This is a genomic window from Lactobacillus paragasseri (assembly GCF_003584685.1).
Lineage (GTDB): Bacteria > Bacillota > Bacilli > Lactobacillales > Lactobacillaceae > Lactobacillus > Lactobacillus paragasseri.
Genome location: NZ_AP018549.1, coordinates 1,268,775 through 1,325,997 on the forward strand (window position 1 = coordinate 1,268,775; position 57,223 = coordinate 1,325,997).

At 34.0% G+C, this 57,223-nt stretch carries 63 protein-coding genes, 2 tRNA genes, 1 other RNA gene and 1 riboswitch (2 of these 67 only partly in view); of the genes, 10 read left to right on the forward strand and 56 right to left on the reverse strand.

All coding sequences use genetic code 11. The features are described from left to right. Both LpgJCM5343_RS06125 and ezrA read right to left on the reverse strand, forming a co-directional pair. Positions 1 to 384 carry the start of a cysteine desulfurase family protein gene (locus tag LpgJCM5343_RS06125; protein WP_020807175.1) on the reverse strand. It extends 771 nt beyond the left edge of the window, so only the first 384 of its 1,155 coding nucleotides appear in the window; its start codon is at positions 382 to 384; the stop codon falls past the left edge of the window. Between the two features lie 89 nt (positions 385 to 473). Further along, positions 474 to 2,201, reverse strand: a complete 1,728-nt coding sequence (ezrA, locus tag LpgJCM5343_RS06130; RefSeq protein WP_101890810.1) for a septation ring formation regulator EzrA — start codon at positions 2,199 to 2,201, stop codon at positions 474 to 476. A 280-nt stretch (positions 2,202 to 2,481) separates the two neighbouring features. Between ezrA and rpsD the strand changes: the two genes are divergently transcribed. From rpsD to LpgJCM5343_RS06155, 5 genes are all read left to right on the forward strand, one after another. Then, positions 2,482 to 3,093 (forward strand): 30S ribosomal protein S4, encoded by a 612-nt coding sequence (rpsD, locus tag LpgJCM5343_RS06135; protein ID WP_003647084.1) that lies wholly within the window; start codon positions 2,482 to 2,484, stop codon positions 3,091 to 3,093. Between the two features lie 118 nt (positions 3,094 to 3,211). Next, entirely contained in the window at positions 3,212 to 3,676 is a 465-nt protein-coding gene (locus tag LpgJCM5343_RS06140) for a YueI family protein (protein WP_101890811.1), read from the forward strand. Between the two features lie 2 nt (positions 3,677 to 3,678). Beyond that, entirely contained in the window at positions 3,679 to 4,977 is a 1,299-nt protein-coding gene (locus LpgJCM5343_RS06145) for a replication-associated recombination protein A (RefSeq protein ID WP_101890812.1), read from the forward strand. Positions 4,978 to 5,262: 285 nt separating this feature from the next. Continuing rightward, positions 5,263 to 5,547: a hypothetical protein gene (locus LpgJCM5343_RS06150; protein WP_003648576.1), complete on the forward strand. Its 285-nt coding sequence runs from the start codon at positions 5,263 to 5,265 to the stop codon at positions 5,545 to 5,547. 57 nt (positions 5,548 to 5,604) lie between these two features. Further along, positions 5,605 to 6,084, forward strand: coding sequence for a universal stress protein (locus LpgJCM5343_RS06155; protein ID WP_020807180.1), 480 nt, complete (start codon positions 5,605 to 5,607; stop codon positions 6,082 to 6,084). A 48-nt stretch (positions 6,085 to 6,132) separates the two neighbouring features. Here LpgJCM5343_RS06155 and LpgJCM5343_RS06160 read toward each other — a convergent pair whose 3' ends face one another. From LpgJCM5343_RS06160 to LpgJCM5343_RS06250, 19 genes are all read right to left on the reverse strand, one after another. Further along, entirely contained in the window at positions 6,133 to 7,329 is a 1,197-nt protein-coding gene (locus tag LpgJCM5343_RS06160; protein WP_048686431.1) for an FtsW/RodA/SpoVE family cell cycle protein, read from the reverse strand. A gap of 18 nt (positions 7,330 to 7,347) precedes the next feature. Then, positions 7,348 to 7,575 carry a DUF2969 domain-containing protein gene (locus tag LpgJCM5343_RS09540; protein WP_003647078.1) on the reverse strand — a complete coding sequence of 76 codons (228 nt, stop codon included), beginning with the start codon at positions 7,573 to 7,575 and terminating at the stop codon, positions 7,348 to 7,350. Positions 7,576 to 7,587: 12 nt separating this feature from the next. Next, positions 7,588 to 7,881 (reverse strand): membrane protein insertion efficiency factor YidD, encoded by a 294-nt coding sequence (gene yidD, locus LpgJCM5343_RS09545; protein WP_035429624.1) that lies wholly within the window; start codon positions 7,879 to 7,881, stop codon positions 7,588 to 7,590. Position 7,882: 1 nt separating this feature from the next. Next, positions 7,883 to 8,068: a DNA-directed RNA polymerase subunit beta gene (locus tag LpgJCM5343_RS06175; RefSeq protein ID WP_003648572.1), complete on the reverse strand. Its 186-nt coding sequence runs from the start codon at positions 8,066 to 8,068 to the stop codon at positions 7,883 to 7,885. A 2-nt stretch (positions 8,069 to 8,070) separates the two neighbouring features. Further along, positions 8,071 to 9,060 (reverse strand): rod shape-determining protein, encoded by a 990-nt coding sequence (gene mreB, locus LpgJCM5343_RS06180; RefSeq protein ID WP_003648571.1) that lies wholly within the window; start codon positions 9,058 to 9,060, stop codon positions 8,071 to 8,073. 107 nt (positions 9,061 to 9,167) lie between these two features. Then, positions 9,168 to 9,401 (reverse strand): DUF1146 family protein, encoded by a 234-nt coding sequence (locus tag LpgJCM5343_RS06185; RefSeq protein WP_003648570.1) that lies wholly within the window; start codon positions 9,399 to 9,401, stop codon positions 9,168 to 9,170. A 51-nt stretch (positions 9,402 to 9,452) separates the two neighbouring features. Further along, on the reverse strand, positions 9,453 to 9,893 hold the full coding sequence (locus LpgJCM5343_RS06190; RefSeq protein WP_003647073.1) for a F0F1 ATP synthase subunit epsilon: 441 nt from the start codon (positions 9,891 to 9,893) through the stop codon (positions 9,453 to 9,455). An 11-nt stretch (positions 9,894 to 9,904) separates the two neighbouring features. Then, a complete protein-coding gene (atpD, locus tag LpgJCM5343_RS06195) occupies positions 9,905 to 11,347 on the reverse strand; it encodes a F0F1 ATP synthase subunit beta (RefSeq protein WP_003648568.1) in 1,443 nt (480 codons plus the stop codon). A gap of 22 nt (positions 11,348 to 11,369) precedes the next feature. After that, positions 11,370 to 12,326: a F0F1 ATP synthase subunit gamma gene (locus LpgJCM5343_RS06200; RefSeq protein ID WP_003648567.1), complete on the reverse strand. Its 957-nt coding sequence runs from the start codon at positions 12,324 to 12,326 to the stop codon at positions 11,370 to 11,372. Positions 12,327 to 12,343: 17 nt separating this feature from the next. Further along, the gene (atpA, locus tag LpgJCM5343_RS06205) at positions 12,344 to 13,855 is read right to left on the reverse strand and encodes a F0F1 ATP synthase subunit alpha (RefSeq protein WP_004897610.1); all 1,512 of its coding nucleotides are present in this window, start codon (positions 13,853 to 13,855) and stop codon (positions 12,344 to 12,346) included. 14 nt (positions 13,856 to 13,869) lie between these two features. Continuing rightward, the gene (locus LpgJCM5343_RS06210; protein ID WP_003648565.1) at positions 13,870 to 14,418 is read right to left on the reverse strand and encodes a F0F1 ATP synthase subunit delta; all 549 of its coding nucleotides are present in this window, start codon (positions 14,416 to 14,418) and stop codon (positions 13,870 to 13,872) included. Next, positions 14,418 to 14,918: a F0F1 ATP synthase subunit B gene (atpF, locus tag LpgJCM5343_RS06215; protein ID WP_101890813.1), complete on the reverse strand. Its 501-nt coding sequence runs from the start codon at positions 14,916 to 14,918 to the stop codon at positions 14,418 to 14,420. The genes LpgJCM5343_RS06210 and atpF overlap by 1 nt, the downstream gene beginning before the upstream one ends. A 49-nt stretch (positions 14,919 to 14,967) precedes the next feature. Next, positions 14,968 to 15,180, reverse strand: coding sequence for a F0F1 ATP synthase subunit C (gene atpE, locus LpgJCM5343_RS06220; RefSeq protein WP_113576143.1), 213 nt, complete (start codon positions 15,178 to 15,180; stop codon positions 14,968 to 14,970). A gap of 19 nt (positions 15,181 to 15,199) precedes the next feature. After that, the gene (gene atpB, locus LpgJCM5343_RS06225) at positions 15,200 to 15,916 is read right to left on the reverse strand and encodes a F0F1 ATP synthase subunit A (RefSeq protein ID WP_003648562.1); all 717 of its coding nucleotides are present in this window, start codon (positions 15,914 to 15,916) and stop codon (positions 15,200 to 15,202) included. 91 nt (positions 15,917 to 16,007) lie between these two features. Next, complete coding sequence (upp, locus tag LpgJCM5343_RS06230) at positions 16,008 to 16,637, reverse strand: uracil phosphoribosyltransferase (RefSeq protein ID WP_101890814.1); 630 nt, start codon at positions 16,635 to 16,637, stop codon at positions 16,008 to 16,010. Between the two features lie 113 nt (positions 16,638 to 16,750). Further along, on the reverse strand, positions 16,751 to 17,743 hold the full coding sequence (locus LpgJCM5343_RS06235) for an L-threonylcarbamoyladenylate synthase (protein ID WP_020807184.1): 993 nt from the start codon (positions 17,741 to 17,743) through the stop codon (positions 16,751 to 16,753). Continuing rightward, positions 17,743 to 18,585, reverse strand: a complete 843-nt coding sequence (gene prmC, locus LpgJCM5343_RS06240) for a peptide chain release factor N(5)-glutamine methyltransferase (protein ID WP_039156159.1) — start codon at positions 18,583 to 18,585, stop codon at positions 17,743 to 17,745. Before prmC ends, LpgJCM5343_RS06235 begins: the two co-directional genes overlap by 1 nt. Further along, positions 18,578 to 19,666, reverse strand: a complete 1,089-nt coding sequence (gene prfA / locus LpgJCM5343_RS06245; protein WP_101890815.1) for a peptide chain release factor 1 — start codon at positions 19,664 to 19,666, stop codon at positions 18,578 to 18,580. Before prfA ends, prmC begins: the two co-directional genes overlap by 8 nt. Before the next feature lie 21 nt (positions 19,667 to 19,687). Beyond that, positions 19,688 to 20,287, reverse strand: a complete 600-nt coding sequence (locus LpgJCM5343_RS06250; protein WP_003648558.1) for a thymidine kinase — start codon at positions 20,285 to 20,287, stop codon at positions 19,688 to 19,690. A 158-nt stretch (positions 20,288 to 20,445) separates the two neighbouring features. On the opposite strand from LpgJCM5343_RS06250, the gene LpgJCM5343_RS06255 reads away from it, so the two are divergent. Continuing rightward, positions 20,446 to 21,798 carry a Mur ligase family protein gene (locus LpgJCM5343_RS06255; protein ID WP_077958774.1) on the forward strand — a complete coding sequence of 451 codons (1,353 nt, stop codon included), beginning with the start codon at positions 20,446 to 20,448 and terminating at the stop codon, positions 21,796 to 21,798. Between the two features lie 38 nt (positions 21,799 to 21,836). Here the strand turns inward: LpgJCM5343_RS06255 and LpgJCM5343_RS06260 are convergent, their stop codons facing one another. The 7 genes from LpgJCM5343_RS06260 to LpgJCM5343_RS06290 all read right to left on the reverse strand — a co-directional run bounded on the left by LpgJCM5343_RS06260 (position 21,837) and on the right by LpgJCM5343_RS06290 (position 27,187). Continuing rightward, entirely contained in the window at positions 21,837 to 22,856 is a 1,020-nt protein-coding gene (locus LpgJCM5343_RS06260; RefSeq protein ID WP_003648556.1) for a serine hydrolase domain-containing protein, read from the reverse strand. Between the two features lie 56 nt (positions 22,857 to 22,912). After that, positions 22,913 to 22,985, reverse strand: a tRNA-Gln gene (locus LpgJCM5343_RS06265). 6 nt (positions 22,986 to 22,991) lie between these two features. After that, a tRNA-Glu gene (locus tag LpgJCM5343_RS06270) sits at positions 22,992 to 23,063 on the reverse strand. 149 nt (positions 23,064 to 23,212) lie between these two features. Continuing rightward, positions 23,213 to 23,653, reverse strand: a complete 441-nt coding sequence (locus LpgJCM5343_RS06275) for a hypothetical protein (RefSeq protein WP_003648555.1) — start codon at positions 23,651 to 23,653, stop codon at positions 23,213 to 23,215. Between the two features lie 18 nt (positions 23,654 to 23,671). Then, positions 23,672 to 25,054, reverse strand: coding sequence for a DHA2 family efflux MFS transporter permease subunit (locus LpgJCM5343_RS06280; RefSeq protein ID WP_101890877.1), 1,383 nt, complete (start codon positions 25,052 to 25,054; stop codon positions 23,672 to 23,674). Between the two features lie 104 nt (positions 25,055 to 25,158). Then, a complete protein-coding gene (locus LpgJCM5343_RS06285; protein WP_048686421.1) occupies positions 25,159 to 26,502 on the reverse strand; it encodes a glucose-6-phosphate isomerase in 1,344 nt (447 codons plus the stop codon). 82 nt (positions 26,503 to 26,584) lie between these two features. Continuing rightward, complete coding sequence (locus LpgJCM5343_RS06290; protein ID WP_101890816.1) at positions 26,585 to 27,187, reverse strand: VanZ family protein; 603 nt, start codon at positions 27,185 to 27,187, stop codon at positions 26,585 to 26,587. 159 nt (positions 27,188 to 27,346) lie between these two features. Here LpgJCM5343_RS06290 and LpgJCM5343_RS06295 point away from each other — a divergent pair, with 159 nt between their 5' ends. After that, a complete protein-coding gene (locus LpgJCM5343_RS06295) occupies positions 27,347 to 29,539 on the forward strand; it encodes an LTA synthase family protein (RefSeq protein WP_077958773.1) in 2,193 nt (730 codons plus the stop codon). A gap of 127 nt (positions 29,540 to 29,666) precedes the next feature. Here the strand turns inward: LpgJCM5343_RS06295 and LpgJCM5343_RS06300 are convergent, their stop codons facing one another. The 7 genes from LpgJCM5343_RS06300 to LpgJCM5343_RS06330 form a co-directional block, all read right to left on the reverse strand. Further along, a complete protein-coding gene (locus LpgJCM5343_RS06300) occupies positions 29,667 to 31,118 on the reverse strand; it encodes a sensor histidine kinase (RefSeq protein ID WP_020807193.1) in 1,452 nt (483 codons plus the stop codon). Positions 31,119 to 31,121: 3 nt separating this feature from the next. Then, positions 31,122 to 31,832 (reverse strand): response regulator transcription factor, encoded by a 711-nt coding sequence (locus LpgJCM5343_RS06305; RefSeq protein ID WP_003648549.1) that lies wholly within the window; start codon positions 31,830 to 31,832, stop codon positions 31,122 to 31,124. Further along, entirely contained in the window at positions 31,832 to 32,224 is a 393-nt protein-coding gene (locus tag LpgJCM5343_RS06310) for an SdpI family protein (RefSeq protein ID WP_101890878.1), read from the reverse strand. The genes LpgJCM5343_RS06305 and LpgJCM5343_RS06310 overlap by 1 nt, the downstream gene beginning before the upstream one ends. A gap of 24 nt (positions 32,225 to 32,248) precedes the next feature. Next, entirely contained in the window at positions 32,249 to 33,214 is a 966-nt protein-coding gene (gene manA / locus LpgJCM5343_RS06315) for a mannose-6-phosphate isomerase, class I (RefSeq protein WP_101890817.1), read from the reverse strand. A 59-nt stretch (positions 33,215 to 33,273) separates the two neighbouring features. Next, positions 33,274 to 34,440, reverse strand: a complete 1,167-nt coding sequence (locus LpgJCM5343_RS06320) for a MalY/PatB family protein (RefSeq protein ID WP_077958772.1) — start codon at positions 34,438 to 34,440, stop codon at positions 33,274 to 33,276. Positions 34,441 to 34,442: 2 nt separating this feature from the next. Further along, positions 34,443 to 35,333 carry a DUF3737 family protein gene (locus tag LpgJCM5343_RS06325; RefSeq protein WP_077958771.1) on the reverse strand — a complete coding sequence of 297 codons (891 nt, stop codon included), beginning with the start codon at positions 35,331 to 35,333 and terminating at the stop codon, positions 34,443 to 34,445. A gap of 245 nt (positions 35,334 to 35,578) precedes the next feature. Further along, positions 35,579 to 37,885 carry a glycoside hydrolase family 68 protein gene (locus LpgJCM5343_RS06330; protein WP_101890818.1) on the reverse strand — a complete coding sequence of 769 codons (2,307 nt, stop codon included), beginning with the start codon at positions 37,883 to 37,885 and terminating at the stop codon, positions 35,579 to 35,581. Positions 37,886 to 38,152: 267 nt separating this feature from the next. Between LpgJCM5343_RS06330 and LpgJCM5343_RS06335 the strand changes: the two genes are divergently transcribed. Next, the gene (locus LpgJCM5343_RS06335) at positions 38,153 to 38,359 is read left to right on the forward strand and encodes a hypothetical protein (RefSeq protein WP_020807897.1); all 207 of its coding nucleotides are present in this window, start codon (positions 38,153 to 38,155) and stop codon (positions 38,357 to 38,359) included. Between the two features lie 205 nt (positions 38,360 to 38,564). Here the strand turns inward: LpgJCM5343_RS06335 and ssrA are convergent. The 12 genes from ssrA to coaBC all read right to left on the reverse strand — a co-directional run bounded on the left by ssrA (position 38,565) and on the right by coaBC (position 47,497). Beyond that, positions 38,565 to 38,930: a transfer-messenger RNA gene (gene ssrA / locus LpgJCM5343_RS06340) on the reverse strand. A 56-nt stretch (positions 38,931 to 38,986) separates the two neighbouring features. Continuing rightward, entirely contained in the window at positions 38,987 to 40,186 is a 1,200-nt protein-coding gene (locus tag LpgJCM5343_RS06345; protein ID WP_039156134.1) for an acetate/propionate family kinase, read from the reverse strand. A gap of 26 nt (positions 40,187 to 40,212) precedes the next feature. Next, the gene (locus tag LpgJCM5343_RS06350) at positions 40,213 to 41,214 is read right to left on the reverse strand and encodes a class I SAM-dependent methyltransferase (RefSeq protein ID WP_101890819.1); all 1,002 of its coding nucleotides are present in this window, start codon (positions 41,212 to 41,214) and stop codon (positions 40,213 to 40,215) included. 196 nt (positions 41,215 to 41,410) lie between these two features. Further along, positions 41,411 to 41,929 (reverse strand): competence type IV pilus minor pilin ComGF, encoded by a 519-nt coding sequence (gene comGF, locus LpgJCM5343_RS06355; RefSeq protein WP_077959218.1) that lies wholly within the window; start codon positions 41,927 to 41,929, stop codon positions 41,411 to 41,413. 4 nt (positions 41,930 to 41,933) lie between these two features. After that, positions 41,934 to 42,155: a type II secretion system protein gene (locus LpgJCM5343_RS06360; RefSeq protein ID WP_048686408.1), complete on the reverse strand. Its 222-nt coding sequence runs from the start codon at positions 42,153 to 42,155 to the stop codon at positions 41,934 to 41,936. Next, positions 42,145 to 42,561, reverse strand: coding sequence for a type II secretion system protein (locus LpgJCM5343_RS06365; RefSeq protein WP_020807902.1), 417 nt, complete (start codon positions 42,559 to 42,561; stop codon positions 42,145 to 42,147). Before LpgJCM5343_RS06365 ends, LpgJCM5343_RS06360 begins: the two co-directional genes overlap by 11 nt. Continuing rightward, the gene (gene comGC, locus LpgJCM5343_RS06370; protein WP_039156129.1) at positions 42,558 to 42,854 is read right to left on the reverse strand and encodes a competence type IV pilus major pilin ComGC; all 297 of its coding nucleotides are present in this window, start codon (positions 42,852 to 42,854) and stop codon (positions 42,558 to 42,560) included. The genes LpgJCM5343_RS06365 and comGC overlap by 4 nt, the downstream gene beginning before the upstream one ends. A gap of 8 nt (positions 42,855 to 42,862) precedes the next feature. After that, positions 42,863 to 43,843, reverse strand: a complete 981-nt coding sequence (locus tag LpgJCM5343_RS06375; protein WP_101890820.1) for a type II secretion system F family protein — start codon at positions 43,841 to 43,843, stop codon at positions 42,863 to 42,865. Then, the gene (gene comGA, locus LpgJCM5343_RS06380; RefSeq protein ID WP_101890821.1) at positions 43,830 to 44,807 is read right to left on the reverse strand and encodes a competence type IV pilus ATPase ComGA; all 978 of its coding nucleotides are present in this window, start codon (positions 44,805 to 44,807) and stop codon (positions 43,830 to 43,832) included. Before comGA ends, LpgJCM5343_RS06375 begins: the two co-directional genes overlap by 14 nt. A 154-nt stretch (positions 44,808 to 44,961) precedes the next feature. Continuing rightward, positions 44,962 to 45,693: a YebC/PmpR family DNA-binding transcriptional regulator gene (locus tag LpgJCM5343_RS06385; protein ID WP_020807906.1), complete on the reverse strand. Its 732-nt coding sequence runs from the start codon at positions 45,691 to 45,693 to the stop codon at positions 44,962 to 44,964. 83 nt (positions 45,694 to 45,776) lie between these two features. After that, a complete protein-coding gene (locus LpgJCM5343_RS06390) occupies positions 45,777 to 46,292 on the reverse strand; it encodes a VanZ family protein (RefSeq protein ID WP_003648482.1) in 516 nt (171 codons plus the stop codon). Next, entirely contained in the window at positions 46,289 to 47,497 is a 1,209-nt protein-coding gene (gene coaBC, locus LpgJCM5343_RS06395) for a bifunctional phosphopantothenoylcysteine decarboxylase/phosphopantothenate--cysteine ligase CoaBC (RefSeq protein ID WP_101890822.1), read from the reverse strand. Before coaBC ends, LpgJCM5343_RS06390 begins: the two co-directional genes overlap by 4 nt. Positions 47,498 to 47,662: 165 nt before the next feature. Between coaBC and LpgJCM5343_RS06400 the strand changes: the two genes are divergently transcribed. Further along, positions 47,663 to 48,556 (forward strand): metal ABC transporter solute-binding protein, Zn/Mn family, encoded by an 894-nt coding sequence (locus LpgJCM5343_RS06400; protein ID WP_113532449.1) that lies wholly within the window; start codon positions 47,663 to 47,665, stop codon positions 48,554 to 48,556. Positions 48,557 to 48,588: 32 nt separating this feature from the next. On the opposite strand, the gene LpgJCM5343_RS06405 is transcribed toward LpgJCM5343_RS06400, so the two are convergent. Together LpgJCM5343_RS06405 and LpgJCM5343_RS06410 are read right to left on the reverse strand one after the other, a co-directional pair. After that, entirely contained in the window at positions 48,589 to 49,365 is a 777-nt protein-coding gene (locus tag LpgJCM5343_RS06405; protein ID WP_101890823.1) for an alpha/beta fold hydrolase, read from the reverse strand. 2 nt (positions 49,366 to 49,367) lie between these two features. After that, positions 49,368 to 50,075, reverse strand: a complete 708-nt coding sequence (locus LpgJCM5343_RS06410; RefSeq protein WP_077958765.1) for a hypothetical protein — start codon at positions 50,073 to 50,075, stop codon at positions 49,368 to 49,370. Between the two features lie 110 nt (positions 50,076 to 50,185). On the opposite strand from LpgJCM5343_RS06410, the gene LpgJCM5343_RS06415 reads away from it, so the two are divergent. Beyond that, positions 50,186 to 51,397, forward strand: coding sequence for a DUF4097 family beta strand repeat-containing protein (locus tag LpgJCM5343_RS06415; RefSeq protein ID WP_077958764.1), 1,212 nt, complete (start codon positions 50,186 to 50,188; stop codon positions 51,395 to 51,397). A gap of 55 nt (positions 51,398 to 51,452) precedes the next feature. On the opposite strand, the gene crcB is transcribed toward LpgJCM5343_RS06415, so the two are convergent. The 7 genes from crcB to LpgJCM5343_RS06450 all read right to left on the reverse strand — a co-directional run. After that, on the reverse strand, positions 51,453 to 51,815 hold the full coding sequence (gene crcB, locus LpgJCM5343_RS06420) for a fluoride efflux transporter CrcB (protein WP_003648476.1): 363 nt from the start codon (positions 51,813 to 51,815) through the stop codon (positions 51,453 to 51,455). Further along, positions 51,812 to 52,201: a fluoride efflux transporter FluC gene (locus LpgJCM5343_RS06425; protein ID WP_020806678.1), complete on the reverse strand. Its 390-nt coding sequence runs from the start codon at positions 52,199 to 52,201 to the stop codon at positions 51,812 to 51,814. Before LpgJCM5343_RS06425 ends, crcB begins: the two co-directional genes overlap by 4 nt. Then, positions 52,194 to 53,009: a Cof-type HAD-IIB family hydrolase gene (locus LpgJCM5343_RS06430; protein ID WP_077958763.1), complete on the reverse strand. Its 816-nt coding sequence runs from the start codon at positions 53,007 to 53,009 to the stop codon at positions 52,194 to 52,196. The genes LpgJCM5343_RS06425 and LpgJCM5343_RS06430 overlap by 8 nt, the downstream gene beginning before the upstream one ends. A gap of 76 nt (positions 53,010 to 53,085) precedes the next feature. Then, positions 53,086 to 53,148, reverse strand: a riboswitch (Fluoride riboswitch). Between the two features lie 14 nt (positions 53,149 to 53,162). Further along, positions 53,163 to 54,518, reverse strand: a complete 1,356-nt coding sequence (gene glmM, locus LpgJCM5343_RS06435) for a phosphoglucosamine mutase (protein ID WP_003647032.1) — start codon at positions 54,516 to 54,518, stop codon at positions 53,163 to 53,165. A 24-nt stretch (positions 54,519 to 54,542) separates the two neighbouring features. Continuing rightward, a complete protein-coding gene (locus tag LpgJCM5343_RS06440) occupies positions 54,543 to 55,511 on the reverse strand; it encodes a CdaR family protein (RefSeq protein ID WP_003648472.1) in 969 nt (322 codons plus the stop codon). Further along, positions 55,508 to 56,356 (reverse strand): diadenylate cyclase CdaA, encoded by an 849-nt coding sequence (gene cdaA, locus LpgJCM5343_RS06445; RefSeq protein WP_003648471.1) that lies wholly within the window; start codon positions 56,354 to 56,356, stop codon positions 55,508 to 55,510. The genes LpgJCM5343_RS06440 and cdaA overlap by 4 nt, the downstream gene beginning before the upstream one ends. Before the next feature lie 42 nt (positions 56,357 to 56,398). After that, positions 56,399 to 57,223 carry the 3' portion of an ABC transporter substrate-binding protein gene (locus tag LpgJCM5343_RS06450; protein WP_101890824.1) on the reverse strand. Its footprint extends 249 nt past the window's final position, so only the last 825 of its 1,074 coding nucleotides appear in the window; its start codon lies beyond the right edge, outside the window; its stop codon occupies positions 56,399 to 56,401.

The following is a 57,223-nucleotide window of genomic DNA, read 5'->3' on the forward strand; positions in this document are numbered from 1 at the left end:
TGGATCAACCTGACCATTCTTATCAACTGGTAGAACAGTCACACGAAAACCTAAGTCTTCAAGAGCACGTACTGAGTTTGAAACAGCAGCATGCTCAACACTTGAAGTAATAATATGATTTCCAAATTCTTTTTTAGCTAAAGCTGTCCCTTTAATAGCCCAATTATCTGATTCACTTCCACTTGAAGTAAAAAAGATCTCATGTGGTTTTACATTTAATAAACTAGCAATTTGCTTTCTAGAAGCTTCCAAAAGTTGGTGTGAACGATCTCCCATTTTGTGTAGACTTGAAGGATTTCCCCAAATATCCTTTGTTACCTTGTCATACGTTTCCAAAACTGCAGGATAAACAGCAGTTGTAGCACTATTATCAAAATAGATCAATTTTCTTTCTCCTCTAAAAAACGACCATTAAAATGGTCGTTTGATAATCATATAAAATACTAACTTAAAAAGTCTATCGCTTCAATCATTTACTCTTCTTCTTCGGCTTCTTCCTGCTCGCTATAATACTCTTTTTCAATTCTTTGATAACTCCCAGGCTCAACCTTTTCTAAGGCAGTCGCAATTACGTCTAGCGCTTCCTTGTACTCATATTTATTTTGATACAAGTCATAAGCTTCTTTGCGAGCACGCTTAATCTCTGGATTTGAAATATACTTATTGGAATATTGCATAGTTAGCTCAACCAGGTCAGCGGAATTTAGAATCTCATCGGCTTCTTTCTTTAAGCGTTCTATATCTTCTTGAATTTGGATCAATTCGCTAGATATTTTTTCCATATTTATTCTAACTTGATTCAATTCATTATCTGTATGCTTAACTTCATTCAAGACTAAAGTATACATTTGAATGAAACTTTCAGGTTTTCCAGGTAATCGGCGCCGTTCAACTTTTCGATAAACCAAAGAAATTTCTTGTTTGAAATGAATAATAGAATCGTTAGCAATTTTTTCTGCGTCAAATAATCCGTCTACATCGCCTGAAAGTCTCTTTTCAGTCTTTTCAATTTCTTTTAAACTATCAAGCATTGTTAACCATTTATTTTCAATTTGTGAATAAACACCGTCACCATCAGCAATTTTTTGACAATCAACATCAAAATCGGCATTCATCCGGCTGACCTGACTTTTTAGTTGTCTAGCTTCAGCTAGTTCACCGTGCGTTAATTCATAACTCTGATCAACATGTTCTAATTTAGCTACAAGCTGATTAGATGCATTACTCATATGAGAGAGAATCTGCACAATTTTATCTTGGTTATTGTCAACAAACGGTCGTGCTTTAAATTCTTTAGTAAGAATATCATACAAACTATCGATTCTTGTACTTACTTCTTTATTACTCTTCTCAACCTTTGCAAGATCTAGTTTATTGAGGCTCTTTTTATTTTCATCAACTAATTCTCTTAAGCTTTTAATCTCTTCTAAAACATCAACCTCTGTAATCTTATACTTGTCTTTTACCATTTGACGATAAGTATTGCTAAGCTCATTGAGTTGATCTGGAAAAACATTTTTTAGTTCTTGATCAAAGTTCTCTATTTTAGGAAGATCAGTCTTTAATGATGTAAGTTTAGTATCAATCTTAGTCAATACCTTTTTAGCTTCTTCATGATCTCCCTCACCAGACAAATTCTTGGCAGTCTGAAAATCACTCTCTAAGGTTGCTAAATCTTCTTCAATTTGATCAATTGCATTTCCATAATTAAAAGACTGCGACAAAATTTTCTTGCGTAGTTGCTGATAATCTTTTGATAATGCAGCATAGTGTTTTTGATTATCACGATTTGCTTCTAATAAATTAGTAAATATTTGTTTACTACGTTCAACATTATCTTGATTAGTTTGCAATAGTTCAGTTGCTTCTTTAATTAGTTGATGCGTTTTTATCAGATTAAACTTTGCGTTAAGTCCCGCTGCTTGTTCAAGAAGATGCTTCAATTCTCCAACATCTTTAGTATCAACTTTTTGATATACTTTTTGCCATCTTTTAAAAGTCTCTAAACTTTTACCGGCTAATTCCATCTTTTGTAGACGCTTGATGTCTTCTTCAACACTCAAATCTTTTAACCCATCAGTTAGCGCATCTAATTCCGCAATCTGGTGATTAAAATATTTATTAAGGATAACAACTGTAGCAATTACAGCAATTATAGCAATTAATATTACAATAATAAGAATAGATAACCCTGATGACATAATACCCTCCATATTTCATATTAATTATACCAGACTTCATCTCAATCCCAGCTAGAAAATCCTTACTTTTACTTGCTTTAAATTATATTTCTTACTATAATAGTCTTCGTGTAAAATATTTGCAGCAATAAGTGACAAGAACGTCAACATCTTGAGGCGTTTAGTGAACGAGTAACCCGCGCTGCACTGGGCGAAACATGCAACTTGAGATGCACGAATGTTGAACTTATTTCTCATATTTTACTCCAAAAAATTACTATTTTTTATGGAGGATTTTTTTATGTCAAGATATACTGGTCCAAGTTGGAAACGTTCAAGACGCTTAGGTATCTCACTTTCAGGTACTGGTAAGGAAATTAGCCGTCGTAACTACGCACCTGGTGATCATGGTCCTAACAACCGTGCTAAGGTTTCTGAATATGGTCAACAATTAAAGGAAAAGCAAAAGTTACGTTGGATGTTTGGTTTAAATGAACGTCAATTCCAAAACTTATTCATCCGTGCCGGCAAGATTCGTGAAGGTAAGCACGGTGTTAACTTTATGGCTTTACTTGAAAGACGTTTAGACAACATCGTTTACCGTTTAGGTTTAGCTTCAACTAGAGAACAAGCTAGACAACTTGTTAACCACGGTCACATCTTAGTAGATGGCAAGCGTGTTGACATTCCTTCATACGAAGTTAAAGTTGGTCAAGAAATCAGCTTAAGAGATAAGTCAAAAAACTTGCAACAAGTTAAGGACGCTTTAGATGCAGTTGTATCACGTCCACCATTTGTTTCATTTGACGACAGCAAGATGACTGGTACTTTAGTTCGTCTTCCAGAACGTGACGAAATGGAACCAGAAGTTGATGAAGCTCTTATCGTTGAATGGTACAACAAGAAGCTTTAATATTTACTGCTTCATTACAAAAAGTCTTTCCAATTGTGGGAAGACTTTTTTGTTTTCTCCTCTTCTACTTTGCTACACTAAGAATAAAGCTTTTAACCATAAAAAGGAAAACAAAATTATGACTGAAGATTTAAATACACGACTTGAAAATGCTGCTAAGGGGATTACTCCTCAAACTTGCCCAGATGAGCGAAGAAGATATTTAGGTTCTCTACGAGAGCGAGTTTTAGTACGAATGACTGTAGAAGAAACCAATAATCCAGCCTTAGATACCCTGTTTTTAAAACATATTAATGATTTCAAGGGATATACCATTTTAATCAATGGAAAAATGCCTCAAAACAATTTTATCAACAAATTAATGGGCTTATGTTCGCAGCAAGATATAAAATTTACCTTAATAAATGATGATACAGCAAAAGATGAGCCAAACGCTACTGGCGTTTTAGTAGTTTCAAAAACTGCTATTAATCATTATCGGATTGAAATTGATCAAGTTTATGCTCCAGAAGCTCCTCATGAACAACTTTCCGAACCCAAAAAAGAAAGTTTCTGGAATAGATTATTTAGAAAAAAGGATTAAAGATGAAACCTCTTGCTTATCGTATGCGACCCAAGAACTTAGATGAAGTGGTTGGACAAGAACATTTAGTAGGAAATAAAAAAATAATTAGAAGAATGGTTGAAGCCAAACTATTGTCTTCAATGATCCTTTACGGTCCCCCAGGTATTGGAAAAACTAGTATTGCCAGTGCAATTGCTGGTTCTACCAAATATGCTTTTAGAAAGCTTAACGCAGCAACAGATACGAAAAAGGATCTTCAAATTGTTGCTGAAGAAGGAAAAATGAGTGGCACAGTTATTCTTCTTTTGGATGAAATTCATCGACTGGATAAGACCAAGCAAGATTTTCTTCTTCCGCTTTTAGAATCAGGTAATATTATTTTAATTGGAGCAACAACAGAGAATCCATATATATCCATCTCTCCTGCTATTCGATCCAGGTGTCAGATTTTTGAATTACATCGACTTAAAAGTACTGATATCTCGAAGGCAATTGATCGTGCGCTTACCGATTCTGAAAATGGTTTAGGAAAGTACAATGTTGAACTAACAAAAGATGCTCGTAACCTTTTAATAGACAAAGGAAATGGCGACTTAAGATCAACGCTTAATGCCTTAGAATTAGCTGTTTTATCAACTGATCAAGAGAAAAAAACTAAATCTCCTAAAGATAAATTAATTATTGATAAAGCAGAAATGCAAGATTCCATTCAATTCAAGTCCCAAAGCTACGATGCAAGTGGTGATGGCCATTATGATTTAGTATCTGCATTTCAAAAATCAATTCGCGGCTCTGATACTGATGCTGCCCTTTATTATTTAGGTAATCTTTGTGAATCAGGCGACCTAGTAGCAATTTGTAGGCGTTTATTAGTAATTGCATATGAAGATATTGGCTTAGCAAATCCACCTGCATGCAGCCGCGTTGTTAATGCAGTTCAAGCTGCACAAATGGTTGGCCTTCCAGAAGCACGTATTATTTTGTCAAATGCAGTTATTGAACTTTGTTTATCTCCTAAAAGCAATAGTGCAATTGTTGCAATTGATTCTGCAATAAGTGACATTCAAAATAAGCAAAATGATCCTATACCTAATAGTTTAAAAGATGCGCACTATAAAGGAGCACAAAACCTAAACCATGGAGTTTCATATGTCTACCCACATGATTACCAAGGAGATTGGGTTGCCCAACAATATTTACCTGATAATTTAAAAAATGTATCTTATTTTAAACCTAAGGGTAATTCAAAAATAGAAGATGCACTTAAAAGACAGTATCTTCGACTTAAAAAGATGCAACATGACGGCTTACAAAAGTAAATTCAATTTGTTGACATTAACTGTATCTTTGCTAGAATATAGTTGATCTGAGTTGATCAACCTAATTACAAAGTTGACCGATCAAACTAAAGACGTTGGAATTTATGAATAACATCTGAATCGGAATACTAGTCTAATCTAGGATCCATATTCACTGCGACATAGATTCAAATATTGAACACTGCGGGTTCAACAAGCGTCATTACGTTGCAGTCAACTCAGATTCCATTGAAATTTAAGGAAGCGGCGCAAGCCGCTTTTTTTATTAAGTGAGGGTTTACATAAGTGGTATTAAAAGTCTTAATGCTAATTTTTATATTATTAGTATTTATTACAGCTTGGTATTTAGTTAGAAGTAAGAACAAGGGACAATTTATCATTTTTACTTTTATTGGAAACAGCAAAATCAATACTTTGTTTACAGTAACAAGTTTAGTACTAGTTTTAACCGGTATTATTGGAATTATTATCTTGTTTACTTTACCCAAAATATTTAATTTCATTACCTTGATCATTGCTGCAATGGCTATTTCAATTTTTTCTTTCACCTTTATGAATTTAAATGAATAGTTTTATTACTCTATTTAAATCAAATTTTGGTAAAATATTGATGGAGAGGTGATCAACATGTTAAAACAATACCAACATATCCAAGTTGCCGTAGATGGTTCTAAAGAAGCTGACGTTGCATTTAGCAAAGCTGTTGAAGTAGCCAAAAGAAATGGTGCTACTCTTGAAATTCTTCACGTAGTAGATACACGTGCCTTTCAAGATGTTTCAAGCTTTGATTCTGCAATGGTTGAACAAGTATCTGAAGAGGCAAAAACTAAAATCGAAGAATATTATAACCGCGCAAAAGATGCCGGTGTTAAAGATGTTCATTACTCAATCGAATTTGGTTCTCCAAAGAATATCATTGCTCATGAATTTCCTGAAGAACACAATATTGACTTAATTATTCTAGGTGCCACTGGTTTAAACGCTGTTGAAAGACTTTTAATCGGTAGTATTACGGAATACGTTACTCGTACTGCAGCTTGCGATGTTCTAGTAATCCGTCAGCCAGCCGCACAAAATGAAGATATTAAGAAAAATCAAGAAAATTAACGGTACCAAAAAGACCTTATCCTAAATGGACAAGGTCTTTTTTTTAACTTAAAAATCTCCTGCAGTACTAAAAATATAGTCTTTATGGTGCCATTTCATTGATAAAATGAGTCCAATACCGATCATATTACCCAGCAAGGCAGATCCCCCTTGAGAAACAAACGGAAGCGGGATACCAGTTAAAGGTAATAGATCGATTCCCATTCCAATATTTTCAAAAACATGGAATAAGATCATCATAATAATCCCAGTAGAAATGTATGAATAAAATGCATTTCTTGTTTCAAAAGTAATTTTAACCATTTGAAAAATTAGATAGAAATAAATCAAAATCAAAGCACAGCATCCAACAAATCCTAATGATTCACCAATTACTGAGAAAACCATATCTGATGTTCTAACTGGAACATAGACACTCACTTTTCCAAAACCATGGCCCCAAATTTGACCAGACCCAATTGCCTTCATACTTTGCCATAACTGATAGGCACCTGATGAAGTATCTTGAGAAGGATTAAGCCAAGAGTTAATTCTTTGAAATTGATAAGCTCTAAAATTAAACGCACTTCCTAAAAATGCCTGTCCCCCAGGTGTAGTAACCAAAAGAATAGCTGCCGCGCCAATAATAAAAACTAATCCATAGACTGGTATAATTATTTTCCAGCTTATTCCTGAAACTAAGATTACTCCACCAACAATTGCAAAAAACACAAGCATAGTACCAAAGTCATTCTGCAACTTTAGTAAAACTGCAACTGGAATTAGCCAAGCAAAGATTTTTCCAATTAAAACGCAATCAGTTTTAAAAGTATGGGCATATTGCTCATTATGTCGTTCTACTACCCTGGCTAGCATCAAAATGAAAGCCGGTTTCATTACCTCGGATGGCTGAAAAGTTAATGGTCCAAGTTTAAACCAACTCTTTGCACCAGTATCTTGAAACACCTGCTTATTATATAAAAACAGCACAGCAATTAATAAAATGATACCTATACCATAAGCTATGGGCGCGATTTTAAAAAGCTGTTCTGCATCAAATTGCATCACAAAAATTACTAATCCAATTGAAACTAAATACCATACAGCTTGAATTAAAACAGCTTTTTTGGGACTTCCCATCTTGGGATCATTTACTGTTGCCACCCAAATACCATACAGACTGATGACTGCTAATAAAAAGACTGGAACTACAACACCCCATGCGATGCGATCATACCAATCTGCTTTATTTTCAACTTTTGTCATTGTATATCCCTACTTTGTTTATTTTTCATGCAAAGTAAAGTATGAAAGTAATTCATTAATAGCACTTTCTAACGTTTTAGAGTAAAGGCTATGGTTAGTTTTAGAAGATACTACATGATAGCGTTCCTCTTCTTGTTCAATAATTCCAATAGAACGCTTACCTGGAATAATAACTTCCCATGTAGGCATAGGAGTGCCCTTTCTTTCATTAACTTCAATATCAATACTTTCCAATTTTCTAGACATATATATATTCTCCTACTTTTTATTCGAATGAAATGCCTGCGCAATAATTTCATCTTCATATCGTTCCGGATGCGGATTACGGCGCAGGGTAAAATAATCCGGTACTGGATCTACTCCTCCCTTAACAAAAGGATTACAGCGCATTATTCGCGATATTCCCATTATTAAGCCTAAAATTGCCCCATGCTTTTTTAAAGCGTCAATCATATAAGTTGAACATGTAGGATAATACCTACATGTTGGTGGCAAAATTGGAGAAATAAACTTCTTATAAACATTTACCAACCCAATTAACAATTTATTCATTTTAACTTAAAAATTCAAAAAAATGAACCCATGTACTAGGAAAGAAAATTGCAAAAGGATTACCGCTTGCAACACCGCATCCAATAAGTGCTCCTAAAAGCATTGTCACAAACAAATACAAAATTATCTTTCCCACTTTTTTTAAATGTTTATTTACTAATGAAAAATCAAAACTTTCTCTATTCATAATTAGTGTCTCTGGTGATTTTCAATATTTTTAAGTAATACACCTGTACCATTTGCTACAGCTTCTAATGGATCGTCGGCTTTTAACACAGGGACTTGAAGATAGTAAGTAATCAATTTATCAATATTCTTGAGCAAAGCTCCACCACCAGTCAGCATAATACCACGATCAATAATATCCGCCGACAATTCTGGTGGTGTTTGTTCCAAAACTTCTTTTGTTGCTGCAACAATTGACATTAATCCATCTTCAAGAGCTTTTTGCACTTCTAACTCATTGATTGCTACCTGCTTTGGCAAGCCATCAACCATATCACGTCCTCGGACAGTCATTGTCTTAGTTGGATCAGCTTCAAAAGCAGTTCCTAACTGAATCTTAATCTGCTCAGCAGTATGTTGACCAACCAAAAGATTCTTGCTTCTCTTAATATAACTTGCAATGGCCTGATTCATCTTATCACCAGCCCAACGAAGTGAACGAGAAGTTACAATTTCTCCCATTGACAAAACAGCAATATCTGTCGTACCACCACCAATATCAATAACCATATTTCCTTGAGGTTTAAAAATATCTAGGCCAGCACCAACAGCTGCTACTTTGGGCTCAAAATCTAAATATACACGTCCACCACCAGATTTTTCAGCTGCTTGAATAATTGCTTTTTGCTCAATTGAAGTAACCCCTGTAGGAGCACAAATCAAAATATTTGGTTTAGACATAAAACCTTTTACATTTAATTTTTCAATAAAGTAGCTGAGCATCTCTTCTGTGATGTCAAAGTCAGCAATAACACCATTCTTTAATGGTCTAATGACTCTAATATTACCTGGTGTACGTCCTACCATCTTATATGCCTCAGTACCGACTGCGACAACTTTATCTTTATCAGTATCAACAGCAACAACAGAAGGTTCATTCAAAACAATCCCTTTGCCGGATACATTTATTAGAACATTTGCGGTTCCTAAATCAATTCCTATATCTCTTGCCACGCTAGTGCCTCCAGTATTTAATCATTAAAAATTGTAACATAAATACCGCTTTACTTTAAGAACAAGTACAAAGAACTGCCATTCTAAACAATTTCTTATGAAAATCCTTAAAAAAACATCTTTAAAGCAAGTGATTGATCTACTAAGGCTAAAATAAATTGCCCTACTAAAAAACCTAATGCAATAGAAATAAAAAGTAAAAAGATTTGAATTTCAAAAGTATGACCTTTCTTGAATAATTGATCAACTCTCAATCCTTTTACAGCCTTAAAAGAAAATGCAATAGTTACCAAATATGTAATAAGACTAACAACAGCATGAACTCCCACTTGTTTCATCATATAATTTTCTCCATAAAAAAAGACGAACAAGATGTTCGTCTTTTTCTTCTATTATTTGCCGTAATTTTCACGTACATGTAATCTATTAACTGCACGACGCAAAGCAATTTCAGCTTCTAACATTTCTCTTTCGTTATGTTTCTCTTTAGCTTCTTGCATGTGTTGTTCAGCACGCTTTTTAGCTGATTGAGCACGTTCAACATCGATGTTGCGCGCACGTTCTGCACTATCTGCTATGATCGTTGCTTCATTATTTGAAAATTCAATGTAACCACCATTAACAGCAATGTGGTCAACACGATCATTCATTTCATGCGTTCTCTTTACTCGAACTTCACCAATGGCTAAAGGAGTAACGATTGGAAGGTGATCATACATAATCGTACGTTCACCATCAATTGCTCTCATTGCTACCATAGTTGCATTATGAGAATAGACAATTCCATCTGGTGTTACAACGCTAACTTTTAAAATCTTTTCTGGATCTGCCATAACGCATCACCCTACTTTGCTTCTAGCATTGCTTTTGCTTCAGGATTTTTAGGAGTAACTCCCATCTTTTCAGCCTTCTTGACAACGTCTTCAATCGGACCAACGTTACGGAAAGCATCTTCTGGAAGATCATCTAACTTACCATCAATGATCATCTTGAATCCTTTAATTGTTTCTTTAATTGGAACATAAGAACCTGGAAGACCAGTAAATTGTTCAGCAACAAAGAAGTTTTGCGAAAGGAAGAATTGAATCTTTCTTGCACGTTCGACAATTAATTTTTCATCGTCTGATAATTCATCCATACCTAAAACGGAAATGATGTCTTGCAATTCTTGATAACGTTGCAAAATATGCTGAACTTGAACAGCAACTTCATAGTGCTCTTCACCAACAACTTCTGGATCTAATGCACTAGAAGTTGATTCAAGTGGATCAACAGCTGGATATATACCTTGTTCGACCAAACGACGTTCTAGGTTAGTAGTAGCGTCCAAGTGAGCAAATGTAGTTGCTGGAGCTGGGTCGGTATAGTCGTCAGCTGGAACATAAACAGCTTGAATAGAAGTAATAGATCCCTTCTTAGTTGAAGTAATACGTTCTTGCAATTGACCCATTTCAGTTGCTAAAGTTGGTTGATAACCAACGGCACTTGGCATACGACCAAGAAGAGCTGAAACTTCAGAACCAGCCTGAGTGAAACGGAAGATATTATCAATAAACAATAATACGTCCAAACCTTCAACATCGCGGAAGTATTCCGCAATAGTCAAACCAGTTAATGCAACACGCATTCTGGCACCAGGTGGCTCGTTCATCTGACCAAAGACCATAGCAGTCTTTGATAAAACTCCAGATGCCTTCATTTCAAAGTAAAGGTCATTACCTTCACGTGTTCTTTCACCAACACCAGTAAATACGGAAATACCACCGTGTTCTTGAGCGATGTTATGAATTAATTCCTGAATAATAGTTGTCTTACCAACACCGGCACCACCGAATAGACCAACTTTACCACCACGAACATATGGTTCAAGCAAATCGATAACTTTAATACCAGTTTCAAGAATTTCTTCACTCGTACTTAACTCATCGTACTTAGGTGCTTCTTTATGAATACCTTCACGTTTTACATCTTTACCTAAAGCAGGACCACCATCAATTGGATCACCTAATACGTTAAAGACACGTCCTAAAGTATCTTTACCAACAGGAACAGAAATTGGAGCACCAGTGTCTTCAACTTCCATTCCACGTCTCAAACCGTCGGTAGATTCCATTGAGATAGTTCTTAAAACACCATCACCAAGTTCTAGTGTAACTTCAAGAACAAGAGTATCACCATTGTTATTTGTGACACGTAAGGCGTTATTAATATCAGGCAAATCTTTATCTAGTGGAAATTCCACATCAACGACAGGTCCAATAACTTGGACAATTTCGCCTTTACCCAAAACATCTACCTCCTTTTCTATTTTATTCTAAGGCATTTGCTCCACCGATAATTTCAGTAATTTCGGTAGTAATCTGTGCCTGTCTTGCTCGGTTCAATTTTGTCTTCAAACCAGATACAACATCATCAGCATTTTTAGATGCACTCTGCATTGCAGTCATTGAACTGGCATGTTCTGCAGTTTTAGCATCCAAAATAGCACCAAAGATCATTGATTTAGCAAACTGTGGTAAAACTGTTTTTAGCACTGAATCAACATCTGGTTCAATAATATAATCTTTTGGCATTGTATCTTTATGATTAATATCAATGTCAGATATTGGAAGCATGCTCTCTACTCTAAAAGCAGAAGTCAATGTATTTACGTGGTGCGTATAACAAACGAAAAGCTCATCATAAACGCCATTTAAATACATTTTAACAGCAGTCTGGATAATGTCTCTTACTTCATTGTAAGTTGGAACATCACTTACTCCGCTATATTCATATACAACATTTAGATTTTGTTTCTTAAAGAATTGTGCTGCTACACTACCAACTGCCAAAATTTTAACGTCTTTATCTTGAGCATCAGCATCTTTAAAAATACTCATCATATTCTTAATAACTTGACTGTTATAAGAACCAACTAAACCTCTATCACCACTAATTACTAAGTAACCAGTAGATTTAATTTTCTTACGAGGTTGAACTAAAGACGCAAGAGTACCTAAATCAAAAAAGTTACTATAATCGATGCTGGCAGAGCCACCAAATTCGTTATATTCTTTGGTTTCTTTACCTAATTGCTTCACAATTTGTGAACTCATCAAGTGAGAAACTGTTGCTCTAACCTTATCGTTATAAATAGTATATTCTTGATCCAGCTTTTCAGTTCTATTCAGCTTAACACCAGAAACCATTCTCATAGCTTCAGTGATCTGACCTGTCTTCTGGATTGAAGCAATCTTTTTTTTCAGTTCAAGGAGAGATTCTGCCAATGAAAAAACCTCCTCTTCTATTTCTTACTGATTGAAAAACCTTCGTTGAAGTTCTTTAAAGCTTCGTTAAGCTTATCTTCCTCAGGTAAATCTCCCGTTGTCCGGATCACATCAAGCAAGTCATTATAGTTACTTGCAAAGTAATCATATAATTCAAGTTCATAACGTTGAATATCCGGTACAGGGATAGCATCCAAAAAGCCATGTGTTAAAGCATAAAGAATCAATACTTCATCTTCAACAGGAAGTGGCTTATGAAGTGGCTGCTTCAATACTTCAACAGTACGACGTCCACGGTTTAACTTAGCTTGAGTAGCTTGGTCAAGATCACTACCAAATTGAGCGAAACTTTCAAGCTCTCTATATGAAGCTAAGTCAACACGCAATGTACCTGCTACTTTCTTCATAGCCTTGATCTGTGCACTACCACCAACACGAGAAACAGATTCACCAGCGTTAATGGCAGGACGAGTACCAGCGAAGAATAAGTCGGCTTCCAAGAAAATCTGTCCATCAGTAATGGAAATAACGTTAGTTGGAATATATGCCGAAATATCTCCAGCTTGAGTTTGAATAAATGGTAAGGCAGTCATTGAACCGCCACCAAGTTTCTTATTCAGCTTAGCACTACGTTCCAGTAAACGAGAGTGTAAGTAGAATACGTCACCTGGGTAAGCTTCACGACCAGGTGGACGACGAAGAAGTAAGGAAATTTCACGGTAAGCAACGGCTTGTTTACTCAAGTCATCAAATACGATTAATACATCCTTACCATTGTACATAAACTCTTCACCCATAGCAGTACCTGCATATGGAGCAATGTAAAGCATTGGTGCTGGTTCACTAGGTCCAGCTTCTACTACAATTGTGTAGTCCATAGCACCAAATCGTTTTAAGGTTTCAACAGAGTTTTTAACTGTTGATTCCTTTTGACCAATGGCAACGTAAATACAAATGACATCTTGTCCTTTTTGATTAATGATAGTGTCTAAGGCAAGAGCAGTTTTACCTGTCTTACGGTCACCAATAATCAATTCACGCTGTCCTCGACCAATTGGAACTAAAGCATCGATAGCTTTAATACCAGTCTGTAAAGGTTGGTTAACGGATTGTCTATCCATAACACCAGGAGCTTTACTTTCGATAGGTCTAGTTTTATCAGTCTTAATCTCACCTAAACCATCTACTGGTTGTCCTAATGGGTTCACAACACGACCAATTAATTGATCGCCAACAGGAACTTCCATAATTCGACCAGTACGCTTAACTTGGTCACCTTCACGAATATCATCAAAGCGACCTAAGATGATGATACCAACATCATTAGCTTCTAGGTTTTGCGCAATACCATATGAACCGTTAGAAAATTGTAACAATTCACTTGATAATACGTTATTTAGACCGTGAGCACGGGCGATACCGTCACCGACGTAGGTAACAGTACCAACTTCGTTGACGTTGAGCTTATCATCATATTTCTCAAGTTGTTGCTTGATCAAAGCGCTAATTTCTTCCGCTTTAATGCTCAATGGTTTCACCTCTTTTATCTATTTTCAATTAATTGCTCACGAATTTGTTGCAATCTAGTTCTTATCGAACCATCAATAATGCGATCCCCGACTTTGAGGATTATACCTCCTAAGATACTGGAATCCACTTCATTTGTCAGAACCAATTTCTTAAAACCATACTTCTTAGCATAAGCTTGACTAATACGATTTAACTCGTCCTCATCAAGATTAATAGCACTCACTGCTGTGCCAGAAGCAATATTTTTATCTTCATCATAGAGCGCATCAAATGCGTTGATAATTTCAGTCAAGGCATTGAATCTTCCATATTCTAAGAGAAAGTCTAAAAAATTCTTTGTCTCAGAAGAAAACTCGCCACTAAAACTTGATAAAAAATCTTCTTTTTGATTCTTTCGAATAATTGGATCGCTTAACAAGCGTAGCATATCAGGATTCTCTTTAGCGACTTGAAGCAACACATTCATATCTTCGTGTACTTCATCAAGCTTTTTAGCATCCTGTGCATAAGCAAACAAAGCTTTACTGTATCTGGAAGCAATTTCTTCTCTACTTAAAGCCATTAGTCATTCAGCCCCTTGATAAATTGATCTACCAAGTCCTTTTGATCTGCAGCAGATAAACTCTTACTAATTACTTTTTCAGCAATTGCTACAGAAATATCTGCTACTTGATCACGAGCTTCGTTTAAAACATCTGTTTTTGCTTGCGCAGCGTCTTTAGATGCTCTTTCTCTAATTGCGGCAGCTTCTTGATCAGCCTGACTAATAATACTACTCTTAGTCTTTTCCGCATTGCTCTTTGCAGTAGAAAGAATTTGTGTTGCCTCTTGTTTAGAGTCTTTCAAGGCCGCTTCACGTTGATTAGCAAGAAGAGCTGCCTTTTTACGGTCACTTTCTGCTTGATCAAGGTCGCTGATCACCTTTTGACGACGCTTTTCCATCATCTTTGTTACTGGGCCCCAAGCAAAATGCTTAACCAAAAGGAGCAGAGCTGCAAAGATCAGAAGATAGTAAAGCGTATCTCCTAACTCTAATTTTAAGGCTGCAAACATAAATTGCATGTCTCAACCCTTCTTTCTCGTAATTACGATCTTATCTCTAAAACGCAAATTACAGGAATAGAATCAAGAAACCAATAACGATAGCCAAAATAGGAACGGCTTCGATCAAACCAACACCGATAAACATAGTTGATCTCAAGTTGTTAGCAGATTCTGGTTGTCTTGCGATAGCTTCAATAGTTTTTGAAATAACTTTTCCGTTACCCCAGGAAGCAGCTAAAGCAGCTAAACCGGCGGCAATTGCGGCAGCTAAATATTTCATAGAAAAAACCTCCGTAAAATTATTCTTCAGTAACCTTCTTACCAATGTACACCATTGATAAAGTTACGAATACATATGCCTGGATAGAGCCAATAAAGACAGAGAAGCCTTGCCAGATTAAAGTTAGTGGAACCGAAGCGATGACGGTAAACCAACCCGCACTCTTTGCAAAACGTCCACCGATTAAAGTTAGTAAAACTTCACCGGCATAAATATTACCGTAAAGACGTAGTGATAACGTCAAGAAATTGGTAAATTCCTCAATAATATTGATTGGAAGTAAAAATCCAACCGGTTTTGCATAATTTGCAAAATAACCTTTAGCACCAAACTTCTGAACACCAAAGTTATAAGACAAAAGCAATGTCATCATAGCCATAGTCATTGTAATCAATGGGTTGGCAGTTGGTGATTTGACAAGGATATGGTCATTAATTGAAAACTCAAAGAACAAACCTAACTGATTCATAAAGAAAATGAACATAAATAGGGTAAAGGCATAAAGAGATAGATGTTTTTGTGCATCTACATCGGCAACATTATCTTTAACAATTCCATTTGTAAAATCAATTAGATACTCTAACAAATTTTGCTTTTTATTAGGTTTTAAAGAAACATTGCGTCCTAAATACCAAACAAGAAAGAAAACCGCAATTGCGACTAACGTTCCCCCTAAGCAGTTAGTTACATTGAAATTCAAGCCGAATACATTAACGACTACAGATTTCTCATTCACTTCGTGACCTCCCTTCTTGTGCTGAATACCTCAAACACACTAAAAATGATAACACCCAAAAATTTCAATTTCAAAAGATTTTTGAGTAAAATTACTTAGTTCCGAACAATCTATCTCCTGCATCCCCTAGGCCTGGATAGATGTAACCGTTATCCATTAATTTTTCATCTTCTGCTGCTGCATAGATGTCAACATCTGGATTTGCTTCTTGAACGGCCTTTACACCTTCAGGAGCTGCTACTAAAACAGCTAAGCGAATGTTTTTAGCACCGCGCTTCTTTAATGCTCCAATAGCCATATTTGCGGATCCACCTGTTGCAAGCATTGGATCAACAATAATACATTCACGTTCTTCAATATCTGGTGGCATCTTGAAGAAATATTCATGTGGCTTTAAAGTCTCTTCATCACGATACATACCAATATGTCCAACTTTTGCAGATGGGATCATTTGAAGAACACCATCAACCATTCCAAGACCAGCACGCAAAATTGGTACAATAACCAATTTCTTACCTGCTAATTCTTTTTGAATTGACTTTCCAATTGGAGTTTCAATCTCAACATTCTTCAATGGCAAATCACGTGTCATTTCATACACCATGAGTCCACCAATTTCACCAACAATTTGACGAAATTCATTCGTACCTGTATCCTTCTTACGAATGATCGTCAACTTATGTTGGATCAACGGGTGATTCAAAACGGTAAACTTACCCATAATGGCCTCCTATTTTAAAAATAATACTTCGTTCATTATTTTAACAAATTATTAGATAAATGTTTCTTAAATCGTACGAAAAAAGGCATGTTTTTGATACATGCCTTTTAATATTAATGAAAATGATGTCCAGCAGCTGCTTTGTTTAAGCGATTCATATATGCAGGACTAATTGCTCCATGATCAAAACCTTGCACATAAATACGCTTAATATTATTTTCGCTATCAAAGTATCTGAGAGCACCGAATAAGTTGTGCGCTGCCTTATCAATTGTTTTACCTAAACTATATTTATTAGAACTATCAATTTTATCAAGCACTTCATCTAAAGCAGCTACTCCAGTTTCCTTATCCCATTTAATTTTTGAAAAGTCTGCTTCTTTATCAACGATAAATACTGGAGCACTAGGAGCATAATGACGATATTTCATCCCTGGAGCCTTTGGTACACCTTTAGTTTGAGTTGTACCCTTATTCATCAAAACTTCCTCTCCAAGCACTTTTGAAATTTCTTCAGGAGTAATTTCTCCAGGGCGAAGAACAGTTGGTGTTTCTACTGATAAATCAACAATTGTCGACTCTAAACCAATTTCCGTTGGTCCATTATCAATAATTCCAGCAATTTTCCCCTTTAAGTCATGATAAACATGTTCTGCTGTTGTTGGACTTGGCTTGGTTGAAGTATTGGCAGACGGACCTACAATTGGCTTTCCTAGCTCACTAATTAGGTCATGGGTCATTTCATCATCTGGGCAACGAAAAGCAGCAGTTGGGAGTCCTCCTGTTACAGCATCCGGTAAAGTACCTTCTTTAACAAAAAGAATAATTGTTAATGGACCAGGCCAGAAATGCTTAATTAATTTCTTTGCTCGCTCTGGTACTTCATTAACATAATTTTCCATCATTTTTTCATCAGAAACAGTGACAATTAATGGATTATCACTTGGACGTCCTTTAGCCGCATATACTCCTTTAACAGCTTTTTCATTAGTTGCTAAAGCACCAAGACCGTACACAGTTTCAGTTGGAAAGGCTACCAATTCACCTTTCTTCAAGAGTTCAACTGCTTCAGGAATTTGTTTTTTGCTGAAAATCTTAGTTTCCATTATTTCTTCCACCTTCCGTGAACCATCCTTGGCTTACCTGCTAAGTCATTTCTAAACTCAATTTTAAAGTCTGGCAATTCCGTTTCAAACAAATCTTTTAATTGATCTTTTTCGCTAAAACCAAATTCCAGAAAAAATTGCCCATGAGAATACAAATGCGAACGAATTTGTTTAGCAAATTTTCGATAAAAATCCAAGCCATCTTCTCCACCATATAATGCAGTATCTGGTTCATTTTTTATTACATTTGCATCCATCAAATCTTTTTCGCTAGTTTTAATATAAGGTGGGTTAGAAACAATAGTATCAAACTTTTCTAAACCTACTAAAACATTAGCTTTACGAGTTCTAACATCCAAGTCATATTTTAAAAAGTTTTCTTCGCTTTCACGTAAAGCAGCATCAGTAATATCGCTAGCATATAGAATTAGATTTTCGATTTTTTGATCTTGAGCCTGCTTAACTAAAGCAACCATAATTGCTCCCGAACCAGTACCTAAATCAAGAATTTTTTCACCAGATTTAATATTTTCAAGAGCCCACTTAACAAGCTCTTCAGTTTCAAATCTAGGTATTAAAACACCGCGATTAACCAAAATTTTATAACCATAAAACCAAGCATATCCCAAAATATATTGCGGAGATATTCCTCTACGCAATTTTTTCATATCTTTCAATGCTTGTTTTTCTTGATCTAGATTTAATTCATCATTTATATGTAATGCAAATTCTGAAGGTGTATAGCCTAATCGTTCGCCCAGGACATAGTCAACGTCATCTGAACGAAGTTCAGGACTATCTTTTAACACAGCTTCTTTTATCTGCTTTAAACTTTTAGGCATTTTCTTCAGCCATCTTTTCTAGTTGTTGGGTCTGGTAATAAAGAACTAAGGCATTAATAATCTCATCAAGTTCACCGTTCATTACTCGGTCTAGCTTGTTCAAAGTTAAGCCAATTCGATGATCAGTTACACGATTTTGCGGATAATTATATGTTCTAATTCTTTCTGAACGGTCTCCAGTACCCACTGCACCTTTTCTTTTAGCATCATATTTATCACGATTTTGACTTTCATAATAATCATAAACACGTGATTTTAAAATTTGCATCGCTTTTTCACGGTTTTGCTGTTGACTACGTTGATCTTGCATAGCAACTACAATTCCAGTTGGAAGGTGAGTCATACGAACAGCACTAGAAGTTTTGTTAATGTGCTGACCACCGGCACCAGATGAACGATAAACATCCACACGAATATCTTTAGGATCTAAATCAATATCTACTTGTTCATATTCCGGCATAACCGCAACTGTCGCAGTCGAAGTGTGAACACGGCCTTGAGATTCAGTCACAGGTACACGTTGAACACGGTGAGCTCCATTTTCATACTTTAATTTTGAGTAAACTTTATCGCCGGTAATCATAACAGCAACGCGCTTATAACCTCCTACTTCAGTTGGCTCTGAGTCAATTAAAGATACTTTCCAGCCTTGAGTTTCAGCATATTTCTCATACATTCTAAGTAAGTCACCAGCAAATAAGGATGCTTCATCCCCACCAGCAGCTCCTCTAATTTCCATAATGATATCTTTATCATCATTGGGATCTTTAGGAAGCATCAAAATCTTGATTTCATCTTCTAATTCAGCAACTTCTTTTTCTAATTCAGAATTTTCTTCCTTAGCCATTTCAACCAAATCATCATCAGATTCACTTGAAATAATTTCTTTATTGTCGTCGATTTCTTTTATATCAGACTTATATTTTCGATACTTTTGTACAACTTCGCGCATATCAGCTTCTTCTTTAGAAATTTCCATATAACGCTTAGTATCATTAATAACTTCCGGATCGGCCATCATTTCTTGAAGTTCTTCATAATGGGCAACTAATCCTTCTAATTGGGCCATCACTTTATCCATTTTTATTATCCTTCCTTACTTTTATCTTTGTTTATCGGGATGAAAATAGTGAAAACGACACACGGGATAATAAGACTCATCTCCGCCAATTTGAACTTGTTCACCCTCATAAACAGGTTTTCCAGAATTAATTCGTAAATTCATTGTAGCCTTATGACCGCAATAGTGACAAATGGTCTTCATTTCTTCTATTTTATCAGCAAAAATCAATAAGTTTTCACTGCCTTCAAATAAATGATTTTGAAAATCATTCTTTAAGCCAAATGCCATAACGGGAATCTTTAATTCATCAACAATTTTTGCACATTCTAAAACATGATGTTTCTTTAAAAACTGCGCCTCGTCAATTAAAACACAAGCTACAGTCCCATTACCAGACTCAACATCATTCTTATTCATTTTTGAAACATAATCAAACAAATTCAAATCTTCACTAATCGGCTCTGCCTTACGGTGCAGGCCAATTCTAGAAGCAACTGTACCAACACCGCTCCTATCATCCACACTACTCGTCATCAAGGCAATTTTCCGACCTTGCGCCTCATAATTATGGGCAACCTTTAGTATTTCAATTGACTTACCACTACTCATTGCACCATAGCGAAAAAACAATTGCGCCACTGCAAAATTCCTCCATTATCAAGTTTATGTACTTTCACTAGTATTATCCTAATTAGTATAAAGTAAATTTAAAAATCGTGCAGGTAAAAATAAAAAGGTCGTTTTCATTTTATTGATATGCTATAGTAAAATTTAGTTTTAAAGTGAGGGATAAGAATATGAATTTAAAATCAGGCATCGCTAAGGTAGCCGGTAAATCATCTTACTGGTTTCTTCATAATGTATTAAAGGGCGGGACGAGTTTTCCTGGAAAATTTGCCATGAAAATTGATCCTGAAGTATTAAATTCATTAGCAAAAGGCTATGAAACGATCATTGTTACTGGAACTAATGGTAAAACAATGACAACTGCTTTGATTGTAGAAGCATTAAGGAAAAAATATGGCGATATTTTAACCAATCCATCCGGCTCAAACATGCAACAAGGAATCGTTACAGCATTTTTAGCTCATAAAAATAAGAAAGCCAAAAAGAAAATTGCTGTACTAGAAGTTGATGAAGCAAACGTCAAAATGGTAACTAAGTTACTTCATCCTAGCGTATTTGTTTTGACAAATATTTTTCGTGATCAAATGGACCGTTATGGTGAAATTTATACTACTTACCAAAAAATTGTTGACGGAATTAAATTAGCCCCAAATGCTACAATTATTGCTAACGGGGATGCAAGTATCTTCTCTTCAGTTGAGCTTCCAAATAAAAAAGTATTTTATGGATTTAAGCTACCAGATGATAAAGCTGAAAATGACTTTAAAGCTCCAGTAAATACTGATGGTGTGTTATGTCCAAAATGTGATCATATTTTACATTATCATGAACGAATTTACGCAAATTTAGGAGATTTCTTCTGCCCTAATTGTGGTTATCATAGACCAGAATTAACTTATAGTGTAAATCAAATTATTGATCAAACTCCAAATAGTTTAAAATTCAAAATGGGTGAAAAAGAATACAGTATTGGCATCGGAGGAACTTATAACATCTACAATGCTTTAGCAGCTTATTCTGTTGCGCGTGAATTTGATTTAAGCGAGGAAGAAGTTGCTCAAAGTTTTGCTGAAAACAAGCGAATTTTTGGTCGCCAAGAATTAATTAATTATGCCGGGAAAGAAATCGACTTAATCTTAGTCAAAAATCCTGTTGGCCTTGATGAAGTTCTTCATATGCTCAACACTGAGAAAGATAACTATTCTTTAGTTGCTCTTTTGAATGCAAACCATGCAGACGGAATTGATACCTCTTGGATTTGGGATGCAGACTATGAAGGCCTCAACAAAGATAAAATCAAAAAAGTATTAGTTGGTGGGAAACGCTGGCATGATATGGGCTTTAGATTAGAGGTTGCTGGATTTAATCCGGGTCTAATGACCACAGCTACCAATAATGATGCTTTATTAGATGAAATTTCAAAATTACCAACTAAAAAAGTATATATTCTGGCTACATACACTGCTATGCTTTCACTTCGTAAAACTATGGGTGAAAAGAAAATTATTAAAGCAGGTATGTAACATAAAAGGCCACTGTCGCTTATGACAGTGGCCTTTTATTAGCCTTTATAAATATTTTCTTTTAAAAAGGTATCAACTATCTTTTCTCTCATCGCTAGAAAGACATGATTATGTCCACTAGGATGGATTCGATTAGTTAAGACAACCATCGCAGTTTGATTAAGGCGATCAATTAAGATAAAAGTACCAGTAAAACCTGTGTGATAAATAAGTGGATGCTGATCAACTGGATCAAAGCGTAAATCCCATCCCCAAGAACGAGGATGTACGTTTTTAGGTGTTTCAATTTGAAATAAGTTAGCTAATGTATCCTGCTTTAAAGGTAGAATATCATGACGTAGTCCTAAATAAGCCTGCGTCATTTTTATTAGATCTTCTAAGTTTGAAAATAAGCCAGCTGACCCACAATCCTTACCCAGTACACGTGCTTTAGGATCATGTACAATTCCTTGCAGCAACTCACCTTGTTCAGTATAAGCGGTAGGCACACAATCAGATGCTTTTGGATGAAACGTTGTTTCCTTCAGCTTAGCTGGTAAAATAATCTCCTGCCTAATTACATCTTGGACAGGTAAACCATATATTTTTTCAAGTACCAATCCCAATAAAATAAAATTGGTATCTGCATACCGCATTTTCGTTTCAAATTCATCAGTAACTGGTAAGCCGATAATTGCTTTTAATAAATCAGGAGCTGCTAGTTCATCTCGATTAGGAATCCAACCACGAATTCCACTAGTATGCGTCAATAAATGATTAAGGCGAATACGATCATCTTTAAATTCAGGAATAAACTCTTGAAGTGGCTCAGTAAAATTAAGTTTACCCTCTTCTTTTAATTTTAAGAAAACATTAGTAGTCCCTAACACCTTAGTTAAACTTGCTAAATCATAAAGTGCAAATGGACTAAGTTGTTCAATCTCAGGCATCAAACTAGCAAAACCTACTGTTGATGTAAACACCTGTTTTTTCTTAATAAATGCGTAGTTTACCCCTGGTACAATGCGCTCACTAACCATACTTTCAATTAAATGCTGAGTCTTAAAAAATTCTATCATCCTACCACCTGGATTATAAAATAAAACCGCCAGATCAACGATCTGACGGTAACATATTGAGATATTCGGGCTCGAACCGAAACATCCAGGAACCAGAATCCTGTGCCTTACCAATTTGGCTATATCTCAGTATTATCACCCGTACGAGAATTGAACTCGTAACTCCACCTTGAGAGGGTGGCGTCTTAACCATTTGACCAACGGGCAAATTCAACATATGTAAATATAATTGAATATCGTAAATCTGTCAAGTTTCATAATAATTTTTCTTAAAAAGTAATTTTAAATGAAAAAAGCTGCATCACGTCTTACTCACCATGATGCAGCTTTTCAATTATATCACTTATTATCCTACTTTATGACATAGTTTTACTACTTTTCTCAATCTCTTTAATTCGATTAATGTCCATTTTCAGCAGATTTTGTTTTAATTCTAGCCACTGTTTACTTAAATTTTTACTTTTTTTCTTAGCTTTTGTTTCTGAATAAGTAACTAATTTCTCTAAGTTAGAAAAGTTCTGGATTAGTTGATGCGCTTGATTTTGAATCAATTTAAAATCGTTTTTCACATCTTTTGTATTTTCACTGACTTGTAAAATTGCACGAACCTGCGGTTGACAAAAATCTTGCAAAACACTGGCAATTTCTTGCAATTTTGCAACATCTTTTCTATCAAAATGCAGTAAATCCTTCTGTTCATCCTTTTCTACAAGATCAATTGCAACCTCATTTCTAAAATAAAGCTCTTGAGCAAAACCATGGATATCTTTTTCTACCGCCAAGAAATTCTTGTTCATTATTAATTACACTTTCTTTTACTTATTTTCTTTACTCAGCTTAAACATAATCCAATCACATATCAAAATCAAAATTCCAAGGCCAAAAGTGAAATAAAATGCTGCCATACTTCCCTGAGCAGTCAAAGTAGTGTATTTTGCTGTATGCTTATTCTGAAAAATAGCTATAATTGCTGCTAAAATTGCTGTTCCCATTGAACCAGCTAGTTGTTGCGCTGTCTGACAAACAGCAGTTGCGTCTGACTTAAGGTTATTATCTACTATTTTCAAGCTTTGGGCCATTGTATTACTGAACGACATTCGATGTCCTAACATCAAAATTCCATAAAAGCAGATAATCATCCAGGTATTTAAGTTTAGTCCCCAATTAGCCAATAAGAAGCTCCCTAATGCCATTAAAAAAGCTCCACCATATAATGGCACTCTTGCACCTAAGCGATCATATAAACGGCCAAAATACGGATTTAAAAGTCCAGCAATAATACTTCCTGGAAGTAAAACCAGACCACCGATTAAAGAGCTTTGTTTGTTAACAATTTGAATATAATTGGGTAATACAAAACTTACACCAATATTGATAAATTGAAGCAAAAAGTACGCAAATGCACCAAAAACGAAAGCTTTATCTTCAAAAACTTTCAAGTCAAGCAACTTTCGAGTAGATCTTTTTGAAATTGTTACAAATAAAATGAACAAAACAACCGTTAAGATTAATAGTCCCCAAAGACGCCAGTTTTGTAATCCTTTACTTAATTGATTTACACCAATAACTAAGCTTACTAAACTAAGACTTAAAAATATATAAGCTAGCCAGTTAAATGACTTCTTTTGAACCGGATGATAACTTCCAATTACAAAAATACCGGAAATAAAGACAAAGAGGGCAAAAATTGCAGCAATAATGAAAATCCAGCGCCAATTAAGATAATACGAAATACTGCCTCCAACTGCAGGACCTAAAGTCGGTGCCATTGCAATTACTAAACCAGCAATTCCCATGTAAAATCCCCAGCTTTGCCTAGGCATTACCTCCACGATTAAATTAAACATCATCGGAGTGCATAGACCTACTCCCAGAGCTGAAATTAATCTTCCTAAAAGCAAAATGTAGAAACTTGATGCAAAAGCAGAAATCATGCTTCCAGTTATAAAGGCAACTGCTGCTGAAATGAACAATTGTCTTGCTGTAAATCGTTCATTTTGATAAGAAGAGCTAATCATAATAATCGCAATCATCAGCAAATAGCCAGTTGTAATCCATTGAATAGTGTCCAATGAAACTTGGAATTGCTTCATCATAGCAGGAAAAGTTACATTTAAACTAGTTTCAGTTAAAATTCCAACAAAAGACATGAATGCTGTTGCCAAAACTGCAAGTGTATTTTTAGTTTGTACTTTCATTTTTTCTCCAATAAAAAAGAGTGGAGGCAATCGCCTCTACCCTTTCTTTAACTATTAATTATAGTTATATTAATCCGCATACTATCAAAATATGCTAAGTAGATTTATTTTAAACGTTTAGTCAAATCATCATGTAAGTCTTCATAACCAGGCTTGTTCAAAAGACCAAACATGTTTCTCTTGTAACTTTCAACACCTGGTTGGTTAAATGGGTTAATACCGTTCAAGTAACCTGAAATACCTACAGCTAATTCGAACCAGTAAATTAAGTAACCTAAAGTGTGAGCTGATTGATTTTCAATATCAACAGTCATAACTGGTACTCCACCATCAGTATGAGCTAAAACTACACCTTCATATGCACGATCATTTACGTAGTTCATAGTCTTACCTGACAAGAAGTTCAATTGATCTAAGTTTTCTTTATCGTCTGGAATAGTTACATCATGTTCTGGATTTTCGACACGAATAACAGTTTCCATTAAATTACGACGACCTTCTTGGATATATTGACCAAGTGAGTGAAGATCAGTAGTGAAGTTAGCGCTAGATGGGTAAATGCCCTTTTGATCCTTACCTTCTGACTCACCCATTAATTGCTTCCACCATTCACCAAACATTCTTAATGATGGTTCATAGTTTTCAAGTAATTCAGTAGTATAACCCTTACGATAAAGAATGTTACGAAGAGCAGCATACTGGTAAGGATTATCTTCTGATACATCTGGATCAGTGTATGCAGCACGTGCATCTGCAGCACCCTTCATCATTGCATCAATATCTCCACCAGCTACAGCAATTGGAAGTAAACCAACAGCTGATAATACTGAGAAACGACCACCAATATCATCTGGAACTACAAATTCTTCGTAGCCTTCTGCATCAGCTTCAGTCTTTAACGCACCCTTAGCACGGTCAGTAGTTGCATAAATTCTCTTAGCAGCTTCTTCTTTACCATACTTCTTGATTAACTTATCCTTCAAGACACGGAAAGCAATTGAAGGTTCAGTAGTAGTACCAGACTTAGAAATAATATTGATTGAAAAGTCCTTGTCTCCTAACCATTCAAGTAAGTCATAGAGGTATGAACCTGAAAGAGAGTTACCACAAAATACAACAGTTGGATACTTTTCTTTTTCTCTGCCATAAAAAGAACTATTTAAAAATTCAATTGAAGCTTGGGCACCAAGGTAAGAACCACCGATACCAATACCAACTAAAACTTCAGAATCATTTTGAATCTTCTTAGCTGCTTTTTTAATACGGTCAAATTCGTCTTTATCGTAATTAATTGGTAAATCAATCCAACCACGGAAGTCACTACCTGCGCCAGTACCTTCGCGTAATTCTTTATCTGCAGCAGTTACCATTGCTTGCATTTCCTTTAATTCATTTTCATGAACAAACGGAGTTAATTTACTTGCATCAAAGTGAACAACTTTACTCATTATTTAAACTTCCTTTTTTGTAACTTTTTTCACGTACAAACCTTATTTTAGCAGTTACTTCTTCATAAAACTAGAGTTTTTATTATAAGAATCGATAAATAATTCGATATATTATAAAACCAATTATCGTACCGCAAACATTAAAAAAGACATCGTCTATATCACTTACACCAGTTTCAAGAACAAATTGTAATCCTTCAATACAAACTGAAAGACAACCACCGGAAAAAATCGTTAAAAGCATATTTTTTTTCTGAATAACTGTTGGAAATAATAAACCAAATGGAACGAACCATAAAATATTTCCAAGCGAATTATAGAAAAAATCAAGCATACTCTCTCCCTGGGTCAGCTTAAGCGTTTCTTTCATAAACACTAGATTAATATCACTTAAATTGCGATGAAAATTAAAGGTTAATTGCCATGGAAAATATGTATCTCTAAATACCGTAAGCATTAATAATAAAATGACATAAAAGCTAAAAATCCAAATGCATGCTTCTGATTTTAATGTTCTTCGATGTCTTATAAATAATAGCCAACATAAACGAATAATTGCAAAGATAATAAAATAAAAAATTGTCTTATCTAAACTATACAAAATTAGCTTAATTAGAGCAAAATGATTAATATGTGCTGCATAATGATGATAGATATATTCATATAAGGGTTGTAAAAAAAGCATAACCTAACCGACTCCGTAATTTTGGCTTAATTATAACGTAAAGCTCTCTATGAAAGACATTTTTTTCTAAAATATTAAAAAATCGCAAACCTTTAACAAAAGTTTGTCGTTTTTTAAAATTACCAGTAAAATATTCCTTATTAAAAGGAGTAGTGAAGCGTGAATAAAATAAAACGTAATTTTTGGCAAACTAGAATTGGATTCTTAACAATCCTTACACTTTGCTTTTGGGCAAAATATATGTATGCGGCTTATTTTGATTTTAAGCTTGGTTTAAGTGATCCATACCAGCATTTTATTGTTTGGTTAACTCCACTTGGTACATGTATCATTATCTTGAGCTTAGGACTTTATTTTTCTAAACCACTAATTTCATACATTGCTATGCTGGTTTTAGATACAATAAATACAATTTTGCTCTTTGCAAATGTAATTTATTATCGTCAATTCTCAGATTTTTTAACCAGTAAAACTATCCAAAATACCGGTAAAGTATCACAAGGGCTAGGTAAAAGTACTGTTGCTCTACTGCATCCCAGCGATATCCTTCTCTGGCTTGACCTTATAATCATTATTATCTTATTAATTATAAAGGTTATCAAAATTGATCCACGTAAATATGGCTTTAAGCGACCATTTGCAGTTTCATCATTTGGGGTTTTCATGCTAACTTTGAATATGTTTTTAGCTGAAACTTCACGTCCACGTCTGTTAAGAAACACTTTTGATCGCTCCTATGTAGTTAAATACTTAGGAATTGATACTTATTCAGTATACGATCTTTTAAAAAGCGCACAGTCAAACCAAGTTAAGAAAAATGCTAATGCCGAAGATATTAATCAAGTATTAGCTTTCACTAAAAAACATTACGCTAAAGCTAATCCAGAATATTTTGGAAAAGCTAAAGGTAAAAATGTCATTGTCTTACACCTCGAAAGTTTCCAGCAATTTCTAATTGGCTTAAAAGTTAACGGTCAAGAGGTCACGCCATTTCTCAACTCGCTTTATCATAGTAAAGATACAGTTAGTTTTAGCAACTTCTATCATCAAGTAGGCTTAGGCAGAACTAGTGACGCTGAGAACATGCTTGAGACTGGAACATACGGTATTTCAGACGGTTCATTATTCTCTTCCCTAGGGTCTGAAAATACATTTCAAGGTGCTCCGCAAATTCTTCGTCAAACTGGCTACACTTCAGCTGTTTTTCATGGTAATACTGGAACATTTTGGAATCGAAATGAAGTATATAAGAATCTTGGCTATAATTACTTCTTTGATGCAAACTACTTTTCACAAAAGAAAAATGACAAAATTGGATATGGACTAAAAGATAAGTTATTATTTGGTGAAAGTATCAAATATCTTGAACAAATGCAGCAACCTTTTTATGTTAAATATTTAACTGTTACTAATCACATCCCATTCCAATTAGACCCAGAAGATAAAGACAATAACTTTACTACTACTGATACTTCAAATACAACAATCAATAACTACTTCGAAACAGCCCATTATCTTGATCAATCAATCAAAGAATTTTTTGATTATCTAAAAAAGAGTGGTCTTGATAAAAATACAATGGTCATTCTCTATGGTGACCATTATGGTGTGGGTAGTTCAGACGACGAACTATCTGCTTTAGCACCTGTTCTAGGCAAAGACTTCAACAATTGGACATCCTATGATACTGCTGAACTTCAAAAGGTTCCATTCATGATACATATGGATGGAATCAAAGGTAAAGTAGATAATAAAATTAGTGGTGAAATTGATGTACTTCCAACCTTACTGCACCTTTTAGGAATTTCAAACAAGAATTATATTCAATTTGGACAAGACCTATTTTCTAAACAATATCGTCAAGTCGTTGTCTTTAGAAACGGCACGATAATTACTCCTAAGTACGTAATCATTGGCGGTAAAGGAACCAAAGGAACAGTTTACAACCAGCAAACTGGAGAAAAAATTACTAAATTTAATAAAAAGCAAAAAGAAGAAATCAATAAATTAGCTAGTTATGGACGCACTTCACTACACTATTCAGATTTATTGAATAATCATAATCTTTTACGATTCTACACTCCTGCTGGCTTTATTCCGACAAATCCAAATGAGTTTGACTATAAAGTCAATTATCAAAAAATGCTGACATTACGAAAACAACTTGGTAACAAATCTACGTCTCTATATTCTCAGCATAAAGGCACAACTACCGATCTTTACAGCACAGATGCTTCTGAAATTGATAAAGACGAAATCAACAAGGTTCCTGAGAATATTCAGTCTGCTACAAGCGACAAAGACAAAAACCATCAGGACAATGCTCCTAAAAAAGATAATCCTGAAAAATAAGTCAAAAAGTGTCTGAGAAAAACCCAAAAAATGAAAAATCCTACTAAATCTAACATTGATTTAGTAGGATTTTGTTTTAAGTTAAGATCTGAAATTTATTAAAAATAAGATTTGCCTTTGACACTCTTTAATCTTTAATAAATTCTTTATAACCCTTATCATACAAAGTCACAGTAAATTTTGCTCCCTTGCCTGGTTCTGAATCTACATCAATCTTACCGCCATGTTGCTTAATAAGCGATAAAACAATAGAAAGCCCTAAACCTGATTCTCCAGACCCAATTTTAGCTCTAGATGGATCAGCCTTATAAAATCTTTCAAAAATATACTTCATCTGCTTTTGATTCATGCCAATACCAGTATCTGCGATTTCAAACTGGGCTCCATGTTTAATTCTCCAAGCAGAGATTTTGATTTTTCCATTTTCAGTAAATTGCAAAGCATTTTGAACTAAATTGACCATTATCTGCGTAAATCTGTCTTTATCTGCATAAACCTCAACTTCAGGTGGACAATTAAGAATCAACTTATCATTTTTTTGAATAGCTTTTTGTTTCATCTGAGTTAGTAAGTTCGTTAAGACTTCAGTAGCATTGAATCGAGATTGAATTAGACTAATTTTATTATTTCTGATTTTTTCGTAATCTAAGTTTTCATTTACTAACCTAATTAGTCGTTTAGTTTCACTATGCATCAAAGCAATTGACTTAGGCTTTGCCTCTTCAGGAATAGCATCATATTCAAAACCCTCAAGTAATCCATTAATTGTAGTTAAAGGCGTCCTCATTTCATGGGCAGCGTCAGCCATAAATTGCTCTCGTCTTTTCTCTTGTGCCTTGATTTCATCATTTGACTCTTTTAACGCATTAACCATAATATTAAAATTACGTGCCAAGTCATCAATTTCATCAGTATCTTTATGTTTCAAATGCACATTAAAGTCACCTTGAGCGACTTTTTTAGTAGCATTTGATAAAAGTTTGATTTTTCTAGAAATATAATATGACAATATAAAGCTAATTAGACCACCAATTACCAGAGAACTAAGCAAGGCTGTAATTAGATTATGTTTTTCACGTACAATCATCTGTTCGACATTCTGTACACGTGAACCAATCCAAATAACTCCAACCAGTTTTCCTTTGCTACGCCAAGGAACAATTACACTGGTATAAGCATCCTTATTAGAAAAAGACGTCACACGTCCATCTTCATGGTCATTTCTAATTCGAATAGTTTTTCCATTCTTCAGTTGCTTAAACAATTTCTGTGGCAAAGCCCAGTTCATTGTAGTTTCAGGATAAACTTGCCTATTTTTATTATTAAAAATGCGAAGATTTACATCTTCGCCTTCCATTACTACCTGTAAATTCTTTAAAAATTTTGCATCTAATTCATGTCTAGGATTATCTTTAGCTAAAGCTAATTTTCCAATTGAGGTTCCATACCCCTCTAAACGTGAATAGCTTTGAGAATATGCCTGAATGGTGGCAAAGTGAATTGTGGATGAGCCGATAATTACAATACTGGTAATAATTACCAGCAGAAAACCCAACATTTCTTGGTAGAATAGTTTCAATTTCTATACCTCAGAATCGTCAAACTTATAACCCACGCCCCAAACTGTTTGCACCACTTGAGGACCAGCTTTCTCTAATTTTTGCCGTAATTTTTTGATATGAGCGTCAACAGTTCTTTCTTCACCGAAGAATTCATATCCCCAAACTAATTCTAAAAGCTTATCTCTAGAAAAAACTTGTTTTGGCTTTTGAGCCATAGTATAAAGTAAATCAAATTCCTTCGGGGTTAAACCTTCAACAATATTATCATCAAAGCGCACTTCTCTTCGATCTTTTGAAATCTTTAAATGCTTAGTAATTACATCGTACTTTAAACCATTAGAAGCATGCATATCTTTTTCTATATGACTTCTTCGATATAAAGCTTTAATGCGAGCAATCAATGCTAATGGACTGAATGGTTTAGTAACATATTCATCTGCACCAATGCCCAGTCCCAAAATTTGATCAGTTTCTGAGTCACGTGCCGTTAACATAATGATTGGAATTGAAAGAGAAATAGCCCTAATTTCTTTAGCTACTTCCATTCCATCCTTCTTAGGCAAGTTAAGATCTAACGTTACAATGTCATAAGAATCTGGATGCGCCTTAAACATCTCAACAGCTTCTACACCATCTTTTGCTATATCTACTTCCCATTGTTCTTTACTGAAGAACATCTTCATCATTTCTGCAACAGAATTGTCATCTTCAACCATTAATATCTTTAGCATTATTTATCCTTAAATCCTTTTACTCTAGTATGTTTAATTTTATCTGGTTCAATATAATCATGTGGTAATTCATGCCGGGCACGTAAAAAAGCCTGCAATTTCTTTTCAGTTAAGATTATCGGAGCCAAAATAAACAAATAAAAAGTAAGCAACCAGATTAAGAAATAGCGATTCCAGTGTAATAAATGGATTCCTAATCCTAATAAAAATTGAATTAAACCAAAAAGCATAAAATAATTTCGTGCAACTTTTTGAGCATACTTGTAACTTGCCTTATTAACTGAAGCCAAATATGACATATATCCATAAACTTGATTCGGATTAGGTGAAGGAGCGATCAGCCAAATGACTCCGATTACAAACATTATTACCCCGCAACCAATATATATCATTTGACCAACTCCATTCACTTAAATTTATTCTTTACCAGGAGCTGAAATTACTAAACGTAAGTCACCGCTAAAACTAAAGTCCTTCATTTCATTAGGAATAATAAAATTAGTACCCAATTTAATATTATATTCTTTGCCATCAGCAATAAACTTACCGTTACCTTTAATTACAGAAACTAAAAGATAAGGATGATCATTTAGACTCCAATCAAAACTCCCATCAACATCGATCTGCCATAAATAAAAATGCGGTGACATTGGTGGCTGAGCCAAAGTAGTAATCTTTGCATCTCCTAATGTTTCAGATGTAATTTTCAGCTTCGGATCTTTATGTGGTACTTGAATAGTATCAAGAGATTGCTTAATATGCAACTCTCTCTTTTTACCAGTTTTCTTGTCTACTCGATCCCAATCATACAATCTATAGGTTACATCACTTGATTGTTGTGTTTCAATAACCATAATCCCTTTAGTTAAAGCGTGAACCGTTCCAGAAGGTACATATAAAAAGTCTCCCTCTTTTACTGGTACATAACGTAACAGTTTGGACCACTTTCCATTTTTAATCCAATCTTCTAATTCTTTTTTACTGGTTGCATTGTGCCCATAGATAAGTTTAGCACCAGGTTCAGCATGAAGCACATACCAACTTTCAGTTTTTCCAGAATCATTTTCATGAATTCTAGCGTATTCGTCATCTGGGTGTACTTGAACAGACAAATTATCATTTGCATCTAAGAATTTAACTAATAGCGGAAATTCCTTAGTTTTTGGATTACCAAATAATTCTGGATGCTCTAAATATACTTCTCTTAATGTCTTTCCTTTTAAAGGACCAGCATTAACTGTTGAAGCGTCATCTTTGTATCCTGATATTACCCAAGCTTCTCCAACTTTTCCATCTGGAATATCATATCCTAAAACTGTATTTAACTTACGGCCACCCCAAATTTTTGGTCTAAAATATGGTGTTAAAAATAATGGCTCCATAAAAAATCACCTCAATAAAAGTATATATCTTTTTGAGATGATTTTGAAACCACTTTCAGCTATTTTTTTGAATATTTTTTAATTCCAGTAATTAATCGATTAATCCCATCTTTTACCATTGAAATTGGGGATGCAAGATTCAACCTTAAAAAGTTTTTACCATTACCACGATAAATGCTACCTGGTGAAACAATTAAACCAGTTTCTCTTCTAATATAATCAGCTAGTTCTTGACTATTTTGTGAGATTTCACTCACATCTAACCACATTAAATAAGTTGCAGGACCAGAAACAATTTTTATATCTTTTAACTGTTTAGTTATTTTCTTTTCAGCATAAGCAAAATTATTGTCAATTACCGCTAATAACTCATGCAACCAATTAAACCCTTCCGTATAAGCAGCAATTGTCGCTGGAATAGCTAAAAGATTAGGTTCAGCTAGTTCATCGCTATTTAATCCACGATTAACGATATCACGTAAATTATTATCAGGAATAATCACAGTTGCGGCATGAAGGGCGGCAACATTAAAAGTTTTACTTGGAGATACTAAACTAATTACATTGCTTCTTAAGGGTTTAGCAATAGAAAAAGCAGGTGTATATTTGACGTTATTACGCACTAAATCCCCATGAATCTCATCAGACAGAAGAATTACATGATTTTCTTGACATAAAGAAGCAATTCTTTTCACTTCGTTCTTTTTCCATACAATTCCTGTAGGATTGTGCGGATTACAGAAAATCATCAAAGTAGTTAAAGGATTAGCCAGCTTTTCTTCTAGATCTTGCCAGTTAATTTCATACTTCCCATTACTATAAATTAAATCACTTGATAATACATGCCGACCGTTATTTTCAATAGAATTATAAAAAATATTGTAAACTGGCTCTTGCACTAATACATTATCACCTATATGAGAAACACGTCTAACAATTGACGAAATGGCTGGCACAACTCCAGTAGCAAAAATCATCCAGTCTGGATCAGCATCTGCACCATGCTCTAATTGATACCAATGACTTACTGCATTAAAATAATCGGCTCCGGCTTCTTCATAGCCAAAGGCACCTAGTTCAAGTTTTTCACGCATTGCTAAAACAATCTCAGGTGCTGTTTTAAAATCCATGTCCGCAATCGACATTGGTAATTCACTATCTTTAACATTCCACTTAACTGAATCTGTATGTCGCCGATTTATCACGGTTGTAAAATCATAATCCAATTTTATTCACCCTCTTGATTTTGATCAGAAACTGAACCTTTTTTAACGATTGCTTCCTCAGAGATAATCTTAGTATCACGAGGATCCACCTTTGCTGGATCAATAATTAATGTTTCAATCTTCTTCGCTTTAATTACTCCAGAAATAGGATTTTTAACGCTCGTAATCTTACTCTTGATAGTTGCGTTAATGTTACTACATTTTTCTAAAGCTAAAGTCGTCTGATTTAAAATACAGTTTTCTAAAGTAACATGATCCATGTAGCAAAGCCCTTGATCACTTTCAATAGTACAATCTCTGAAAATAATATTGCTACTATTCCAGCTTAAATATTCCCCATCTATTTGACAATTAATTAAAGTTACATTCTCACAATTCCAAAATGCATCTTTAGATACAAAACTACAATTTTTGCAGACAATATTTTTAGCACCATCAAAAATATAGTTTCCAATCACGCGCACATTTTCCATATAGATGTCAGAACTATCTTTTCCAAAATAGTCACCATTAATCTCAGTATTTTTAATAGTAATATCCTCACAAGTCCACATTGTTTCTTCAGCATCAGAAAAAAATACGTGATCTAAAGAAACATGTTTACATCTTCTAAATAATTTAGGAGCCTGCAAATTGGAGTTTTTAATTGAGATATTATTAGTGTACCAAATACCACTTCTAGACATTGTTTCAAATGTGCTATCAGTAACTTTAATATTATTTGAATACCATAAAGGATATTTATATTTAAAAATATTAGCCTTTATTTCTAAATTCTGCGTTTCTTTTAGCGGCGATTCTCCTTCACCGAACGTAACATTCTCTAAAATTGCGTTAGAAAGACCATATAAAGCTCTTTCTCCTTCAAAGTATTTTTCATTAATTTCTTGCATAAATTTTCTCTTTATTAAACTCTTTCAAATATTTAGTCTAAATTATGAAAAGTAAATGTCTAATATTTGCTAAGCATAATGAAATATATTTTTATGCTATAGATTGGCTTTTCACCACGATTACTTTTCAAATTTATTATAGGGAAAAGATAATTTTGAGAAAATTTACAGTTTTTCATACTAGAATAAATTATATTTATAGCAAAAAAAGATGAGTCATATTAAAACTCATCTTTTTTATAAATTTAGTTATTACGCTTGCGTTTTGAAATACCTGCTAAACCGATAACTCCTAACATTGAGCTTATAGCACCTAAAATTGTTGCAGCAATACCGTCTTTAGCTCCTGCCTTTGGAAGTTCTGACTGAGTAGTTTTCTTAACTGGAGTAGTTGGAACTTCTGGAGTACGTGGAGTATCAGGAGTATTTGGTGTTGTTGGGTTTTCAGGTTTCTCTGGAGTTGTTGGAACATTTGGAGTCACAGGTTGATGTGGTTTCAAACTATAACTATTAATTGCATCCCAATCAATAAACTTGCCCCATTCTCCATCTAAAGCAGCACTATTTGGAGAATCTTTTTCGAGACTACCAATCATATTTTTATTTTCACTATCACCATTCCAAACCCAAACACCTTGATTAGTTAATTTGGCTAAAACAGTGGTAGTATTATCTGGATTCAGTTGCAAGATAAAGCTTGGTGCCCAAGTCGAATTGTTACCTTTTCCAGCTACTTCACCACGATTAGTCATATAAGCTGTAATTAAAAGTTGATTTTCTTTTCCTTCAATAGGAACTGCATAATATGAATATGTCGCCGTACGCCAATTTGCGGGTACTGAAGCGGTTAATACAACACCAGAACCATTTAATGGCACATAACCATGCGTTAAACTATCAGAAACAAAGCCAATCATCGCTACATTGTCTCCAACAACCTTATTAGCAAGCCGAGTAATTTCTCCTTTAGTTCCTCGAGACAATCTTGTTGCTGAAAATAGATAATACTTATTTCCAACTTTAACAATATCAGGTCTTTCCATTTCATCGCTAACCATTAATGACGTTACTAAAGGTGAGTAAACATCATCTAACTTAACAGTTGGATTGTTTTGATCCCCACTTAATTTTAAAATTCCCAGTGCACCATTAGCCACAGAAGCGAGAGCTTGATCATCATTATTACCAAAATAGCTCAAGAAATTATTGACATTGAACTTATCATTTCCACCATAATTAGCCCATCTATAAACTTGATCTTCGCCTTGGTAATTATTGCTTCCAGTGTTTGCTTCAAATACTAAATAACGATCACCATTCTCTTCTTCCACTACATGAGGATCTCGTAATGTATAATTATCTCTATTTCTATTTTTACCATTTGAGAATTGATCATAAGTTTGATAATGTTTACCATCACCAATAAAAATCACATGATCATTATCAACACTAGCAATTGAAACACCATTGTTATCAACATTTAACTTCAAATTAGCTGTTGCCAACTGTTGATCATTTAGCTTACCATTTGATGTATCATTTTTTGTATAAAATAGTTGAACAGAACCATCTTTATTTACAATGGCAGATCCTGACCATTCCTGTAAATCAGGAGTTTCATTATATCCAAAGATAGAACCCGCATTTCTCCAATGCGAGAATTCATTATCATTATATTTATTATACAAAAGATAAATATGATTATCGTTCTTTTTAGGCATTCCCATCATTGCAATGACAAGTTGGTAGCCCTTATAGTTTGATACATAACCAGTTATAGGGTCTTGTACTGGCCACGAATCCCAGATTTCCAAAGTTTCAGTTTTACCAGTTTGTGCATCTTTAGTTTCCGCTGCATCCATATTTTTTATTTCTTTTGCATTAAAATATGGAACTGCATATTTTGGATCTCTTCTTATAAGAGCCTGTCCAATTGCATCTAAATCGTTTAATGTTAATTTTGTTCCGTCTTGTGGATCATTATCAAAATTAACTTTATTTAAATTATTAATTTGATCATTAGTTAATTTTGTGACATCAATACCAGAATTATTAACAATTTCTTTGATTTTTCCCTTTAATTCGGTTTTCTCTGAAGAAGTTGAACTTTGCCCTTGAGAATTATTATCCTTAAAATGATCGGAAATATTGTCAGAATCTTGGTTTAAATCACTAGAGGCTTTACCATTATTAATGATTGCAGAAGAAATTGGAGTACTTCCTACTTGTGTTGATGAACTATCTTCCTTACTGTCATTAACTTGGCTACTTGTTTCTTTACCAGAATTTAAACTAGAGTTTAGATTTGTCTCAGTTCCAGCTACTTTGTCGTTCGTAGCATTTTCTTTTAATCCACTATTATCATTTTTGTTAACCGAAGCAGATGCTTTTACTGTGGTAACTTGACTAGCATTAGCATTATCAACAGTATCAGTATTAGTAGCAGCATTTACAGTGGAAGCACTTAATACAATTGCTGCTGTAGACAAGGTCCCCATTAATAAAGATTTTCCGCTTAAAGACATCTTTTTATGTTTTTTATTTTCCAACATCTTTTCTCCTCCTACATGCTAAGCGTTTAACATTTCAACTAACAGACTATCATCTTTTATTATAAAAATAAATATTATTTTGAAAAATTTGTATAGCTTTAAAGATCTACACTTTTTCATTAAATGTTAATCGTTTATCAATTTTGTATCAAAAAGACATATAAAAACCGTATTGAATAATAAGATTCTATAATTTTTCATGTTGATGAATATTTATGATATTCTATTGAAAAGATTTTCATTATATAAAGAAAGAGGTGAAGAGAAATGAATAAACTCATTCCACAAGAATATGATGAAGTTATTTTAAAAACAGGTGAATTAGTTTGTCTAATGGACCAATTAGATGCAACTCACTTTTTACCTGATTATGGCGTTGAAACTCCTGAACAAGAAAAGAAAACAATGGCTATGATGCCAATTTCAATTGACGATATAGAAAAAGTTGTTTATAGACCTAAAGGCGCTCAGTAATTGACCGAGCTTATTAGCTAAAAACTGTCATTAAAATTTCTAGTTAATAAAAAAGTTACCTTCTTAGGTAACTTAAATCAACTTATTTAAATATCTTCTATAAACTCCATTTCACAGCTAAATATATAAAAATAAAACCACCTTTTTAGCCAAAAGGTGGTTTTATCATGCTTGAGTGTTGATAAATCAACATTCCTTAAACCATTTATGGAGATGAGGGGAATTGAACCCCTGTCCAAACGTATTCCGTCGTTAACCTCTACGATCATAGTTATATTACTTAAATTTCGTTTTGATAAAACGCCATATAACAGGGCTAAACTATCAAAACTAACCTAAGAATCTTATTTCTAACTATTAAGGTAAGTAGTTAAACGTAGCTCGTTAAATGGTAAGACCCGCAGACAGACACGAGCAATCCGTCATTGGATCACGCAGGCTGACTAAGCAGCTACTGCGTAAGAATTTTCGTTATTTGCAGTTATAATTTAACTGTGACGTTTTAACGTAGACGTGACCTACGAATCGCAGTCAACGCGAATCTACGCCTGTCGAATCCCAAAACATCCCCAGATGTTTCAATGATATCACAGTCACTGTTAAAATGCTATAATCTTGCTCTCACGATTACTTATCTAATTTAGCTAAACGAACAACGTCACGTGCGATCATTAACTCTTCATTGGTTGGAACAATCATTGCAGTAATCTTTGAATCTGGTGTAGTGATAATTCCTTCCTTGTTGGCCTTATTAGCTTTTTCATCATATTCAAGACCAAGCCAAGTTAGGCCATCCATAATCTGCTTTCTCACACTTGCATCATGTTCTCCGATTCCTGCAGTAAAGACTAAAACATCTAAACCACCCATTTCAGTCATATAAGCTCCAATATAGCGAACAATTCGGTTAATAAAAATATCTTTTGTAAGTTTAGCCTGCTTATCACCATTTTTAATTGCTTTTTCAATATCTCTCATATCTGGGGAGATTCCTGAAAGACCGAGTAAACCAGATTTGGTGTTTAACATCTTAATAACTTCATTAAAGCTAGTAATGTTGCCTTTTTTCATAATAAATTGAAGTAAAGAAGGATCAACGTCACCACTTCTAGTACTCATTGTAATTCCTGCAACCGGACTGAATCCCATTGAAGTATCAAAAGACTTCCCATCTTTAATAGCAGTGACAGATGCACCGCTACCTAAATGACATAAAACCATCTTTAAATCTTCAACTGGCTTCTTTAGTAAATCAGCTGTGCGACGTGATACATAACGAGCTGAAGTACCATGTGCACCATATTTTCTAGCACGGAACTTTTCATAGTACTTATATGGTACTGAGTATAAGTATTGGACAGGATCTAACGATTGGTGGAAAGAAGTATCAAAAACAGCAACCTCAGGTACATTAGGTAAAACTTTCATGAAAGCATAGATGCCGTCAGCCTCAGCTGGGTTATGCAATGGTGCATAGTCACTCATATTATAAATCTTCCAAAGATTATCATCTGTAATGACTGTACTATCAGTAAATTCTTCACCACCAGCAACGACACGATGCCCTACCCCAGCAATATCTGCTAAAGAATCGATAACATTGTATTCTTTAAGCCAACTTAGCAACTTTTGAACTGCTTCTTCTTGATTAGCAATATCACTTTGTTCATCATGTTGACTACCATCTGCTAAAGTCATTGTGAAAACAGAACCTGGTAAACCAACACGGTCAGCCATACCAGATGCAATTACTTTTTCATTATCTAGAGAAAATAATTTGTATTTAAATGATGAACTACCTGAGTTTACTGCTAAAACTTTTTTCATTTTATATACCTCTCGTATTATATAAATTAATTTTCACTCTTATGATACCAGTCATTTAGTTTCATATTAAATGCTACTAAAGATTCTGGTTTCTTTAATGAATCTAATTTAGCCACCAAAACTTCACGCTTGAGAGCATGCTCCCCATGATTTTGGAAAACTAAAATTGATTTTTGTTGAATTTGGCTTGAAAACATGTCATCAGGCAAATCGACAATCGCCTGAATATTAACTTTTTTAGCCAGCCAAGTCATGAATTCAGTAGATCCTTTACCAGTAAATAGTAATCTAGGTACTACTAAAAATGCAAAACCATCACGCTTAAGATTATTTACTATTTGTTCAATAAATAAAGTATGGGCAAACGAATGTCCCTCTTTTGCATGATTTTCGAAACGCTCAGCATTATTATCCAATGGATAATAACCTACTGGCACATCACTTACCACTATATCCGCTTTTTCAATCATCCATGGATCTAAAGCATCTTGACAATATAAATCAATCTTTAAATCTTCAAGATGGGCGCCAATATCTGCTAAATCCAATAATGCTTCTTCATTATCAATTCCAATTAATTTGTAATTGTTTTGTGAATGATTTTCCTGAATCAGCTGTCTAATAACCGAATAAAGTAAATTTCCAGTTCCAATTGCGGGATCAACCACAGTTTTTTTACCTGTCGGAACGATTCTTTGCCAAATCAAAGCAATTACTGTAGCAATTACTGAAGGTGTGGGCATCAAGTTATAGTCACTGGCATCTTGAATAATTGCTTTTAAAGTTAATAAAGTAAATATTTGTACTTTTAAGGTACGTGGCAAATTATCATAATCTAATTTACGATACTCTTCAGTTAATTCAGCTACGGTTTCTTTATCTGGGGCACCTGATTCTACTTTGATTTTTCCATTTTCTAGATTATCAAAGGTTTCCGTCAATGCCGATGAAAAAGAAACATTCAGCGCTTTTTGTAAATGCTCAATAGCTGTCTGAAATTTTGGATATAATTCTTCTACTTTTTGCATTTTTCTTCCTTCTTTAATATTCCTTCTAATATTCTATAGGTATCATCAAATACTAGCAAGCAATCATTGTTACTTGGAAAAATAATTTATCAAAGAAAGATTACTTTCCATATTTTCAGTAAAACTACGTTGATACATCATTACAAAGGCAATGCAAATATTAATAAGCAGCAAACTACTAATTAAGGCACTTCCCTTAAGCCTTTTTACTCTTATCTTTTTTCTCATCCTGTATTTTATTTTCCTTTTTCTTTGGTAAATCTGTTTTGAAAAACATCTCACTTTGTCTACCATCTTTTTCAGTTACTAAAATAGAAAAAGAATCTTTTGAAGTAGAACATTTTATTTTTTTAATTTGAAAAAGTAGCGGCATGTGTCCTCCCTCATCTGTTCTCATTCTCAAAACATCATTTGAACTCATATCAATTACATATGTATCGTAAATTAAATCACCATTCTTTTTCTTCTTATCCGATAACTTTCTAAGAACAATTTTAGTTGGATCTGAACCCGTTGTACTTACTTCAACATGTCCACTTTCTTTTAAGAAATTATTTATCTGTACATAACTATACGAAATTTCATTAACTCCGGTTTTCTGGCGATTAACTTTTCTAAGTGTGCCTATAAGTCCAAATAATATTTGCGCACATAAAATAGTAACTGCGATTGCAAATACAGCTTCTAATAAGGTAAAACCCTTTATCTTTTTCATTATTTTATTTTCTATGATAGACATGATCATGCACTAATAATGTCTTCTTATCACTGTGTCTAAAAATATATTCCGCATAAGCCTTATCTACTCGTTTTTCAATCTGTTTTTCAGTCTGTCTATTTTGTTTAATTGTTATCCCTAAAAGCAATACTCCTAAACAGGCTATCGTGAAGCCTACACATGCTTCCAATAAAATGAAGCCCTTGACTTTTCTATTCTTCAACCATCCTACCCCATGTCATCTGTATTTTAATTTTCTTTTCTTTGCTTCCACTCTTAACAGTAATTGTTCTCGGCGATATGGTTCCGCGATTGCTAATATATAAATTATCAAAATTATAAACTCTAACATGTCGATTCAAATATACTTTTGACACTTGATGCGGCTCCATTATCTGAATTGAAGAATTATTGTCAAAATATGATAAAAAATACGACTTCTTTTCTACTGTTGAGAGATGCAAATACTTATTGATAGTTGATCTAATTTGACGCGTGGTACTGTCTAAGATTATCTGTTCCTTAATATTTTTAACATAAAGCGTTGGCATTAACACGAGTAAACAAATTATTGTTAAAGTAACTATCGTTTCAATCAAAGTAAAAGCTTTTATTCTCTTAAAAATCATTTCTGCGGTAATTTTTCATATCTTTCTTTTTGTTTTTGAGAAATATATTCCTTCTTTACTAGCTCTTCTAATGAAGTACCATCTCCATTATCTTCAGCTAATTGTCTTTGGGTCTCAATCGTTGTTCTTAAGGCTTCATCTGTTTTGGTAGTCGCTCTTTCTTTTTGCTTACTTAAGCCCGGAACAATTAACAAAATTAGCATCGCAATAATGGCAATTACAATTACCATTTCAACTAAGGTAAATCCTTTTACCTGTTTATTTTTCATAATAAAATGCTTTAACTTTCTCATTTTTACCTCTACATTGTTTCCATTAAATGATACATTGGCATTAAAATTTTTAAATACATTCCTAGAATACAAATTCCAATAAAAATAAAGCACAGCGGCTGCAAATTAACGATTAAACTGTTTAATTTGAGATTTAATTCATAGAAAAGTGTCTTGCTAAGCAATAATGCTCTTTTCCCAATTTGCTCTCTTGTCGTTCCAGTCTCTAAAAGCATAATTAAATTATTAGAAATAAAAGCTTCACTCTCAATAATTGCTTTAATTTCAATTCCTTTTTCTAATTGATTCTTCACTTTTGCTCCTAAAACTTGTTGCAACGAATTCTTTGGTTGCTGATCAGTAAGTTGACAAATTTTTTGCAGTGAGAAGCCATTGATCAGTAAAATAGCTAAGTCAGACACGATAAGATAGTGAACATATAAATTTAATGTTGGTCCAATTATAGGTATCCTAGTTAATTTATTCAGGGCATAATAATCTTGTTTATTGAGCAACATGATTATCTTACTAATAAGAAATGCGCCTATAATAACTAACAACACAAGTCCACCTAACATTAAATTACTCGTCCAGTCATTATCTGACATTTCTGTCTTTAAAAAGGTTTGCATACAAATCAATAGCGTAACCATCATTCCAATTAAAAGTGCTGGATAAGCCAATTCTCCTCGCAATTTCTTTAACTGCTTATTTTTCAATCGAATAAGTTTACTTAATTGGTCTAAACAAGACAATAAATTTCCGTCAATAATCGCCATATTTATTTGTGCAGATAAAGTACTAGAAAATCCCACTTCATGCAATACATCTCCAAGTTGCCTGCCTTCTTCAACTTGTTTACTTATATAGACTAAGTGGCTAGAATTACCACTCCATATTTTAGGCAGTAGTTTTAAACTAGCATTAAGCGAATAACCATTAATTAGTGCTTGTTTTAAATAATCAATAAAAATTAATTGAGCAGCGCTGTTTAGTTTATCCTTCTTCATAAAGATGCTTCGTATCTTCACTAATCTTTCCTCTTTCAACTAACTGCTCTAAATTACTTTGCCAATTACTCAAATCATGGCGATTGTCATTAAACGCAATAGCTTGATCAAGTATTTTTCCATACCTAATATCCATTAAACAAGCAACTTTATTTTGATTTTTTATTGGTAGCAACCTTTGATAAGAAACAGCTGTCAGACAATTGCATAATTCATCTTTAGTGATTCCTAATCCTTCAAGACGTGAAATTGTTTGCAAGGCTGTTTTCGCATGAATAGTTGCTAAAACCAAATGTCCACTTAAAGCTGCATTAATACTGTTTTTGGCAGTTTCTTGATCTCGAATTTCCCCAATAATTAAAATATCCGGCCTATGTCGTAAAGCAGCCTTTAGTAAATCTGGATAAGCAATTCCCGCAACAAGATTTACCTGTGTTTGTAAAAAATTGGGATTCCAAACCTCGACCGGATCTTCAATAGTCATTACAACCTTTTCTTTTCCCACTAGTTGTGCTAGTTCATACATGGTTGAAGTCTTTCCCGATCCTGTTGGACCACTAGTCACTATCAACCCCCGTTGATTAGTAAGTCTTTTTAGCAAATCGAATTGTTCCGAGAGAAAATAATTATTACTTTTTTCTCCATAAATTAATCGAATTACTAAAGACTCATCTCCCTCAAATTCCCCCACACTTGAAAAGCGTAAAAAAACCTTTTCATCCCCAAATTTAGTCTGATAAGCACCCACTTGTGGTCTACGACGCTCAGATATATCCATTTGCGCCTGAAACTTGAAATAATTAAGTAATTCTTTTCCTGCTTGCTGGCCTAATTCTTTTATTTTACTCAAGCCTAGGGCAGTTCGAATCTTTATTTCATAGCCTCCAATAGCTGGAAAAATAAAGATATCACTAGCATGGCTTTTAATTGCTTTTTCTAAAATAACTTCTGATACTTCGTTCATAATTAATCCCTCCTTTGCCATACACTTATTAGTACGCAAAAATGTAATAGTTTTTTTATTATTTTAAAAATTGAGTAAAAAAAAGACTGACGCAAAGGTCAGCCATAAAAAAATAGACCTAAAATGAAAATTAGGTCTATTTCTTGATAAATTATTATTCATCATCATCTGCAGCAGCAGTATAAACATTAGAAACATCATCGTTATCTTCTAATGCATCAATTAAATGAGAAAATTGCTCTTTTTTATCTGCTGGAACTGGAGTGGTGTTTTGCGGAATCATAGTTAATTCAGCGTTAGCTAACTTGTAGCCAGCTTTTTCTAAAGCATCACGTACAGCTGTAAATTGCTTAGGATCAGTGTAGATTTCAAATGCATCATCACTAGTTTCTAAATCATCCCCACCAGCGTCCATAACATCAAGTAAAACTTGGTCTTCGTCAGCATCAGTAGTGGAACGATCAATTACAATATATCCCTTACGGTCAAACATGTAAGCAACAGAACCAGTTGCACCGAGTGAACCTCCATTACGAGTAAAGGCAACACGAACATCAGAAGCAGTACGGTTCTTGTTATCAGTTAAAGCTTCAACCAAAACTGCAACACCACCGGGTGCGTAGCCTTCATAGGTAATTTCATCATAATGTTCATCTGAATTACCTTCAGCCTTCTTAATAGCACGTTCAATATTAGTCTTAGGCATGTTTGCTGCACGTGCTTTATCCATAACCATACGTAAAGTAGGATTTCCTGAAGGGTCAGGACCACCACTCTTTGCAGCCATATAAATTTCACGAGATAATTTTTGGAAAACTTTACCTCTCTTAGCGTCTTGCGCATTCTTGCGGCCTTGAATATTGTGCCATTTTGAATGTCCTGACATAAGAATCCTTCTTTCTTTTTATTTAATATAGTTAACCTTGTCAATCATAACGCACTCAAGGTTTAAATTCAATCTATGATTAATTATGAATTACTTTTTTCTTGATGGTGTCTAATCCAGTAGATAAAAATACAGAATAAAATAGCTAAAAGCGCTCCGGCTGAATCGAGAGCAACATCGTGAAGACTTGGAGTTCTATCTCCAGTCAAATATTGGTGAAATTCATCTAATCCCGCTAATCCAATAATCCCTAGCCAAATAAATAAGGGGCCACACCATTTTTTAAATAAGCGGTCTAAGCCTAAACAAGCAAATAAACCAACTAAAAAATATGATGAAAAATGGGCAAATTTTCTCATGACAAATTGAGTCATTCCCGCTTCCCCATTGTCCAAAAATGCATTGTGCCAACGTCCAGCATAATAGATATTCCACTTTCCAACTACTCTTTCAATAATTGGAAAATGTCGATGAATAAATCCTGGTGACATCTCTTGTTCGTGATAAGTCATTGAACTAGAAATAAATAAACCTAAAAGCACTAAGAGCATTAAACAAACAAAGATCATTTCTCGCTTCGTTAATACTGTTTTTTTCATTTTTCAACTTTCCTACTTTCAAGTTCTTCAGCAACCAAAATAATTATTTTTTTAGCAATTTCAATTTTAGTTGTCTCTACTATATTCTCGATTGTTTTACCTTGCCTTAAAATCGTAACTTTATCTTTATCGCTACCAAATACTCCATGACTGACATCATTTGCAACAATCATATCAGCGTTTTTCTCTTGCAGTTTTTTAGAAGCATTTTCTAATAAATTGTTTGTTTCAGCGGCAAAGCCAACAACAACTTGGTTTGCCTTTTTTATACCTCCCATTTTTTTCAAAATATCAGGAGTTTCTTTCAAATAAATCTTTAACTCATCCCCCTGATCCTGCTTTTTGATTTTATGAGTAATATAATTTACCGGTTCATAATCTGCTACAGCAGCTGCCATAATTAAAGCATCTGCTCCTAAAAAAGCAGTCTTAACAGCTGAGAGCATTTCTTCAGTAGTTTCTACCTTAATATTTTTTAAATTAGGTGAGTTAGGTAATGAAACAGCAATGTGTCCTGAAATTAAAATCACCTCTGCCCCAGCAGCAAGAGCAGCTTTAGCTAAAGCTATTCCCATCTTACCACTCGAACGGTTACCCAAAAAACGAACTGGATCAAGTGGAGATATGGTTCCACCTGCAGTAATTACAATTTTTTTACCAGCTAATACTTTTTTAGCTTGAAGAGAATCATCTATCCAAGCCATAATGTCATCTGGCTCTGGCATCCTTCCCTTGCCGCTATATCCTTCAGCTAAGCGTCCAGTAGCGGGCTCCATTACAGCAATTCCATCTTGTTTTACTAATGCTAGATTTCTTTGAAAGGCAGGATTACTCCACATATGACTGTTCATAGCTGGAACTACGTATTTAGGTGAAGCTGTTGCTAAAAAAGTCGTAGTTGCCGCATCATCAGCAATACCATTTGCAATTTTGGCAATAAAATTAGCAGTTGCTGGGACTACAACAGCCATTTCTGTCCAATCAGCCAATTCAATATGCTGGATCTGATTAGCTCTTTCTTTTTCCCAGAGATCAGTCAATACTGGATACTTAGTTAAAGCAGCTAATGTTTGGGTACCGATCAAATGGACAGCTTCTTTTGTCATAGCTACTCTTACTTCATGTCCTTTTTTTTGAAAATTTCGTACAACATTAATTGCTTTATAGGCAGCAATACTACCTGTAATATAAATTGTAGCTTTCATTTCTTCTCAACCTTAATTTCATAATTTCTTTCTACTATAACACAAGCCAACTAAGACAAATTATTAAAAAATAAATTATCAAATTAAAAAACATTACCAGATTCTGATATGATTTATATTGAATAAAGATATAGCTCCAATACCTTGAAAGGATAAATATACAAAATGAAAAAATATTATCAAAAGATTTTTTCTCTTTTTATTGTAATGGGAACATTATTTTTTGTTCTTACTGGTTGCTCCAAAAAGGATAATTCATCGTCTAACAAAATATCGATTGTTACGAGCACCAATGTTTATGCTGATATTGCCCAAAATGTTTTGGGTAAGTACGGTAAGGCAACAGCCATTATTACTAGTAGTTCCACCGATCCCCATGATTTCGAACCAACTACTGCAGATGCAAAAAAAGTTCAAGACGCCAAAATCATTGTAGCTAATGGTTTAGGATATGATTCCTGGCTAGCAAAATTAGCTAAATCAAGTAATAAGTCTGCTGTCTTAGTTGGCGAAGACTTAATGAATTTGAAAAGCGGTGATAATCCTCATATCTGGTTTGACTTAAATATGCCAACCAAATATGTCAACTATTTGGTAAAGCGTTTATCTAAAATTGATAAAAAGCATGCAAACTATTATAAAGAACATGGAACTAAATACTTAGAAAAAATAAAAAAAGTTCAAAAAATGGCTGATTCTATTGATGGTACAAAGCAAAAGCCAGTATATGTTAGTGAACCAGTATTCGATTACGCTTTGAAAGCTACCCACTTTAAGATTGGTGATAAAGCTTTTGAAGAAGCAATTGAAAATGAAACCGATCCAAGTGCCAAAATTGTTCATCAAATGAATCAAACTATTAATAATCGTGGTATCTCTTTCTTTGTTAAGAACTCCCAAGTAAATAGTTCCACTGTTAACAATTTCGTTAAAAGAGCTAAATCAAAGAAGATTCCAATCTTGCAAGTTCGTGAAACCATTCCAAACAATACAACTTATTTGAAGTGGATAACAGAAAATTACCAAAATTTAGCAAATATCAATAAAAAGTTAAAATAATTACCAAAAAAGAGGCATAAGCCTCTTTTTTATTACCCTAAAATATCTTTTAATTTGCTATTAAATTGCTTAGGAATTTCCGCCATAATTACATGACCAGTTGGTGACATAATAAAACTATCTACTTGATCATTTTTTTCTTCAAGAAGTTTTTCATATCCTTCACGATAATACGGACTCTCCTTAGCAATAAAAAAAGTAATTGGAATTGATGCGTTTTCTATAACTTTTCGCCAATCTAGCGACATATGATTTTCTAATAAGTCCACATTATCTTTTCTATTAAACGGATCTTCTTCTTTTGCTTTCGTGAGTTTGGCATAAACATCATCATCTAGTCCTGCAAAAGTTTCGTGAACATGAGGTCTTTCTTGGCATTTTTCATGATAATTTTCACTTGTATAGTCCATAAAACCATACTTCCAATTCCTATCATTAAGCATCTTAGGTGATTGATCTATCACTAATGCACGTTTAACTACAGTTGGCCATTTTTTTATTAGACAGAAAATAATCGAAGCGCCCATTGAGTGTCCCATGAAAGTAGCCTGTTTAATTTTTAGAAAAGAAATTAATTCTTCTAAGTCTTGTGTTAGACGGGCAATATTATGACCTTTTTCTGTTCGTTGGCTCTTCCCCATATTCCGATGATCATAAGTAAGTACTTGATATCCTAAATTATTAAGAAATGATACTTGAGCAGACCATATTTCTTGATATGCCCCAAAACCATTAACTAAGACAATTGTCTTCCCTTTCCCAGTTAATTTATAATTAATTTTTATATTATCACTTGTTTCAAACAGCATTTTTACTCCTTATTCTGCTTAATTCTAATGAATAAACATCCAACTACAGCAATAATCGCAGTAATCAGTGCTTGACTTAATCCACTACTTAAACTTACATTGATCCCGGTATAAACGCTTTGTTGAAGCGAGCTTGTGGCAATTTCAGCTGCATACGATAAAACCCCATATGAGCCTACTGCGGCAATTAAAAGTGGTAAAATTGCAATCTTTTTACCAAATAAAACCATTACTATTGCCAAAATATAAAGACCAATTAGTAGGAAATAAATCAAATGATAAATCTCGGCTGCTTGTTTTACATCAGCAGAATTCTGCCTTAATTGTTCATTTACTAATTGTAATATTAACTGATTAAAAACTTGTTCTTGCTGCGTATCATTATTTAGTTTTAAATCAGATGCAGCTAATTTACCATTGGCCAAATAATTACTACTCAATTGATTTAGCCCTTGATATGATGTCTTTAATTCAATATTTTTGGGTAACTGTGATAAAAGTGTATCTTCGATTCCTGATTCTTGCAAAAAGGCAACTCCCATTTGCAAGTCACTATTATTCGCTTGGTCAACAACTTTATTAATTGAGCTTTTCACAAGACCAGCGGTACTATCAACTTTCAATTCAACTGGACTTGTTAAAGTCAAACTCAATGAAATAAAGATTAATCCAACTACAACTAATCTCCAAATCCATTTTATAAATTTCATTTTTTCTCCTAACGAAAATTTTAATAGTCTTTTATAATCCCCAAAATAATACATAAAGTTTTTTGGGGTGCTATATAATAAAAGTGTAACAAATATTAAAGGAGTTCAGCATGATTGATGAAAAACTAAAAGAATTTTTCAATAAATTTCCTCATATCAAGGAAAATAAACCTTTACAAAATACTCTGAGTAAAAAAATCAACAATCTAATAAAAAAAGAAATTCAGCATGGTGCAAGTCAGGTTGAAGCAGAACAAAAAGCACTTTTAAATTTAACTGATCTAGACACTTTATTATCACAATTAAAGAATTTAGAAGAAACTGACTACAGTAAATACAATGACTTTTTTGCTAAAATCTTTGATTCAAAATTAGTTAACGAATTAAATCTCAAATTAAATCAAATTGATGAGATTCACCTTAACTACCGTTTGGGCGATATTTTGGTCTTACCCACTAATTCATCAAACTTAATTGTGCATGACTTTATGTCTCGAGACATTGAAAATCTTCATTCAACGGTCGAAAAAGTTGGCAATGTCTTAAAAATTACCCAAGGTCCACGTAAGCTGGTTGGAATTTTTAAAAACAAAACTTTATTATTTTTACCTAAAAATTTTACTGGTTTTCTAACAATTAGAAGTCAAAGCGGTGATGTTTATATTAATAAAGTCACAAATTATTTCCTGCTTGATGTTACTGCAGTTTCTGGAGATTTATTGTTAGCTCACTCTAAGCTTAAACGCGTCCAGGCAGACCTGAAGTCAGGTGATATTGCTGTTTCTAATACATCTGCGAATGTATTTCATATTAATGCGCATTCTGGAATTTTAACCAGCGATCATGTTTGCGCAAAAGAAGAGATTTCTTATCATACAAGCAGTGGAAACATAGATTTAGATAATATTTCTACCAAAAACTTTTTTATTGATACAAAGAGTGGAAAAATTATTATTAATGACCTTAATAGCGAAAGAATGGATTTAGTCACTGATACAGGAAATATGAGCCTAAATAATATTAAAGGTAGCGGTGATATTAAGTCTGGAATTGGTAAAATAAATTTATCAATTGCTGATAAATCTAACTTTAGTTTTTTAATTAAAAGCAGAGTTGGAAGTATCCGTGTAAATGTACCAAGAACAGAATTATTTAAATTCAAAATTAATACTAAAAAAATCGGTCCTACCGATCTTCCACTCGACTCCATTATTTATGGCAATAATGAATACGATGAAATCGAAGGATACGTTGGCGATGAAAATTCAAGTAATTCACTAATAATCACAAGTGAAATCGGAAAAGTATCAATTAAAAACTAAAATTAAATAGCCTTAGAAAAAATGCTAGCAAACCTAAAATTTGCTAGCATTTTTTCTAAATCATTAATCCAACTTTATATCCTGCAAAAACTAAAATTAAGCCACCGCCATAAGATAATAAAGCATAAAGAAGAAATATTTTATAATTATGGTCTTGCCAATGAGAAAGCAATTCAACATTTAATGTAGAAAAGGTCGTATAACCTCCCAGTACCCCAGTTCCAACCAAAGCATAAATAAATGGCGATAAGTTACGCGAAAAAACTAGTCCTAACAAAAATGCTCCAGTAAGATTTATTAATAAAGTGGCATAAGGAAAGTTGCTAGACCAATGTTTTTTACCATAATTAGTAATTCCGTATCTGAGAACTGCTCCCCAAATTGCTCCAAAACCAGCTGTTACAAGTGTACTTATCATGCTCTTATTGCCAACTTTCTACCTAATATTTTTCCTGTAATCATTCCTAAATAAGCAAATAAAAATCCAATAAAGATTGAACTAAAGAAATATATCAGTGCCTGATTATTCATTCCGTTTTCTAATTGCTTAAACGTATCCAAATGGAAACTAGAAAAGGTTGTAAATGCACCTACAAAACCTGTACTTAACCCTGTAACTAGCCAATCTCGTCCTTCTCTAAATTCAATAAAGAAATATGTTAGAAATGCTAATAAAAAGCAACCAATGATATTAGCTACAAAAGTTCCAGCCTGTGACCAAATTACATTTAAATAAGCACGTAATGCACCTCCAAAAAATGCAAATAAACTGACACTGATATAATTTTTTAACTTTTTATTCATTAAAAACCAACCTTCTTATTGCATATGCAATTCCATCTTCATTATTTGTTCGAGTAACATAATTAGCTCGCTTCTTTATCTCTAATACCGCGTTTCCCATAGCCACTTTATAAAAATCTGGAACGTCAAACATAGAAATATCATTTTTTTGATCACCAAAAATCATTACTTCATCTTGTTTAAGATTAAGTTTCCGTGCCAATTCTTTCAAAGCGTTTCCTTTTGAAGCCTGCTTAGAATTAATTTCAATTAATGTTTCATCAGAGGTGGAAACATTATATTTTTCAATAACTTCTTGAGGTAAACCACGATAAACCCTTTCCATTTCTGATGGAGCACCTGAAAACATAGCTTTTGTAAATTTTAAATCTTTTGCTATATCTTTTAACTCACAAACTTCAATTGGCATTCTAGTTAGCCAACTTTCACGCGATAAATAGTAGTTGACAAAGTGATTTAATGTAATAAACTTATCCCTTACTTCAACATGAAAGTTAGCTTTCAGTTGCTGAGCTATTTTTTCAAAAAACTGGAAATCTTGATAATTTAGTAATTCTTCAACTACCGCATTTCCTTGTGCATTCAAAACCAGAGCGCCATTAAAAGCAACAGCATATTGATTAGGATCTTGCAGATCTAACTGATCTAAATACTCTTTAATTCCTGGAAATGGCCTCCCCGAGCAGGGAACGATTTTGATACCTGATCGAGATGCTTTTTGTAAAGCTTCCTTTGTTTCATAACTTATTTCTTGTTTATCATTCAATAAAGTTCCATCAAGATCAACGGCAATTAATTTTATCTTCATCAATTTTCTCCTATGTAAACGTTCGCTTTCCTTTCTATTATACAAAAAAAGACGACGCTACTCCCTTATTACACATAAGAAAGTAGGCGTCGTCAGATCTTAATCGGTTAAATTGGTGAACGCCATCACCTATTATAATTTAATCAAGGCAGTTTATTTTGAACCCATTTCTTCTTCAACGACTTTAGCCACTTCTTCACAATACTTATCAGCTAATTCTTGTGTTGGTGCTTCAGTCATAACACGAAGTAAACTTTGAGTTCCAGATGGACGAACAAAAATCCGTCCTTCATCGCTCAATTCTTCTTCTACCTTTTTAATTGCTTCGGTAATACGCTTATGTTCTTTCCAGTCTTTTTTATCCTTAACAGGAACATTGATTAAGCGTTGTGGATATTCCTTAAAGTCGCTTAATAATTCACTTAATGACTTACCAGTATCCTTCATTACGTATAATAAATGCAATCCGGTAAGCATTCCATCACCAGTATTATGATAGTCACTGATAATAACATGACCAGATTGTTCACCGCCTAGATTATAACCATTAGCTCTCATTTCTTCTGAAACATAACGGTCACCAACTTGAGTTCTGACATTCTTAAGGCCACGTCTTTCTAAAGCCTTAGTAAAGCCTAAGTTACTCATCACAGTTGTAACAATCGTATCTTTCTTTAAACGGCCATGATCAGCAAGATATGAACCAATTACATACATAATATGGTCGCCATCGACTTCGTTACCATTTTCATCAACAGCAATACAACGGTCAGCATCCCCATCAAATGCTAAGCCCAATTGAGCACCTTGCTTTACAACTTCTTCTTGTAACTTCTTAGTATGAGTTGCACCTACATGATCATTAATATTTAAGCCATTGGGATGAGTTGCGATTGTAGTAAAATCAACGCCCATATCAGCAAATAATCTTGAAATTAAAGCACTAGCTGCGCCGTTTGCACCATCTACAACAACTTTAATTCCGCCTAATTCTTCAGGTAAAGTATTTTCAATAAATTGCAAGTACTTTGAAGCACCTTCGTGGTAATTCGTTACAGTACCTAAACCTTCAGCTGAAGGACGTGGAAGCTTGTCTTCTGGTGCATCAATTAATTTTTCAATTTCTTCTTCTTTAGCATCAGATAGTTTTAAGCCATCACTACCAAAGAACTTAATCCCATTATCTTCAACTGGATTATGAGAAGCTGAGATTTGAACACCAGCATCTGCACCTTGAGCACGAACTAAGTAAGAAAGGCCTGGAGTCGTAATCACACCAACTTCTAAAACTTCAATTCCTACGGAAAGTAAACCAGAAATCAATGCATATTCTAACATTTGTCCAGAAATACGAGTATCACGCGAAACTAATACTTTAGCTCTTTCACCATCTTTTTTATCTTTGGTAAGAACATATCCTCCATCACGACCTAATTTAAAAGCCATTTCTGGAGTTAAGCCAGCATTAGCAACTCCCCGTACACCATCTGTTCCAAAATATTTAAGCATAATTTTTAACAACCTTTCCTTGTTTTATTCCTTTTTAGCAGTAGTATCAGTCACCTTTATATGAACTGGTATTACTGATGGTGAAGCCTTAACTACGCCCTTTGGTAATTTAATTGTTACATCTCTTGTAACATCTTGATTAATGCCACTTAAATCAACCTTTAAAGGAAGAGATGTTATTTTCTTTAACGTATTCTCATCACCATATATCTCAACTGTTTCTTCTTTCGCGGTTAATGAATAAACATGAGTTGATGATTCATTTTTTGACGTCACGTTTATTTTAACCTTTTTTTTCGACAAGTTAATTGGGATAGTAATGTGCGCTGTTGCTGGATCAATAGCAACATTGAGTTGATGTCCTTCTTTATCAAGTGCTACCAGCATTTCTTCACGCTCAAATGTGCTGTCTATTCCCTTTGGTAAATTTGCACGAGCTACGATACGATCAACTTGGTTAACTTCGCTCTTAGCGCCAGTAATGTTAACAACTTCTGGATCGCTCTTTGCTGTGCCAAGATTATACCCATGAGATACAGCACTCTTATTATACTCTATTTGTACAGGAAGGGTACGAGATTTTCTTTTTTGAATGTTTACGCGCACTTTACTTGGACTCACACTATAAGTTAACTGAGTACTTAAACCATTTACCTTAATTGGTACCGTATGTTCTCCAGTTTTTAAATGGCTTAAATCAATATAAACACGAAAATTTTGAGTATTAATAGTTGAAGTAACCAGCGCATTTGATCCTTCTAAAGTAAGATTTATTTTTTCGGGATAGCCAGTTACATAATACTTATCAGTATTAACAGAAACTTGCAGGGGAGCTTTAATTACTTGCGTCTTGGTTGCAGTTTTCAGAGTTTCCTCTCGACGTCCTTGAGTTACAAACCCCTGTTGATTAGACGAAACATAAATGGCCAGTAAAATTGCCAATATCAATGCAACAATGCGATAGAACCAAGGTTTATCAAAAAACTTTTTCATTTTTTATTTGACCCCCAATTCCAAACATGATTTACAATTCGTTGATACCATTTTGGCTTCTCTTCTTCTTCCTTTGGAACTAATTGAGCATTTAAGTACTTCAAATACTCTTCTCTAGTCAAATCAAGCATAAATTGGCTATTACGAGTGATTGTTACACCACCTGTTTCTTCAGATACAACAATTGTAATTGCATCAGTAACTTCTGAAATACCCACTGCTGCCCGGTGACGAGTTCCTAGCTTTTTAGGAATCATACTATTATCTGAAAGTGGCAAATAAGCAGCAGCAACCGCGATTCGATTGTTTCTAATAATTACTGCACCGTCATGCAATGGCGTGTTAGGAATAAAGATGTTGATTAATAACTCGCCAGTAATATCTGCATCAATCGGAATACCAGTTTCAATATAATCTTCCAAACCAGTATTTTGCTGGATCGTAATTAAAGCCCCAATTCTTCTTTTGGACATATATTGAATCGCCTTATCTAATTCTCCAATCATTTTCTCAGCGGCCTGTTTTTCAGTCATAGTTGTGCCACCAAAAATTGGCGATCTTCCTAAATGTTCAAGTCCACGTCTAATTTCTGGTTGAAAAATAACGATTATTCCAATTACAGACCAAGAGAGAATTTGATCAACAAAATACGTTAGGGTATGTAAGTGTAATAATCCGGCTATAATTCTAACTACGATAATTAGAGATATTCCTTTAACTAATTGAACAGCCTTGGTTCCTCTTACCAACATAATTAAGCGATAAATAATATACCAAACAATCAGAATATCAATAATGTTCATTAAATTTTGCCAAGTAAATATTTGCTCGATGTTAAATTTCACTACTCATCCCTCCTAAGCCTTAATTATACCTAAACTACCGTCTTATCGACCATACATTTTAAATTCAAGAAACAGATCATTATATTCCTGAATTTTCTTAGGGCCTAAATCTTGATAAACTTGTAAATTTTTCATTGCTTGTTTACTTGGATAAAATTGCTTATCATTTTTTATCTCTTTAGGTAGTAATTTTTGAGCTTTGATATTTGGCGTTGCATAACCAATATACTCGGCATTTTGAGCAGCATTTTTTGGATCAAGCATGAAATTAATAAAAGCATATGCCCCTGCTTTATTTTTAACAGTACGGGGAATAACAAAATTATCAAACCACAAGTTTGAACCTTCTGGTGGAACCACATAATGTAAATGTTTATTATCATTTAACATTGTCCGCGCTTCACCAGACCATGTTACACCAACAGCTGCTTCATTCTGAATCATATACATTTTTAGCTCATCAGAAATAATAGCCTTTACATTGGGGCCTAATCCATCTAATTTAGTTTTAGCTAATTTAAGATCTAATGAATTAGTAGTATTTAATGACTTCCCCATCGACGCTAATGATAGTCCCATAATATCTCTAGCAGAATCAACTAATAAGATATTATGACGATAATCTTTTGACCAAAGATCGTTCCAATGCTTTATCTGTCCAGGTTTTACAAACTTGTCATTATACACAATTCCTAATGTCCCCCAGAAATATGGGACTGAATAAGTATTCTTAGGATCAAATGAGTGATGCAAAAATTCACTTCCGATATTTTTATAATTTGGAATTTTTTTTGTATCAATTTTATCAAGTAACTTAGCCTTTCGCATTTTCGAAATCATGTAATCAGAAGGAACACAAATATCGTA

Excerpts from the sequence above, each read along its gene's own strand:
- crcB (WP_003648476.1), bottom strand. The coding sequence starts at position 51,815 with ATGATAAGTACACTTGTAACAGCTGGTTTTGGAGCAATTTGGGGAGCA.
- LpgJCM5343_RS06365 (WP_020807902.1), bottom strand. The coding sequence starts at position 42,561 with ATGATTTTTAAGAGAATAAAAGCTTTTACTTTGATTGAAACGATAGTT.
- rpsD (WP_003647084.1), top strand. The coding sequence starts at position 2,482 with ATGTCAAGATATACTGGTCCAAGTTGGAAACGTTCAAGACGCTTAGGT.
- LpgJCM5343_RS06330 (WP_101890818.1), bottom strand. The coding sequence starts at position 37,885 with ATGTTGGAAAATAAAAAACATAAAAAGATGTCTTTAAGCGGAAAATCT.
- LpgJCM5343_RS06390 (WP_003648482.1), bottom strand. The coding sequence starts at position 46,292 with ATGAAAAAAACAGTATTAACGAAGCGAGAAATGATCTTTGTTTGTTTA.
- LpgJCM5343_RS06410 (WP_077958765.1), bottom strand. The coding sequence starts at position 50,075 with ATGAAATTTATAAAATGGATTTGGAGATTAGTTGTAGTTGGATTAATC.
- LpgJCM5343_RS06345 (WP_039156134.1), bottom strand. The coding sequence starts at position 40,186 with ATGAAAAAAGTTTTAGCAGTAAACTCAGGTAGTTCATCATTTAAATAC.
- LpgJCM5343_RS06385 (WP_020807906.1), bottom strand. The coding sequence starts at position 45,693 with ATGTCAGGACATTCAAAATGGCACAATATTCAAGGCCGCAAGAATGCG.
- LpgJCM5343_RS06440 (WP_003648472.1), bottom strand. The coding sequence starts at position 55,511 with ATGAAAAAGTTTTTTGATAAACCTTGGTTCTATCGCATTGTTGCATTG.
- LpgJCM5343_RS06155 (WP_020807180.1), top strand. The coding sequence starts at position 5,605 with ATGTTAAAACAATACCAACATATCCAAGTTGCCGTAGATGGTTCTAAA.
- LpgJCM5343_RS06140 (WP_101890811.1), top strand. The coding sequence starts at position 3,212 with ATGACTGAAGATTTAAATACACGACTTGAAAATGCTGCTAAGGGGATT.
- LpgJCM5343_RS06285 (WP_048686421.1), bottom strand. The coding sequence starts at position 26,502 with ATGAGTAAAGTTGTTCACTTTGATGCAAGTAAATTAACTCCGTTTGTT.
- LpgJCM5343_RS06290 (WP_101890816.1), bottom strand. The coding sequence starts at position 27,187 with ATGCTTTTTTTACAACCCTTATATGAATATATCTATCATCATTATGCA.
- prfA (WP_101890815.1), bottom strand. The coding sequence starts at position 19,666 with ATGGATAAAGTGATGGCCCAATTAGAAGGATTAGTTGCCCATTATGAA.
- prmC (WP_039156159.1), bottom strand. The coding sequence starts at position 18,585 with ATGCCTAAAAGTTTAAAGCAGATAAAAGAAGCTGTGTTAAAAGATAGT.
- LpgJCM5343_RS06310 (WP_101890878.1), bottom strand. The coding sequence starts at position 32,224 with ATGATATATATTGGTTGCGGGGTAATAATGTTTGTAATCGGAGTCATT.
- LpgJCM5343_RS06425 (WP_020806678.1), bottom strand. The coding sequence starts at position 52,201 with ATGAATAAAAAGTTAAAAAATTATATCAGTGTCAGTTTATTTGCATTT.
- LpgJCM5343_RS06375 (WP_101890820.1), bottom strand. The coding sequence starts at position 43,843 with ATGAAGAAGGATAAACTAAACAGCGCTGCTCAATTAATTTTTATTGAT.
- LpgJCM5343_RS06305 (WP_003648549.1), bottom strand. The coding sequence starts at position 31,832 with ATGCTAAAGATATTAATGGTTGAAGATGACAATTCTGTTGCAGAAATG.
- LpgJCM5343_RS06415 (WP_077958764.1), top strand. The coding sequence starts at position 50,186 with ATGATTGATGAAAAACTAAAAGAATTTTTCAATAAATTTCCTCATATC.
- LpgJCM5343_RS06235 (WP_020807184.1), bottom strand. The coding sequence starts at position 17,743 with ATGGAAACTAAGATTTTCAGCAAAAAACAAATTCCTGAAGCAGTTGAA.
- LpgJCM5343_RS06255 (WP_077958774.1), top strand. The coding sequence starts at position 20,446 with ATGAATTTAAAATCAGGCATCGCTAAGGTAGCCGGTAAATCATCTTAC.
- LpgJCM5343_RS06260 (WP_003648556.1), bottom strand. The coding sequence starts at position 22,856 with ATGATAGAATTTTTTAAGACTCAGCATTTAATTGAAAGTATGGTTAGT.
- LpgJCM5343_RS06210 (WP_003648565.1), bottom strand. The coding sequence starts at position 14,418 with ATGGCTTTAAGTAGAGAAGAAATTGCTTCCAGATACAGTAAAGCTTTG.
- LpgJCM5343_RS06275 (WP_003648555.1), bottom strand. The coding sequence starts at position 23,653 with ATGAACAAGAATTTCTTGGCGGTAGAAAAAGATATCCATGGTTTTGCT.
- atpF (WP_101890813.1), bottom strand. The coding sequence starts at position 14,918 with ATGCAATTTATGTTTGCAGCCTTAAAATTAGAGTTAGGAGATACGCTT.
- LpgJCM5343_RS06145 (WP_101890812.1), top strand. The coding sequence starts at position 3,679 with ATGAAACCTCTTGCTTATCGTATGCGACCCAAGAACTTAGATGAAGTG.
- LpgJCM5343_RS06325 (WP_077958771.1), bottom strand. The coding sequence starts at position 35,333 with ATGCAAGAAATTAATGAAAAATACTTTGAAGGAGAAAGAGCTTTATAT.
- yidD (WP_035429624.1), bottom strand. The coding sequence starts at position 7,881 with ATGAATAAATTGTTAATTGGGTTGGTAAATGTTTATAAGAAGTTTATT.
- upp (WP_101890814.1), bottom strand. The coding sequence starts at position 16,637 with ATGGGTAAGTTTACCGTTTTGAATCACCCGTTGATCCAACATAAGTTG.
- ezrA (WP_101890810.1), bottom strand. The coding sequence starts at position 2,201 with ATGTCATCAGGGTTATCTATTCTTATTATTGTAATATTAATTGCTATA.
- LpgJCM5343_RS06185 (WP_003648570.1), bottom strand. The coding sequence starts at position 9,401 with ATGATGAAACAAGTGGGAGTTCATGCTGTTGTTAGTCTTATTACATAT.
- LpgJCM5343_RS06335 (WP_020807897.1), top strand. The coding sequence starts at position 38,153 with ATGAATAAACTCATTCCACAAGAATATGATGAAGTTATTTTAAAAACA.
- LpgJCM5343_RS06175 (WP_003648572.1), bottom strand. The coding sequence starts at position 8,068 with ATGAATAGAGAAAGTTTTGATTTTTCATTAGTAAATAAACATTTAAAA.
- LpgJCM5343_RS06405 (WP_101890823.1), bottom strand. The coding sequence starts at position 49,365 with ATGCTGTTTGAAACAAGTGATAATATAAAAATTAATTATAAATTAACT.
- LpgJCM5343_RS06400 (WP_113532449.1), top strand. The coding sequence starts at position 47,663 with ATGAAAAAATATTATCAAAAGATTTTTTCTCTTTTTATTGTAATGGGA.
- atpE (WP_113576143.1), bottom strand. The coding sequence starts at position 15,180 with ATGAAATATTTAGCTGCCGCAATTGCCGCCGGTTTAGCTGCTTTAGCT.
- LpgJCM5343_RS06190 (WP_003647073.1), bottom strand. The coding sequence starts at position 9,893 with ATGGCAGATCCAGAAAAGATTTTAAAAGTTAGCGTTGTAACACCAGAT.
- LpgJCM5343_RS06160 (WP_048686431.1), bottom strand. The coding sequence starts at position 7,329 with ATGACAAAAGTTGAAAATAAAGCAGATTGGTATGATCGCATCGCATGG.
- LpgJCM5343_RS06350 (WP_101890819.1), bottom strand. The coding sequence starts at position 41,214 with ATGCAAAAAGTAGAAGAATTATATCCAAAATTTCAGACAGCTATTGAG.
- LpgJCM5343_RS06280 (WP_101890877.1), bottom strand. The coding sequence starts at position 25,054 with ATGAAAGTACAAACTAAAAATACACTTGCAGTTTTGGCAACAGCATTC.
- comGC (WP_039156129.1), bottom strand. The coding sequence starts at position 42,854 with ATGAGAAAGTTAAAGCATTTTATTATGAAAAATAAACAGGTAAAAGGA.
- manA (WP_101890817.1), bottom strand. The coding sequence starts at position 33,214 with ATGGAGCCATTATTTTTAACACCATATTTTAGACCAAAAATTTGGGGT.
- glmM (WP_003647032.1), bottom strand. The coding sequence starts at position 54,518 with ATGCTTAAATATTTTGGAACAGATGGTGTACGGGGAGTTGCTAATGCT.
- coaBC (WP_101890822.1), bottom strand. The coding sequence starts at position 47,497 with ATGAAAGCTACAATTTATATTACAGGTAGTATTGCTGCCTATAAAGCA.
- comGA (WP_101890821.1), bottom strand. The coding sequence starts at position 44,807 with ATGAACGAAGTATCAGAAGTTATTTTAGAAAAAGCAATTAAAAGCCAT.
- comGF (WP_077959218.1), bottom strand. The coding sequence starts at position 41,929 with ATGAAAAAGATAAAGGGTTTTACCTTATTAGAAGCTGTATTTGCAATC.
- LpgJCM5343_RS06430 (WP_077958763.1), bottom strand. The coding sequence starts at position 53,009 with ATGAAGATAAAATTAATTGCCGTTGATCTTGATGGAACTTTATTGAAT.
- LpgJCM5343_RS09540 (WP_003647078.1), bottom strand. The coding sequence starts at position 7,575 with ATGTCTAGAAAATTGGAAAGTATTGATATTGAAGTTAATGAAAGAAAG.